This window comes from Curtobacterium sp. MCLR17_044 (assembly GCF_003234435.1).
GTDB classification, from domain to species: domain Bacteria; phylum Actinomycetota; class Actinomycetes; order Actinomycetales; family Microbacteriaceae; genus Curtobacterium; species Curtobacterium flaccumfaciens.
The window spans coordinates 57,238-113,905 of record NZ_QKTC01000016.1 but is presented as its reverse complement, the minus strand read 5'-3'; the positions used below and the strand labels follow the sequence as shown (position 1 = coordinate 113,905).

The following is a 56,668-nucleotide window of genomic DNA, read 5'->3' as shown; positions in this document are numbered from 1 at the left end:
CGTGGCCGGTGCTCCGGGACGCCGGCACGATCGGTGTCTCGATCCTCGGTGAGGGGCACGCGCAGGTCACCCGGCAGCTCGCCTCGCGTGACAAGTCGATCCGCTTCGTCGGTGTCGACACGACGGTCGCCGAGACGGGTGCGGTGTTCCTGCAGGGGGCCCCGATCTGGCTGGAGTGCTCGGTCGAGCACACCTACCCGGCCGGCGACCACGACATCGTGGTGCTCCGGGTGCTCGGACTCATGTCCGACTTCGCGCACAACCCGCTGGTCTGGCACCGGTCCGCCTTCGCGACCTTGACCGCCTGACCGGCGCCGGGCAACGGACTGGAGGCCCGCCCCGCGTGAGCAGATCTGCTCACCTGGGGCGGGCCTCCAGTCCGGGTCTGCCGGGTCTGCCCGGCAGGCGGCATCAGCCGCGCAGCGCCTCGGACAGCTTCACGCGACTGCCGGTGCGGAGCAGGGCGTTCTCGTAGACGCGGGCGCCGATGACCACGACCGCGACCACCGAAGCGGCGACGATGACGAGCGACAGGATCGGCTCCCACCACTCGGCGGTCCCCAGGAAGATCCGCATCGGCATGCCGATCGGGGCGCTGAACGGCACGTACGACATGATGCCGAGGATCGTCGGGTTGTCGTACGCGACGATGATCAGGAAGTACGGGATCATCACGAGCATCATCACCGGGGTGGTGACGCTGCCGACGTCCTCCTGGCGTGACACCAGCACGGCCGCCGCGGCGAACAGCGATGCCAGGAGCACGAACCCGATCGCGAAGAAGCCGATGAACCACAGGATGCTCGGGCCGAGCATCGCGAACATGTTGTCCTGGCCGGTCACCGCCAACGTGACGATGGCGGCGACGGCCACCGCGACGATCTGCGCGAAGGCCATGATGCTGTTGCCGAGCACCTTGCCGGCGAGCAGCGCCCGGGCCGGGATCGCGGACATCAGGATCTCGACCACCCGTGTCGACTTCTCCTCGACGACGCTCTGCGCGATCGACTGGCCGAACGTCACCGCCGACGCGAAGTACACGACGCCGAACGCGATGGCGATGAGGTAGACCAGGCCGCCCGGCAGCGCGTCCGGGTCGAGCAACTCGATGCGCGGGGTGACGCTCAACGCCGAGACGACCTCGGACGGTGCCTCGTCGAGCCCGACGACCTTGTAGCCGAGCGGGTCGTCCGACGGCACGATCGCCGCGTCGACGTCGCCCTTCGTCACGAGCCGTTCGGCGTCGTCGACCGATGCCGACTGCGTGACGTCGAGCCCACTGGTGGTCGGCAGCGAGACGCCGTCGACGACCGCGACCGGGGTGGTGTCGTCGGCGGTGGCCTTGCTCACGACCCCGCCGACGACGATCGACGCGACGACCATGCCGATCAGGATGAGCGCCGAGACCACGAAGGCCTTGCTGCGGATGCGTGCCTGGATCTCACGTGCGGAGACGAGCCGCACGGCCTGCACGAAGGAGTTGTTCATCGGACGACCTCCCGGAAGACCTCGCTGAGCCGCGGCACCCGCGGCGAGAACGACCCGACGGTGCCGTGCTGCACGGCGCGCTGCAGGACACGCTGGGCGGTGGCGGCGTCGGCCTCGAAGACCGCGTACCCGCCGTCGAACTCCCGGACGGCCACACCCGGCTCGTCGCGGAGCCAGGCGACGTCCCCGTCGACCAGCAGCTCCCACGCGGCGGGGCCGGCCTGCTTGCGGAGTTCCTCCTGCGGTCCGGCGGCGCGGATCGTGCCACCGGCGATGACGACGACGTCGTCGCACAGCCGCTCGACCACGTCGAGCTGGTGGCTCGAGAACAGCACCGGGACGCCCCGGGCAGCGGTCTCGCGCAGGACACCGAGCACGGTGTCGACGGCCATCGGGTCGAGGCCCGAGAACGGCTCGTCGAGCACGAGCACCTCGGGGTCGTGTGCCAGCGCCGCCGCGATCTGCACGCGCTGCTGGTTGCCGAGCGAGAGCTTCTCGACGGGGTCGCCGGCGTGTGCGGTGAGTTCGAGGCGTTCGAGCAGTTCGCCGGTGCGGGTCGTCGCGGCGCGCTTGTCGACGCCGTGCAGCCGGGCCAGGTAGGTGATCTGCTCGGCCACCGGCATCTTCGGGTACAGGCCGCGTTCCTCGGGCATGTAGCCGAAGCGGCGGCGGTCGGCGGGACGGACCGCGGTGCCGTCGATCGAGACCGTGCCCGCATCGGCCTGGAGCACGCCGAGCATGATGCGCATGGTGGTGGTCTTGCCGGCACCGTTGCCGCCGACGAAGCCGGTGAGGCGGCCGCTGCCGACCGTGAACCCCACGTCGTCGAGCACCCGGCGGTCGCCGAAGTGCTTGGTCACCCCTTCGATGGTGAGCATGTCGTTCCCCTTCGTCGCGACGCTGGTCGTCGCTGCGTCCGACGCTATTGGCCGGGAGGCACGCCCCGCCTCCGCCGCCAGGCGGGACTTGGGTGGGTGGTCGGCTCCACCGCGTGGGGGAGGAACGCGCGTCGGTCCGGTGGGCCGGGTGCGCCGGGTGCGCGCTGGGTGCGGGTCGGCACGGTGCGCGCTTGTTCGGCTCGTGCGGGTTTGGTCGCTCGGTGCGTCGTTGTGGCGGCGCACGGTGCGGTCAACGCCGCACGGGTTGAACGAAGGCGCACGGTGCGGGCGTGGGGTGCGGTGGTGCGCACGGTGCGGGCGTGGGGTGCGGTGGTGGGCACGGTGCGGGCTTGTTGGGCTGGTGCGGGTTTGGTTGCTCGGTGCGTTGTGGTGGCGCGGCACGGTGCGGTCAACGCTGCACGGGTTGAGCGAAGGCGCACGGTGCGGCCATGTCTGCGAACTCGGCACGGTGCGGGCTTGTTCGGTTCGTGCGGGTTCGGCTCGGCTCGGTCAGCCGGCGACGCCGTGCTCGAACGCCCAGACGACGGCCTGGATGCGGTCGCGCAGTGCGAGTTTCTGGAGCACGTTCGACACGTGGGTCTTCACGGTGGCGTCCCCGACGTAGAGCTCGGCGGCGATCTCCGCGTTGCTCAGGCCCCGGGCGAGGAGCCGCAGCACATCGGTCTCCCGCTCGGTCAGCCCGGCGGCGGCGAGTGCGTCGTCGCCCGTCGCAGCCGTCGCCGTGGTGGTCGCCGAGGGCTGCACCGCAGCGGACGCCGTCGCCCGGCTGATCACCCGGCGCGTGACGTCCGGCGCGAGCAGGGCGTCCCCGGCGGCGACGGTCCGCACGGCGTCGATCAGCCGCTCGGGGGAGGCGTTCTTCAACAGGAACCCGCTCGCTCCCGCCTCGAGCGCCTGGAACAGCGCGTCGTCGCTGTCGAACGTCGTGAGGATGAGCACCGCCGGCGGGGCCGGCAGCGCCGCGATCCGCCGTGCCGCCTCGAGCCCGTCGACGCCCGGCATCTGCACGTCGAGGCAGACGACGTCCGGACGGAGCTGCTGCACGGCCTCGACCGCCCCGGCGCCGTCCGCGGCCTCGCCGACCACACGGAACCCGGGCTCGGACTCCAGGATCACGCGGAACCCGGCGCGGACGAGCTCCTGGTCGTCGGCCAGCACGATGGTCAGGTCGGTCGTCGCGTTCACGTCGTCGGCAGCCATGCCCGCACCAGGTAGCCTCCCCGGGCTCGTGGCCCGATCTCGATCCGTCCGTCCACGGCGGCGACGCGTTCCCGCATCCCGACGTGTCCGAGTCCGCTGCCGGAGGTGCTCCGGGCCGCACGGGCACCGAGCCCGTCGTCCGTGACCTCCACCTCGACGCCGTCGTCCAGGTACCGCAGCCGGACGTCGGCGCGGGCGGTCGGGCCGGCGTGCTTGAGGATGTTCGTCACCGCTTCCTGCACGATCCGGTACGCCACCGCGGCCACCGTCGGCGGCACCGGGCGCTCGTCACCCACGACGACGTACTCGGCGGGGTGGCCGGCCACCCGGGCGGACTCGGCCAGCTCAGCGATCCGCGTGATGCCCTCGGTGCTCGGGCCGTCGCCACCGGCCGCCCCGAGGCCGGACGCGTCGTCGTCCGAGCGCAGGGTGCCGAGCATCCGCCGGAGTTCCTCCACCGCGGTGCGGGCGCTCTCCTCGACCACCCCGAGCGAGGCGGTGGCCTGCGCGGGGTCGCGGCCGATCACGCGCCGTGCAGCACCCGCCTGCACCCCCATCAGCGAGACGTGGTGGGCGACCACGTCGTGCAGCTCGCGAGCGATCCGTACCCGTTCGATCGTGACGGCCTGTGCCGCGGACCGCTCCCGCTCGGCGGCGAGTTCGGCGGTGCGTTCGGCGAGCTGGTGCCGTGCGACTGCGGAGACCCAGGCGCGGTTGCCGGCGTACCAGGCAGCGCCGAAGTAGATCACGTTGATGACGATGTTGAGCAGCGAGATCGCGACGTAGGGCGCCACGGGGGAGTCCGTGTCGTTCGGCAGAGCGTTCGGCGACGCCCACCCGAACGAGATCGCGACGAACAGCCACGCGAACATGCCGCCGATGACGACCCAGCGCACCGCTTCGGCCCGCACCCGGTCGGAGCACCACGCGCCCACCGTGTACAGCGCGATGAAGAGCGTGAAGTTGACGAGGAAGACCTCGGGCACCTGGAGCAGCTGCGTTGCGGCGAACGCCAGCGCCGACACCAGGGCCACCGACATCGGGAACCGTCGGCGGAACGCGATCGGGGCGGCGTTCGCGACGATCATCAGCGCGGAGACCCACCAGGCGGCCTGGTCGTCACCGTACGTACCGGCCGACCCGTACAGGAACGTCGTTACCGCGAGCCCACCGGCCAGCACGACTGCGAGCACCGTGTCCTGCCGGTACTCGTGCCGCCCCACCGGCAGTCGCGACCACTCCGCCGTCGTCCCCATGCAGGAAACGCTACTGGGTGCGCTCGACCAGGAGTAGCCTCACGCCAACGAGCAGGGGAGACGCCATGCAGTTCCTCGTCAACGTCATCGACGACGGCCAGGCCGCCGCCGTCGGCAACACGTACTCCGCGACCGACGCCGAAGCCGCCGCGGTCGATGCCTTCAACGAACGGATGGCCGACGCGATCGTGTTCGCCGCCGGGGTCTCCGCACCCTCCGACGCCACCGTGGTCGACGCCCGCGAGGGCGCGGCGGACACCACGGCCGGGCGCGCCACGACCGGGCCCGCCACCGACCCCGACGAGTACGTCGCCGGGTTCTGGGTCATGGACCTCCCGGACGCCGAGACGGCTGCCCGGGTGGCGCACCAGGCGTCGCAGGCGTGCAACCGGAAGATCGAGCTCCGCCCGCTGCTCTGACGGCACGGACCCCACCCGGCCGACAGGCCACCGCGGGGACGGCGCTCGCCGCGGTCACACCCGCCCCGACCACGAACGTCGCGACGAACCCGATCGCACCGACGAGCGCTCCGGCAGCCGCAGCGCCGACGGCCTGTCCGAGCACGAGTGCGACGAACAGCATCGACGTGCCGGCCGACGACCGCTCGGCATCGATCTCGGTCGTCCACGCGATCAGCGCCCCGGTCGCCGCCGTGTAGCCCCAGCCGAACACGGCACACGCCAGCAGTGCCGCGACCGTCGACTGCGGCAAAGCCCCCAGCACCACGACGGCCACGGCGACCGAACCCGCCGTGACCGCCCAGAGCGTCCGGGCGCGCAGTCCGTTCGTCCACCGGGCGGTGACCACGACGGCCGCTCCGCCGATCCCGAGCGCGATCCAGGCCGACACCGAGACGACGACCGACGCGCCGGCCTCGACCAGCGCCGAACGTCCGTAGGTCCAGACGACGGCGGACCCGGCCCCGAACAGCAGCGCCAGCACGAGCACCCCTCGGTGCGCCGCGAACCAGGGAACACCGGGCAGCGGTGACCGGGACGCAGCAGCCCCGCCGCGGGACACCACGAGCAGCAGGGCACCGACGGCCAGGGCGAACACCCCGGACACCGCCCAGGCCGTCCGCCAGTCGGGCAGCAGCACGAGTGCGAGCACCCCGGCACCCACGAGCCCCGGGCCGGTACCCGCGTTCACGATCGCCTGCGCTCGACCGAGCAGCGCCGACGGCACCTGCTCGGCGACGATCCGGACGAGGGCGGGGGACGCGAGTCCGGCACCTGCCGACGCGAGCACGGCGCTGACGCCGAACGCCAGCGAGCCGCCGGCCGTCGCCATGGCGATCGCACCGATCCCGGCCACCAGGGTGGCGACCGTGACGAGCACCCGGGGCATCCGTGCGGCGAGCACGAACCCGGCCACCGCGCCGACGCAGTACAGCGCCGAGGCACCCGACGATACCCACCCGGCGGCGTCGGACCGGAGCCCCAGGTCGCGCTGCACGTCGGGCAGGAACAGCCCGTACGCCAGGCGCACCAGGCCGTAGGTGGCGGCGATCAGGCCGAGTCCGCTCACCAGGAGCAGTCGATGTCGTAACGAAAACGATCGTTTCACTTTCCAGAGCCTAGGGTGCTCTCATGGTGATGCGCCCAGGGACCGAGCAACGGCTGCTCGCCGCCGCCGAGGAGCTCTTCTTCTCACAGGGCATCGCCGCCACCCCGATCGACGCCGTCCTCGAACGGGCCGGGGTCTCGACGGCCACGCTCTACCGCGGCTACGCGAGCAAGGAGTCGCTCGTCGCCGCGGCCCTCACCCGTCGCCACGAGGACTGGATCGCCACCTGGGACCGTGCGGTCGCCGCCGAACGGGACGACCTGGGCCGACTCCTGGCGGTGTTCGACGCCCTCGACGACTACCGCTCGACGCCCACGGGCTCCCGCTGGTGCGCCTTCCTCGGCACCGCCGCCGAGTACGCCGACGCCCCCGCCGAGGTCCGGCAGGTCCTGGACCTCGAGACCACCACCCTGCGCCGGCGGCTCGTGGCACGGGCGGTGCCGGTGGTCGGTCCCCGTGCCGGGGCCCTCGCCGACCAGCTGCTCCTCATCGTCTCCGGTTACCTTGCGATGCGACTGCGCGACCCCGCGCTCGACACGACGACGGCACGGTCCGTCGCCGCGTCCCTCATCCGGGAACACACCCCAGACGGAACGGCGCCCACCAAATGACCCGATCGCGTGCTGCCACGATCACGCGGCGTTCCCTGCTCATCGGTGGCACGGGCATCGTCGCCGCGGGAGCCGTGGCCGAGGGGATCAACCTCGGCCTGCTGCCCGGGCGCTCGACCCTGTACCGGGTCCTCGGTCTGGACGGCACCGACGGCACGGTCCCCGACGTCCAGCCGGTCCCCACCACCTCCGGCACCTTCGTGTCAGCAGCGCGGAAGGGCCGCACCGTCGGGTGGACGATCGCGGCACCGGCGTCCGACACCCCCTTGCCGGTGGCGGTCGCCCTGCACGGCTACGGCGACGACCACACCTCGTTCTTCGGGCGGAGCCTGGGCTACGACCGGTTCCTCGCGGCGCACGTCGCCGACGGCGGAGCCCCGTTCGCGATCGCCTCGATCGACGGCGGCAACCGCTACTGGCACCCACGAGCCGACGGGGACGACCCCGCCGCGATGGTCGTCGACGAGTTCCTGCCCCTGATCGCCCGCCGCGGCTTCGACACGGACCGCCTCGCCCTGACCGGCTACTCGATGGGTGGCTTCGGCGCCCTCCGGCTCGCAGGGGTCCTCGGTGCCTCGCGCGTCCGGGCGGTCTCGGCCATCAGCCCCGCGCTCTGGAAGTCGGCCGCCGACACCGCTCGCGGCGCCTTCGACGACGCCGCGGACTTCCGCGCGAACACCGTCCTCGGGCGGCAGCGCGCGCTCGACGGCGTCGCCGTCCGCGTCGACTGCGGCAACGGGGACGGGTTCGCGCCGGCGGTGCACGCCTACGTCGACGGCTTCGCCACGCCTCCGGCCGGAGGCTTCGCACCCGGCGCCCACACGCACGGCTACTGGCGCCGCCTGGCGCCCCAGCAGCTCGCCTTCCTCGGCCGTCACCTGGGTCACTGAGCCGACCAGCGTCCCGACCAGCGCCCGGGACGCGCGTCGAGGCGGACGGGAGGCTCGTGGCGGCCCCGCACCGCGCCTCCAGGCCGTCGACCGGTCACCGCAACGGCCCGTGCTGCGTGACCAGGAGCGCCCAGGAGCGCTCAGGCGCGACCGCGGTTGCGGCGCCGGATCTCCTTCGGAGCCCGCCCGGCCATGAAGGACCGTGCAGGATCGACGAGGAAGCCCCGCCGGAGCGCCTCGCGACCGACGAGCATCCGGAACCCCATCTGGTCACGGTTGCTCAAGGTGACCTCGGACTCGACGACCTGCCCGGCCAACGCGATCCGCGTGCGGACGACGATGCGCTCCTGGGTGTGCCCGGTCGAGCTGCGGACGATGCGCCGGTCGTGCACGTCGCACTCGATGGTGGAGGCGTCGGCATCGGTGTCCTGCCAGGGGTGCAGCGAGAACCGCACCCGCTCGCCGGGCAGTTCCTCGAGGTCGAAGGCGTGCAACGCGGAGCTCCGGGCGCCGGTGTCGAGCTTCACCTTGATCCACGGCACGCCGAGGTCCGGCAGTCCCGCCCACTCCCGCCACCCGGCGACGACGAGCCCGCTGTCGGAGGACTTCGGAGCTCGGGCCATGTGCCCATCCTGTCGCATGCTCCGTGGCCACGTCCGCATGCTTTGATGGAGCGTCGCCGTCGATCCGACCCAGCGGAGAACCCCTCGATGAAACTCGCCATCCTGTCGCGCGCGCCCCAGGCGTACTCGACCCAGCGCCTCCGCGCAGCGGCACTCGACCGCGGTCACGAGGTCAAGGTGCTCAACACCCTGCGCTTCGCGATCGACCTGTCCGGTGACGACCCGGACCTGCTCTACCGCGGCAAGCTGCTGAGCGACTACGACGCGGTGCTGCCGCGCATCGGCAACTCGATCACCTACTACGGCACCGCCGTGGTGCGCCAGTTCGAGCAGATGGACGTCTACACGCCGAACACGGCGAACGGCATCACGAACTCGCGCGACAAGCTCCGGGCGAACCAGATCCTGTCGCGGCACGACATCGGCATGCCGGCGACGACCTTCGTGGCCGGCCGCAACGACGTGCGCGGGGCGATCGAACGGGTCGGTGGCGCGCCCGTCGTCATCAAGCTCCTCGAGGGCACGCAGGGCATCGGCGTGATCCTGGCGCCCGAGGCGAAGGTGGCCGAGTCGATCGTCGAGACCCTGCACTCCACGAAGCAGAACGTCCTGATCCAGCGGTTCATCGCCGAGAGCCGCGGTCGTGACATCCGGGCCCTCGTCGTCGGTGACCGGGTCGTCGCGGCGATGCGTCGGACCGCCTCGGGCGACGAGTTCCGCTCCAACGTGCACCGCGGCGGCACCGTCGAGAAGGTCACGCTCTCGCCCGAGTACGAGGCGGTGGCCGTCCGCTCGGCGCAGATCATGGGCCTCAAGGTCGCCGGCGTCGACATGCTCGAGGGCAACGACGGGCCGCTCGTGATGGAGGTCAACTCCTCGCCAGGGCTCGAGGGCGTCGAGCGTGCCACCGGCCTCGACATCGCCGGTGCGATCGTCGACTTCATCGCGAACCAGGTCGCGTTCCCCGAGATCGACGTCCGCCAGCGGCTGTCCGTCTCGACCGGCTACGGCGTCGCCGAGCTCCTCGTGCACACGAACGCCGACCTGGTCGGCAAGACGATCAAGGAGTCCGGGCTCTGGGACCGCGACATCACGGTCCTCACGCTGCACCGCGGCTCGAACGTCATCCCGAACCCGCGCAGTGGCGTCGCCCTCGAGCCGGGCGACAGACTGCTCTGCTTCGGCAAGCTCGAGGAGATGCGGTCGATGATCCCGGAGCGCCGGAAGCGGCGTGCGAAGGTTCGGAAGCTGCCGAAGGAGCCGTTGCAGACCGAGGGCTGAGCGCTCGGGCGCTGCAGCGCCGTGACAGCCGGGAGGCCCGGATCGCGTCCCCTCGTCGGGTACGTGATCCGGGCCTCCAGTCCGCAGTTCGGGGCTCAGTCGCCGCGCACGTCGCCTTGGCGTCGGCGCGCGAGCAGGCGCAGGACGGCGCCGAGCCCGAGCGCGGTGAGCGCGGCGGCGAGCCAGCCGCCGAGCTCGACGCCGGTGAACGCGAGCTCACGGTTGGTGGTGCCGGTGCCGGTGCCGGTGGTGCCGGCTCCGTCGGTCTTCGGAGCGGGTGCGGTGCGATCGTCGGTCGAGCCGAGCTGCGGGCCGATGCCCGGGGCCACGATCCCCGGGAACGCGATTCCCGTTCCGGCCCCGTTGTCGTTCTCGTCGTTCTCGCCCTCTTCGCTCTCGGGGACGAGCGTGACGAGCATGCTCGAGCCCGGTGAGACGTGACCGAAGCGGTCCACGGCGACGACCGACAGCAGGTGCGCTCCCGGCTCCAGGGGAACCGTCGTCCGGAAGGCGAACCGCCCGTCGGAGTCGGCGGTCCCACGGCCGATCTCGCGGCCGTCGGCGTCGCGGATCACGACCGTCGAGCCCGGCTCGGCGGAGCCCCGGACGATGCCGGTGCCGCCGACGATGTCGTCGAACGCCTCGAGGACGGGTGCCGCCGGGGCCTCGGTGTCGACGTCGACCGTGGTCTTCGTCGGGTCCGACTCGTTGCCGACCTTGTCCTGCGCGATCAGTTCGAGGTCGTGCGCCCCGTCCGTGAACGGCTCGTCGAGGACGATCTCGAAGTCGCCGTTCTCGTCCGCGGTGTCGCGGCCGAGCTCGTTGCCGTCCTCGTCGCGGATGATCACGGTGGAGCCGGGCTCGGCGGTCCCGGTGATGGGGCCCTTGCCGTTGTCGAGATCGCTGGGGCTGGTCACGACCGGTGCGTCGGGTGCTTCGGTGTCGACGTCGACCGTGGTGTCGGTCGGGTTGGACTCGTTGCCGGCCTTGTCTTCAGCGATGAGTTCGAGCTTGTGCTCGCCGTTGTCGAGCGGTTCGTCCAGCTCGATGCTGAAGTCCCCGTCGTCGTTGGCTTCGCCGCGGCCGATCTCGGTGCCGTCTTCATCGCGGATGATCACGGTCGAGCCGGGTTCCGCGGTGCCCGTGATGGGTCCCTTGCCGTCAGCGAGGTCCTTGGGGCTGGTCACTACCGGGGCCGTGGGGGCTTCGGTGTCGACATCGACCGTGGTGTCGGTCGGGTTGGACTCGTTGCCGGCCTTGTCTTCGGCGATGAGTTCCAGCTTGTGGTCGCCGTCATCCAGGGGCTCGTCGAGTTCGATCGAGAAGTCGCCGTCGTCGTTGGCTTCGCCGCGGCCGAGCTCGTTGCCGTCCTCGTCGCGGATGATCACGGTCGAGCCGGGTTCCGCGGTCCCGCTGATCGGACCGGTGCCGTCGCTCAGGTCGGACGGGCTGGTGACGACGGGTGCGTCGGGCGTTTCAGTGTCGACGTCAACCGTTGTGTCGGTCGGGTCGGACTCGTTACCGGCCTTGTCCTGCGCGATCAGTTCGAGCTTGTGCTCGCCGTCGTCGAGGGGCTCGTCCAGCTCGATGCTGAAGTCGCCGTCGTCGTTGGCTTCGCCGCGGCCGAGTTCGTTGCCGTCCTCGTCACGGATGATCACAGTGGAGCCCGGCTCGGCGGTGCCGCTGATTGGACCCTTGCCGTCAGCGAGGTCGGACGGGCTGGTCACGACCGGTGCCGTCGGTGCCTTCGTGTCGACATCGACGGTGGTCTTCGTCTCGTCGGAGCTGTTGCCGGCCTTGTCTTCGGCGATGAGTTCGAGCTGGTGCTCGCCGTCGTCGAGCGGCTCGTCGAGCTCGATCGAGAAGTCCCCGTCGTCGTTGGCTTCGGCGCGGCCGATCTCGTTGCCGTCCTCGTCTCGGATGATCACGGTGGAGCCGGGTTCCGCGGTGCCGGTGATCGGGCCCTTACCGTCAGCGAGGTCAGAGGGGCTGGTCACGACAGGTGCCGTCGGCGCTTTGGTGTCGACGTCGACCGTGGTCGTCGTTTCCTCGGAGGTGTTGCCAGCGTCATCCTGGGCGATCAGTTCGAGCTTGTGCTCGCCGTCATCGAGCGGCTCGTCGAGCTCGATCGAGAAGTCGCCGTCGTCGTTGGTTTCGCCGCGGCCGATCTCGTTGCCGTCTTCGTCGCGGATGATCACGGTGGAGCCCGGCTCAGCGGTCCCGGTGATGGGTCCGGTGCCGTCGCTCAGGTCGGACGGGCTGGTCACGACGGGTGCGTCGGGGGTTTCAGTGTCGACGTCAACCGTTGTGTCGGTCGGGTTGGACTCGTTACCGGCCTTGTCCTGCGCGATCAGTTCGAGCTTGTGCTCGCCGTCGTCGAGCGGCTCGTCCAGCTCGATGGAGAAGTAGCCGTCGTCGTTGGCTTCGCCGCGGCCGATCTCGTTGCCGTCTTCATCGCGGATGATCACGGTGGAGCCCGGCTCAGCGGTCCCGGTGATGGGTCCGGTGCCGTCGCTCAGGTCGGACGGGCTGGTGACGACGGGCGCCGTCGGTGCCTTCGTGTCGACGTCGACGGTGGTCTTCGTCTCCTCGGAGTTGTTGCCGGCGTCATCCTGGGCGATCAGCTCGAGCTTGTGCTCGCCGTCATCCAGGGGCTCGTCGAGCTCGATCGAGAAGTCGCCGTCGTCGTTGGCTTCGCCGTGGCCGATCTCGTTGCCGTCCTCGTCGCGGATGATGACCGTGGAGCCGGGTTCCGCGGTGCCGGTGATGGGGCCCTTGCCGTCAGCGAGGTCAGAGGGGCTGGTCACGACCGGGGCCATGGGGGCTTCGGTGTCGACATCGACCGTGGTGTCGGTCGGGCCAGATTCGTTGCCGGCCTTGTCTGCAGCGACGAGTTCCAGCTTGTGCTCGCCGTCGTTGAGCGGCTCGTCCAGCTCGATGCTGAAATCCCCGTCGTCGTTGGCTTCGCCGCGGCCGAGTTCGTTGCCGTCTTCGTCGCGGATGATGACCGTGGAGCCGGGTTCGGCGGTGCCGGTGATGGGTCCCTTGCCGTTGTCGAGGTCCTTGGGGCTTGTGACGACGGGTGCGTCGGGTGCTTCGGTGTCGACGTCGACGGTGACCGGGGTGGGGGTCGAGACGTTGCCGGCGTCGTCCTGGGCGATGAGTTCGAGGTGGTGGTCGCCGTCGTCGAGCGGCTCGTCGAGTTCGATCGAGAAGTCCCCGTCGTCGTTGGCTTCGCCGCGGCCGATCTGGTTGCCGTCCTCGTCACGGATGATGACCGTCGAGCCCGGTTCGGCGGTCCCGGTGATGGGTCCCTTGCCGTCAGCGAGGTCGGTCGGTCCGGTCACGATCGGTGCGTTCGGAGCGTCGTCGTCCACGTCCACCGTGACCGGCGTCGGGGACGAGACGTTGCTGGCCTCGTCCTGCGCGACGAGCTCGAGGTCGTGCGCGCCGTCGTCGAGCGGCTCGTCGAGCACGACGGTGAACTGCCCGTCGTCGCGGGCCTCGGTACGGCCGAGTTCGTTGCCGTCGGCGTCGCGCACGATCACTGTCGAACCGGGTTCGGCCGACCCGGTGAAGGGGCCGGTGCCGTCGGCGAGGAACTCGGGGGTCGTGCTGATCGGGGCGTCGGGTGCGGTGACGTCGGGTGCGGTGACGGTCACGGGCGAGGGAGTCGACTCGTTGACGGCGTCGTCCTGCGCGACGACCTCTAGGCCGTGGTCGCCCTCGGTCAGTGGCTCGTCCAACTCGACCGAGAAGTCGCCGTCGTCATTGGCTTCGCCGCGCCCGATCTCGTCGCCGTCCCGGTCGCGGATGATCACGATGGAGCCGGGCTCGGCGGTGCCGACCACCGGGCCGGTCGGGGTCGCGAGGTCCTGGCGCTCGACGACCGGAGCATCGGGCGCGGTGGTGTCCGGGACGACCGCGGTCGCGGTCGCCGGGCCGGACTCGTTGCGGACCGCATCGGCGGCGACGACCACGAGGTCGGTCGCACCCTCGGGCAGCGGTGCGTCGAGACGGACGGAGAAGTCGCCGGCCTCGTTCGCACGATCGCGGCCGAGTTCGTTGCCGGCGGGGTCGCGGACGATGACGATGGCGCCTGGCTCGGCGGTGCCGGTGATGGGTCCGGTCGGGTCGGCGAGGGTGCCGGGGTCGTCGACGATCGGGACGTCGGGGGCGGTGGCGTCGACGTCGAGGGTCGCCGTGGTCGGGTCGGCGGTGAAGCCGTTGCGGTGCTGCACGGCGGTGACGGTGACCGACCCCTCCGACAGCGCCTCGGTGACGGGGAGCGACCAGGTGCCGTCATCGCCGACGGGGACGTTCACCGGCGCCCGGTCACCGACGGCCACGTCGACGGTGCCACCGGGGACGCCCTGGCCGGTGATGGTCGGCTTCGGCCCGACGGCTGCGGTCGGCTCGTCGATGACGGCGGCGGTCAGCGGGATGGTGACCTTCCACGTCGATGTCGTCTGCTCGCTCGAGTTCACGTAGTCGGTGGCAGCGTTCGGGGCGAACGAGCCGTGCACCGTGATGACGTCGCCCGGCAGAGCGGAAACGTCGACGGTGATCGGCACCCGGATGTGGTTGAAGTTCGCTCCTCCGGTGTTGAGTGGCTGGGGGTTCCCGCCGAGGCAGTCGGTCTGCGTGGAGGACGTGAACGTGCAGTTCGCAACGTTCGCCGTGCCTGAGTTCGCCACGGAGAACGGCGGTCGTCCGCGTGTGAAGGTCGCGGGGCCGGTGATGGTCCAGTGGAAGTCGAGCGAACGGCTCGGGATCGTGAAGCCACTCACGTTCTTGACGTTGAAGATCGACGTCTCGAACCGCTGTCCCGGCTGACCGATCGCGTCCGCGGCTCCATCGACGTACACGTTGATCGGCGTCTCGTTCGGCGTGACCTCGTCGGTCGTGGGCTGCGCCTCGGGGGTGGGGGTCGGAGCGGGCGCGGTGCTCGGCGCCGGGTCCGGCTCCGGCTCCGTGACGGGGTCGGCGTCGCCGGGCACCGCGGTGTCCACGGGCGCCTCGGGCTCGACAGGTACGCCGCTGTCGACAGGCGACTCGCCCTCGCCCGGCGCCTCCGGCTCCACGGACGCGTCGGCTCGCTCCTCGGTCGGCGCGGGTGCCGTCGTGACGGTCGTCGCGGCGGCCAGGTCCGGCACTGCCAACGGCGCGAACGCCAGCAGGAGGGCTGCGGCAGAGGTGGACTTGCTGAGCGGGGGCATTCGGGGCTCCGATCGAAGGGGTCGGTAGCCATCGTATGCAATATGTATTTCACATGCAATGCATTGCACGGATTCAGGGCCGTCCAGCGCATCCGGATCGCGCACACAGGCCAGATGCGGAAGTATGTGTCGGTGACGATCATGACGGAACGGCCGGTCGACCAGGCATCGAGCAGTGAACCGGAGCAGCCCGGCAACGCCACGGCGAAGCACCGGAACGTCTCACTGCTCTCCGTGGCGACCACCACGGCGGAGCGTGTGACGACCTCGGCCGACATCGAGGCCAAGCTCCGCGGGGTCCTCCGTCGACTCCGTCTGCCGATGGGACTGCTCGAGCGCGTCGCCGGGGTCATCGAGCGTCGCAACTGGGGCGAGGGGCAGACCTTCCAGGACGCCGCGATCGACGCCGGCCGCCGCGCCATGGCCGAAGCCGGTGTCCGTCCGGACGAGATCGGGCTGCTCATCAACACCTCGGTGACCCGTCCGCACCTCGAGCCGTCGGTGGCCGTCCGCCTGCACCACGGTCTCGGGCTGCCGTCGTCCGCCATCAACTTCGACATCGCGAACGCCTGCCTGGGGTTCGTCAACGCCATGAGCGTCGCCGCGGGCATGATCGACTCCGGGCAGATCAAGTACGCGCTCGTCGTCGACGGCGAGGACGCCGACCAGGTGCAGCTCAACACCATCGACCGCCTGAACCAGGGCGGCCGGAACCGCAAGGACTTCATGAGCGAGTTCGCCAGCCTGACCCTCGGGTCCGGTGCTGCCGCAGCCGTGCTCGGCCCGGCGGACCTGCACCCCGAAGGACACCGGATCGTCGGCGGCGTCACCCGCGCGGCGACCCAGTGGTACGACCTGTGCGTCGGCAGCGTCGACGGCATGTTCACGGACGCGAAGATGCTGCTCAAGGGCGGCATGGAGCTCGTCGTCGCCGCCTGGACCGAGGCCCGCGCCCACTTCGACTGGGCCGACATGGACCGCTACGTGCTGCACCAGGTCTCCGACGTGCACACCAACGCCTTCGTCGAGGCGATCGGCATCCCGCGCGACAAGGTCCCCACCACGTACCAGCGCTTCGGCAACGTCGGCCCCGCGTCGATCCCGATCACGCTCGCCGACGAGGTCGCCTCCGGCGGCATCCGTCGCGGTGACCGCGTGTTCCTGGGTGGCGTCGGTTCCGGCATCAACACGGCGATGATGGAACTCCACTGGTGACGTCCCGGCTGCCCCGCGTCGCCGCGAGCACGGCTCCGGCGACGCAGCCGCCCTCCCTGCCCGGCCTCGACCCGGCCTGGTCGCGTCTGGTCACGGTTCCCGCGTGGTCCGGAGAGCGGACGGGAGGAACGGATCGCGCCGCGCGCACCTGGCACCTCCTCGACACGGCCGGGTCCCTGGCCGCGCTCGGCGTGGAACCGGTCGGCACGATCCTCTGCGTGCACGGCAACCCGACGTGGTCGTACCTGTGGCGGTCGGTGCTCCGCACCTCGCTCGAGGTCGCCCAGGCCGGCGGCCCGGCCTGGCGTGTGGTCGCCGTCGACCAGCTCGACATGGGCTTCTCGGAGCGCACCGGCGTCGAGCGGGGACTTGCGCAGCGCGTCGCGGACCTCGGAGCCCTGACCGACGAACTCGGGCTGACCGGACCGGTCGTCACCCTCGGCCACGACTGGGGTGGTGTGGTGTCGCTCGGTTGGGCGGTCGACCACCCGGACGTCCTGGCCGCCGCGATGACGTGCAACACCGCCGTGCATCAACCCGACGACGCCCCGATCCCGGCACCGCTGCGGCTCGCCCTCGGCCCGGGGATGCTCGGCCGCGCGACGGTCGTGACCCCGGCGTTCCTCGAGACCACCCTGGCCATCGCGCACCCGAAGCTCGACCGTGCCACAGCCGACGGCTACCGGGCGCCCTACCGCGGTGCCGCCCGTCGCGGTGGCATCGGCGGCTTCGTCGCGGACATCCCCGTCGACGCCCGGCACCGGAGCGCCCCCGAACTCGACCGCATCGCTGCCGGGGTCGCCGCGCTCGACGTGCCGGTGCTCCTGCTCTGGGGTCCGCGCGACCCGGTGTTCCTCGAGCGCTACCTGGACGACCTGACCGAGCGCGTGCCGCACGCGGACGTCCACCGGTTCGAGGGCGCCGGGCACCTGCTGCCCGATGACGCCGACGTGGCGGGCGCGGTCTTCGACTGGCTCGGTGACCGCCTGCCGGACGGTGGCCGTCCTGCCCAGGCCCCCACGGGCCTCCAGTCCGACGCCGTGGACCCGGGCCAGCCCGCACCGGCGACCCCGCCGCTCTGGGCGCGGCTCGACGAACTGCGTGACAGTGACGAACCCGCGCTGGTCGAGATGGCCGCAGCCGGTGGCCCCCGCACGATCACCTGGCGGCTGCTCGCCCGACGGGTCGACGAGATCGCCGCAGGCCTCGACGACCTGGGCGTCCGGAGCGGCGACCGTGTCTCGCTGCTGGTGACCCCCGGCGCCGACCTGACCGCCGTCCTGTACGCCTGCGTGCGGATCGGGGCGGTCGTCGTCGTCGCGGACGCCGGACTCGGACTCGGCGGCCTGACCCGCGCGGTCCGCGGAGCCCGACCGGACTGGATCATCGGCGCGCTGCCCGGACTCGGTGCCGCGCGTGCCCTCGGCTGGCCGGGGCGACGCATCGCGACGCTCTCGCTGCCCGCGCCGGCCCGGAAGGCGCTGCGGGTGGAGCACACGCTCGTCGACGTCGCCCGACGTGGTGCGCGTCGTCTCGCGCACGGCACCGCGCTGCCGACGGCCCCGTCGTCGGACGCACCCGCTGCCGTGCTCTTCACCTCGGGGTCGACCGGCCCGGCGAAGGGTGTCGTGTACACGCACGGGCAGCTCAGCGCCGTCCGGGACGCCCTGGCCACCCAGTACGACGTCGGGGTCGGCACCGGTCTCGTCGCCGGGTTCGCGCCGTTCGCGCTGCTCGGCCCGGCCCTCGGAGCACGGTCGGTCGCGCCCGACATGGACGTCACCGCGCCGCGCACCCTGACGGCGAAGGCGGTCGCGGCCTCGGTCGCCGCGGCCGACGCCACCGTGGTGTTCCTGTCGCCCGCGGCCCTGGCGAACGTCGTCGCGACTGCGTCGGAGCTCACCGACGCCGACCGGCAGGCGCTGAAGGGCGTGCGGCTGTTCCTGTCGGCCGGGGCTCCCGTCTCGGCTGCGCTGCTCACCGCGGCGACCGAGCTGATGCCGAACGCCAGCGCCCACACCCCCTACGGCATGACCGAGGGGCTCCTCATGACCGACGTCGACCTCGACGGGGTCCGTGCCGCCGGCCGGTCCGACGACGAAGGGATCTGCGTCGGGGTGCCGGCAGCGAACGTCCGCGTCCGCATCGCGCCGCTCGACGGTTCCGGGCGCTCGACCGGAGCGCTGACGGACGAGCCCGGGGTCACCGGCGAGATCGTCGTCGCGGCACCGCACGTGCGCGACCACTACGACCGGCTCTGGCGCACCGACCGGGTCTCGCGCCTCGGCGTCGACGACCCGCGCGGGCACCGCACCGGGGACGTCGGACACCTGGACGCCGCGGGACGGATCTGGGTCGAGGGCCGACTGCAGCACGTGCTGGTGACTCCGGACGGGGTCGTCACGCCGGTGGGGCCGGAGCAGCGGATCGAGGGCGTCGACGGTGTCGGACGCGCCGGCGTCGCGGGCATCGGGCCGGTCGGCACCCAGCAGGTGGTGGCCGTCGTCGAGACCGACCCTGCCGTGCGCCGGCCGGGTCTGGCGTCGCCGTCGCTCGCCACAGCGGTCCGTGCCGCCGCCGGAGTGCCGCTCGCCGCGGTGCTCGTCGTGCCCGTGCTGCCGACCGACATCCGGCACAACTCAAAGGTCGACCGCACCCGGCTGTCCCGCTGGGCCGGTTCGGTGCTGTCCGGCGGACGGATGGTCCGCCCGTGATCGGCGCGTTCGGCGCGTTCTCACGCGCTCACCGACACCTCACGGGCCGTCGGGGGCGTGAGGTGTCGGTGAGCACGAATCGCCGACCCGTCGCGGTTCGAGACGGCGGACCGATGGTCCTCCCGTGAAGGTCCTGGTCACCGGGGCCAGCGGGTTCCTCGGGCAGGCCACCGCCGCCGCCGTTCGGGACGCCGGGCACGAGGTCCGGACGTTCCAGCGCCGTCCTTCGGGAGTGCCCGGGGTGCATGACGTCGCCGGGACGATGACCGACGACGCCGCGATCGCCCGCGCGGTCGACGGGGTCGAGGCCGTCGTGCACCTGGCCGCGAAGGTGTCACTCGCCGGGGACCCGGCCGACTTCGCCCGGGTCAACATCGAGGGCACCCGCTCACTCCTGGCGGCCGCCCGTGCAGCCGGCGTCGGGCGCTTCGTCTTCGTGTCGTCGCCGTCGGTCGCGCACACCGGGTCGTCGCTCGTCGGGGCCGACGCCGGTCCGGCCGAGCCGTCCCGTGCCCGAGGCGACTACGCCCGCACCAAGGCCGCGGCGGAGCTGCTGGCACTCGACGCCGACGCCCCGGACTTCGCCGTCGTGGCGGTCCGGCCGCACCTGGTGTGGGGTCCGGGTGACACGCAGCTCGTCGGACGGATCGTCGAGCGTGCCCGCGCCGGACGGCTCCCGCTGCTCGACTCCGGCGCCGCGCTGATCGACACGCTCTACGTCGACAACGCCGCGACGGCCATGGTCGCGGCGCTCGAACGCGTCACGGACGACGGCGTCCACGGCAACGCCTACGTCGTCACGAACGGTGAGCCCCGACCGGTCGCCGACCTGCTCGCCGGCATCTGCACGGCGTCGGGCGTCCGACCGCCGCAGTGGCACGTGCCGGCAGCGGTCGCGCGGGCCGCGGGCTCCGTGGTCGAGGCCGTCTGGCGCGTCCGACCGGGCGAGGACGAACCGCCGATGACCCGGTTCCTGGCCGAACAGCTCTCGACCGCGCACTGGTTCGACCAGCGGCGGACCCGGCAGGACCTGCGGTGGACCCCGTCGGTGTCGATCGACGAGGGGCTCGAACGGCTGCGCGCCGCGGCTCAGGCCTCGTCGGCCGCCACGTAGACCCAGGCCGTCGAGCCCGAGGCCAGCGTGACCCGGATGCGCTGGTAGTCGGCGACCTCGTAGCCGTCGACCGCGCGGAGCTGCCACTCGTACCCGAGCGTCAGGGCCACACCCTCGACGACGTCGTCCGCGGAGCCGCGGCGGAGGATGGGATGACGGTCGGAGCCGCTCGTCCGGATGACGTCCGGGTCGGTGATCGCCACCCAGTCGAGCCGCCAGCCGGGCAGGGAGTCCGGGGTGGTCGGGACGTGGTCGCCGAACAGCGACTCCTGCACGAGCGGCTGCTGGAGCGTGCCGTACGAGAAGACCCGGTGCGTCTCGCCGGGGCGCGGCGTCGGACGCTTGACGGGACGCGGAGCGACCGCCGGGGTCGAGGTCCAGACGAGTGCACCGGCCAGGCCGGTCAGGCCGAGGTGCAGCAGCCCGATGATGCCGAGGGTGCTGCCCCAGTAGATCCCGGAGTCGTCGCCGAGGCAGCAGGACTGCGGCCAGATCTCGGAATCGGAGAGGCACCCGTACCGGTTCGTGATCCCGACCACCAGCCCGATGACGCCGACGACGAGACAGACGAGCGCGAACGCGCCGAGACCGATGACCCAGCGCTGGCCGGGGGAGAGACGCTTCACGTCGCGAGGCTAGCGGACGGGCAGTGGACTCCGGGACCACCCGGGTGGGTCGACCTGGTCGGGTGGGGCGGGCCTCCCGGCCGGGACCGTGTGCACGACGTCAGCCGGTGAAGCGGGTCCAGAGCTCGGTGACGATCGGCCAGACGTCGCCCGCGCGGTCGGCGGAGCCGACGGCGACCAGGACGACGGGGACCAGGGTGACCGCCACGCTCACCAGGACGGCGAGCACCACGGCGGTCGTCGCGGTCGCGGTGTGCCGGCGGGTCAGGGCGAGCAGGAGCAGCGCGAGCACCACGACCGCACCGAGCAGGGCGATCAGGGTGACCCGGACGAACGGGAACGGCACGAGACCGGCGGTGGTGGCGGTGACCCCGCCGAGGAACCCGACCAGCGGCAGGAAGCCGCCGACCGCGACGGCGAGGACGAGGAAGACCCCGATGCCGCCGGCGATCCAGACGCCGCGGGGTCGGGGGCGCCGGGCACGGGGCCGGCGCCCTCCGGACCAGGCGGTGGTCACGGCTGGTCCCGGTGACGGGGAGCCGCGGCGGCATCCGCTGCCGCATCGGCGGCGACGGCTGCATCGTCGGCCGCGTCCGCCGCGGCATCGGCAGCGTCGGCGGCCCGGTCGCGGGTCGTGCCGGCTGTGTCGACGACGACGTCGCGGGCCTGCTCGGCGGCGTCCTTCGCGGACGATGCCGCGTCGGCGGCCTGCTCGGATGCCCGGGCGAGCGACTCCGAGGCGGCGTCACGCAGACGCTCGCCCGTCTCGGCGGCGGCGTCGACGGCACGCTTGGTCGTGTCGGCGGTGGCGTCGGCAGCCTGCTTCGTCGCGTCCGCCGTGGCCGACGCTGCCTGCTTGGTCGCTTCCGCCGTGGCCGTCGCGGCACGCTTGGTCGCGTCGGCGGTGGTCTCGGCGGCCCGCTTGACCGCGTCGCCGGTCGACTCGGCCGCCTGCTTGACCGCATCGGTCGCCTGCTCGGCGGCCCGGCCGAGCGGGGACTGCTCGTCGTCGAACGGACCGTGCACGTCGAGGACGCGCACGTCGACCGAGGTGCGGAGGTCGGACAGCTGCCGCGTCGCTGCGGTGACCTGCTGCCGGACCTCGGCGGCGACGTCGAGCACCGGGTGCGGGTAGCTGACGACGACGGCGACCTGCACGCTGAGCACGCCGTCCTGTTCGTCGACCTGCACGCCGGTGGTGCCCGCCGAACGGCCGAGCTGCTTCCGCAGCTGGTCGGCGGCACGGGCGGCGATCCCGCCGAGGTGGTGCACGCCGGGCACGCCGAGCGCGGTCTCCGCCGCGGTGCGCGCGACGATCGTCGCGGTGCTCGCGTCGTCGGGCAGCGGCTCCGTCAGTGCTGCGGGCAGGGCCACCTCGGTGACCTGCGTGTTCGCATGGGGGTCGTGCTGCATGGTTCCTCCTCGTTCGGGATCTGCGCGGGGACGCATCGGGGCACCCGTTCGACGGGTGCCCCGATGCGGTCGTGCGACCTACTTCTTGAAGACGTCCTTGACGTCCTCGCCGGTCTGCTTCGCGCTCGCAGCGGCCTGGTCCTTCTTGCCTTCGGCGACCTTCGAGTCGTCGTTGGTCAGGTTGCCGACGGCTTCCTTCGCCTTGCCGGCGAGGTCCTGAGCGGCGTTCTTGATCTTGTCGTCGAGTCCCATGACGGGTCCTTTCGTGGGTGGGCGTGCGCCCGGTGGTGTGGTGGTGGGCCGGGAGGCCCGGGGTACGTCCGGCTGACGGGTGTCAGTGGACGCGGGTCGACTTCGCGAGCGCGGAGCGGGTACCGCCGGTCAGGTGCACGAGCACCGGGACCGGACGGCCGAGGGTGCGGTCGAGGACCGCGACGGCTCGGTCGACGGCGTCGAGCACGCTGACGGCGTCCCCGCCGCGGCGGACCGCGACACGGATCCGGGCGGCGCGCTGCCGGCGGACGAGGTAGGTGTCGACACGGGACCCGACCACGTCGCGGACACCCGCGAGTTCGTGCTCGAGGACGTCCCGGACGAGTGCGACGTTGACGGTGACCGCATCGTCGCCCGAGTGCTCCCGGACGGCGACGGACGTGCCGCCACCACCGCGGGTGAACACCCACACGAGCGACAGGACGACCACGAGGGCCGCGGCCCCGGCGACGATCCACAGCGCGGACGCGGGGACGTCGAGGCTGCGGGGGAGGTCGACGTACGGCTTGACGGCGTCCTGGACGGCGGGCAGCACGCCCGCGCCCATCGCGATCCCGACGACCACGGCGACGAGGCCGAGGACGAACAGGATGATCCGGTTGAGGGTCCGGTTGCTCTTGGTCATGCGAGGGTTCCCTTCTCCTCGACGCGGACGCGGACGCGTCGGCCGAAGCGCTCGTCGAGACCACTCAGACGCTCCACGACGGCGGCGCGCACGCTCGCCTCGTCGACCGGCACACCGGTGACGGGGACGATGCGGACCTCGGTGGAACGGCCACGGGCGGTGGCGGAGGCGTTCCCCTCGGGGACACCGGCCGCCATGCCTGCAGCGTTCGCCGCGGTGGAGGCGACGATGCGGGCGTCGATGACGACCGCACCACGCTCGTGCTCGACGACCGATCGGTGCTGCCGGCCGGGCTTGAGCGCCAGGACGACCAGCACGACGCCGAGGACGACGAGCACACCCGCGATGACCTCGACGACGGTGACGAACGCGGCGTCCGGACGGAGCGCCGTGTCGACCACGGTCTGGGGATCGGCGACCAGCGGCGGGCGTCCGATGGCGCTGAGCACCGCCTCGGTGCCGATCCAGGCAGCCACCAGGGCGAGCACCACGAGTGCCACCGCCACTGCTGTGGAGCGGGAGCGGTGCACGCTCCGACGACGGATGCGTCGTTCGACGGAACCGTTGCTCATGATGGCCTCCTAGCGGGCACGGGACTCGTGCTCACGCACGATCCCGGTGAGTTCGATGTGGGCACTGCCGACGCGACGCCCGGTCAGGTCGCTCACGCGGCCCTTGACCTGGTCCGCGATCCGGATCGACCCGGAGACGATGTCGTCGCTCGCGGCGATCGGCCCGGTGATGTCGAGCGACAGTGCTCCCGACGCGTCGCCGAGTCCGACGCGCACCCGCTTGGCGGGGGCGCCGAGCCCTTCGGCTGCGACGGCCCGCGCCAGCGAGGTGAGCGCGCGTGCGGTGATCTCGACGCGGCCCGGGACGTCCGGGCCGGCGTTCACCGGGAGCTCCGGCGTCCGGTCAGCACGTCGGTCAGGGCGCCGCGGTCGATGCGACCGGTGGCGAGTGCGGCCACGAGGGCCCCGATCGCACCGAACACGATCACGAGCACGAAGCCCCAGAACCCGAACTGCAGTGCCACGACGGCGAGGACTGCGCCGATGAGGGCGCCGATCAGCGTGTTGCTCATGCGACTCGGGCTTCCTTCTTCTCGTCCTCGTTGTCGTCGTCGTCACCCGGGATGTAGACGTCCTGGACGGTCACGTTGACCTCGGCGACCTCCATGCCGACGATCTGCTCGAGGGCACGGGCGACACCGGCACGGACGCCGTCGGCGACCTGCTGGAGCGACACCGGGTACTCGGCGACGATCACGATGTCCGCGGCGACCTGCTTCTCGCCGACCTCGACCTTGACGCCCTGACCGAAGTCACGCTGGCCGATGGCGTCGCGGATGGCGCCGATGGCACGGGCTGCGCCGTTGCCGAGGGAGTGGACGCCGTTGACCTCGCGGGCGGCGATGCCGGCGACCTTCGACACGACGGTGTCGTCGATGACGGTCTTGCCGGTGACGCCGCTGGTGCCGGCGTGCGAGGTGGCACGGGTCGCCGTGGTGGCCGGGGTGGGGGTGGTGGTGTCAGCCATGTTCGTTCCTTCCGTTGACCCGCCGGGCGTTCCCAGCGGTTGCTGTTCACGGATGAGACGGGCTGTGGAAGAGATTCGTCACACACGACTTCTCGGATTCGGCTGCTTTCCAGGGAACCCCGGAAATCCGGGGATGAGCGTGTACCCCCGGGGTGTTCCGTCCGGCCGTTCAGCCGTTTCCGGCCGCGCCGTTGCGCTCTGCAGCGGCCCGCATGGCACGGACACAGGCCATCGGGGACTCGCCGCGCTCCTCGCGGAAGAGCTGTTGCAGCCGTCGGGGGAGCACCCCTGCGGCGGCCGCGATGTCGTCGAGCGTGAGCGGGTCGTCGAGGTGCTGCTCGATGTACGACACCGCACGACGGACACGCCACGACGCCTTGCCGGCCTCCGGCTGCGCGGCCAGCGACGCGCGTTTCGTCACGGCGGGGTCCTCGCCGAACCGGTCGCGGTAGGTCTCGGCGAACCGGCCCGGGTTGGTGAAGCCCCAGCGGCGGGCGATCGCGGCGATGCCGGATGACACGAGCGGACAGTCCGCCGGGGCGACCGGGCCGCCCCGGTCCGCGCGGAGCAGCTCCTCGCGCACCCGGTCGAGGCGGTGGTCGCGGAGGAACCGGTGCGGCGTGGTGTCGAGCGTCCGGGCGAAGACGTCCTGCAGCCCGCGCTGGCTCAGTCCGCAGGCCGCGGCGATGGTGGGGACCGAAGGGCGTTCGGCGGCGTGCAGCTCGATGAAGCGGATCGCGTCGCGGAGCCGGTTCGCCACGGGGACGTCATCACCGCGGTTCCGGATGGGGAACGTGTCGAGGATGACGACGGCCAGCCGGCGGTTCAGCGCGGTCCGCATCGGTCCGAGCACGCGGTCGTCGACCAGGGCCGGCCCGAGTTCACGGATCAGGTGCCGCAGGGGTTCGCGCCGGGCGACGACCTCGTCCTGCTGGTCGAACAACAGTGGGCCGTCGGGCAGGCGGTAGCCGAGGTCGCGGCCGACACTGCGCAGGAACCGGTCGGACACGTGCACGCCGTTGTAGACGGTGCCGTCGGACTCGAACCGGTAGGCCTCGGACGCCGACGCGATGTACGGGCTGCCCGGCTCGACGACGCGGGTGCGGTCGGCGAAGTGCATCTCGAGCCGGCCCTTGGTCAGCCAGAACACCACGTGGTCGTCCCGCACGCCGATGACCCCGCCCCGCCGACCACCTTCGGCCCGCATGGTGCGCAGCGACAGGTCATCGTCGCCCACGACCGTGTACTCGTACCGGGTGTCGTCGGTGGCGAACGTCTCGGAGGCGAAGTCCGAGCCGCCGTACTCGGCCGCGAAGATCTCGGAGTAGTCGGAACCCTCGCCGTCGCAGAACCGCAGCCGGCGGAATCCGTTCGTCGTCGAGGGGTCCATGCGCCGATCATGCCATCAGTTGCACCGGACAAGGAAAGGAATACCCTAGGGGGGTACCGTATTGAGAACGGTGGAGGCGGACATGCACGAACACGTCGGGTACATCGGCGACAAGGACGACCTGCTCAAGAGACTCCGTCGCGCCGAGGGGCAGGTGCGCGGCATCGCGCGGATGGTCGAGGACGAGACGTACTGCATCGACGTCCTGACCCAGATCTCGGCGGCGAACCGAGCGCTCGAACGCGTCGCGCTGTCGCTGCTCGAGGACCACCTGGCGCACTGCGTCGCCGAGGCCGTCGCCGAGGGCGGGGACGCCGCCGACGAGAAGGTGCGCGAGGCCAGCCAGGCGATCGCCCGGCTCGTCCGCTCCTGACCCTGACGACCCACCACCGAGAAGGAGACACCATGACCACCGAAACGCTGCTCGTCGAGGGCATGACCTGCGACCACTGCGTGATGAGCGTCACCGAGGAACTCACCGAGGTCGACGGGGTGTCGGGCGTCGACGTCCGACTCGTCCCCGGCGGATCGTCCGAGGTCACCGTCAGCTCGGCGGCACCCGTCGACGCGGACGCCCTCCGCGCCGCCGTCACCGAGGCGGGGTACGAGGTCGTGCGCTCGTGACCGACCGCACCGTCGAACTCGACATCACCGGGATGACCTGCGCCTCGTGCGCGAACCGCATCGAGCGGAAGCTCGGCAAGCTGCCCGGGGTCACCGCCACCGTCAACTACGCCACCGAGAAGGCGCAGGTGCAGGTCGCCGCGGACGGCACCGCTGACCCCGAGGCGCTCATCGCCGCGGTGGAGTCGGCCGGCTACGGCGCCACGGTGCCGGCCCCGCCCGCCGCTGCTGACGCCGACCCCGCGGTCGACGAGGACCCGACCGGCCCACTGCGCCGACGCCTGGTCGTGTCCGCCGTGCTCGCGGTGCCCGTCGTGGTGCTCTCGATGGTGCCGGCCCTGCAGTTCCCGAACTGGCAGTGGCTCGCCCTGACGCTCGCGGCACCCGTCGCCGTCTGGGGTGCGCTCCCGTTCCACCGTGCCGCGTGGGTCAACGCCCGGCACGGTGCCGCCACCATGGACACCCTGGTGAGCGTCGGTGTCCTCGCCGCCTTCGGGTGGTCCCTGTACGCCCTGTTCTTCGGCGACGCCGGCACGACCGGCATGCACATGACGTTCTCGTGGTTCGCCACGGACCCCGAGGCCACCGACCTGTACCTCGAGGTCGCGGCGGCCGTGACGGTGTTCATCCTCGCCGGCCGGTACATGGAGGCCCGCGCGAAGACGCAGTCCGGCGCCGCACTCCGGGCGCTGCTCGAACTCGGTGCGAAGGACGCCACCGTCCTGCGCGACGGCGGCGAACACCGCGTGCCCGCCTCGTCCCTCGTCGTCGGCGACGTCGTCGTGGTGCGACCCGGCGAGCGGATCCCGAGCGACGGCCTGGTGCAGGACGGCTCCTCGGCCGTCGACCTCAGCATGCTCACCGGTGAGTCCGTGCCGGTCGAGGTCGCCCCGGGCGACCGGGTCACCGGTGCCACGATCAACGTCGGCGGCCGGCTCGTCGTCGCGATCACCCGCGTCGGTGCCGACACCGAGCTCGCCCGGATGGGTCGCCTGGTCGAGGACGCCCAGACCGGCAAGGCCGAGGTGCAGCGCCTGGCCGACCGCGTGTCCGGGGTCTTCGTGCCGATCGTCATCGTGCTCGCCGTGCTGGCCTTCGTCGGCTGGCTCGTGTTCGGCGGCTCGGTCACCGCGGCCTTCACCGCGGCCGTCGCCACCCTGATCATCGCCTGCCCGTGCGCTCTCGGGCTCGCCACGCCCACCGCGCTGCTGGTCGGCACCGGTCGCGGCTCCCAGCTCGGCATCCTGATCGGCGGTCCGCAGGTGCTCGAGCGCACCCGCGGCGTCGACACCGTCGTGCTCGACAAGACCGGCACCGTCACCACGGGGTCGATGACCCTGCGGTCGGTCACCGCCGTCGACGAGGCCGAGGACGTCGTCCTGCGCCTCGCCGCAGCGGTCGAGGACGGCTCCGAACACCCCGTCGCCCGCGCAGTGACCACCGCGGCCCGTGCCCGGGGCGCTGGCCTGCCCCAGGCCGAGCAGTTCACCGCCACCGCCGGCGCCGGTGTGCAGGCCGTCGTGGACGGCGACGTCGTCCTGGTCGGCACGACCCGCTGGCTCGCCGACTCGTGGTCGATCACCCTGCCACCGGTGCTGTCCGACGCCGTCGACCGTGCCGAGGTCGACGGGGGCACGGCGGTCGTCGTCGCCCGGAACGGCACGGCCCTGGGCGTGGTCGTCGTCGGCGACACCGCGAAGCCCGAGGCTGCCGACGCGATCGCCCGCTTCCGTGCGCTCGGCCTGCACCCGGTCCTGCTCACCGGCGACAACGACGGTGCCGCACGTGCGGTCGCCGCGAGCGTCGGCATCGACGAGGTGCACGCCCGCGCGACCCCGGCGTCGAAGCTCGAGACCGTCCGCCGGCTGCAGTCCGAGGGGCGGAGCGTCGCGATGGTCGGCGACGGCGTGAACGACGCCGCCGCACTGGCCGCGGCCGACCTCGGCATCGCCATGGGGGCCGGCACCGATGCGGCCATCGCGGCGAGCGACATCACGGTGGTGAGCGGTCGACTCACGGTGGTCGCCGACGCCATCCGGCTGTCGCGCGCGACGCTCGGCGTCATCAAGGGCAACCTGTTCTGGGCGTTCGCGTACAACGTCGCGGCGATCCCGCTCGCGATGGCGGGGCTGCTGAACCCGGTGCTCGCGGGTGCGGCGATGGCGTTCTCGTCGGTCTTCGTCGTGACGAACAGCCTGCGGTTGCGTCGCTTCGCGGCGCAGCCCTGAACCCGGCGAGCCGACCGCGGCCCTGAACGCGACCGGCCGGGAGGCGTGACGCGCGCAGCGAACGCGAGCCGCGCCTCCCGGCCGACTGTGCGCACCACCCGCCGGAGCGCACTACGCTCGAAGACGGTCCGCGACGCAGCGCTGCGTGACCCGCGGGCTGTACGTCTTGAACGTGATCCCCAGGAGGACCGAAGTGACCGAATCCGCTCCCGTCGACCCCACATCGACCGAAGGCTGGAAGAAGCTCGACAGCATCGCTGCCGACTTCACCCCGGACCTGCGAGGGTGGTTCGACAGCGACCCCGGTCGTGCCGAGCAGTACACCTTCCAGGCGGCCGACCTGACCGTCGACCTGTCCAAGGGCCTGGTGACCGACGAGATCCTCGCCGCGCTGCTGCAGGTCGCGAAGGACACCGGCGTCGCCGAACGCTTCCAGGCGATGCTCGCCGGTGAGCACATCAACGTCACCGAGGACCGCGCCGTGCTGCACACCGCGCTCCGCCGCCCGAAGGCGACCGAGGGCCTCGTGCCGGCGGCGCCCCTGACCGTCGACGGCCAGGACGTGGACGCCGACGTGCACGCCACGCTCGACAAGGTCTACGGCTTCGCCGAGCAGGTCCGCAGCGGCGCCTGGACCGGTGTCACCGGCAAGCGCATCGAGACCGTCGTCAACATCGGCATCGGTGGCTCCGACCTGGGCCCGGTCATGGTCTACGAGGCACTCAAGCCCTACGTCCAGCCCGGCCTCGAGGCCCGTTTCGTGTCGAACATCGACCCGGCGGACATCTACGAGAAGACCGCGGACCTGGACCCCGAGACCACGCTCTTCATCGTCGCGTCGAAGACCTTCGGCACGCTCGAGACCCTGACGAACGCGCGCCTCGCCCGCCAGTGGCTGTGGGAGAAGCTCGGCCTGACCGACGCCGCCGACGACGAGAAGAAGAACGCCGTCGCGAAGCACTTCGTCGCCGTCTCCACCGCGCTCGACAAGGTCGAGGCCTTCGGCATCGACCCCGAGAACGCCTTCGGATTCTGGGACTGGGTGGGCGGCCGCTACTCGGTCGACTCGGCCATCGGCACGAGCGTCGTCATCGCCATCGGCAAGGAGAACTGGGAGCAGTTCCTCGCCGGCTTCCACGCCATCGACGAGCACGTCCGCACCACGCCGCTCGAGCAGAACGTCCCCGTCCTGATGGGCCTGCTCAACGTCTGGTACACGAACTTCCTCGGTGCGCAGAGCCACGCGGTCCTGCCGTACACGCAGTACCTGCACCGCTTCGCCGCGTACCTGCAGCAGCTCACCATGGAGTCGAACGGCAAGCGCGTCCGCTGGGACGGCTCGCCCGTCACCACCGAGACCGGCGAGGTCTTCTGGGGTGAGCCCGGCACGAACGGCCAGCACGCGTTCTACCAGCTCATCCACCAGGGCACCCGCCTGATCCCGGCCGACTTCATCACGGTCGCCAACCCGGCCCGTCCGCTCAAGGACGAGACCGGCGACGGCAAGGGCGTCGCGCCCGGCACCGACGTGCACACGCTGTTCCTGGCGAACTTCTTCGCGCAGACCAAGGCGCTCGCGTTCGGCAAGAGCGCCGACGAGGTCCGCGCCGAGGGCACCACGGACGAGGGCATCGTCGCGGCGCGCACGTTCCCGGGCAACAAGCCGACCACGTCGATCATCGCGCCGGAACTGACCCCGAGCGTGCTCGGCCAGCTCATCGCCCTGTACGAGCACATCGTGTTCACCGAGGGCACGATCTGGGGCATCGACTCGTTCGACCAGTGGGGTGTGGAGCTCGGCAAGCAGCTGGCGCTGCAGGTCACGCCGGCCGTCGACGGCGACCAGGCCGCGCTCGACGCGCAGGACCCGTCGACCAAGGCGCTCATCGCGAAGTACCTGGAGCTGCGGAAGTAACGCACGCCCCCACCTGACGGACGGGAGGCCCGTGGCGGATCCGCCACGGGCCTCCCGTCCGTCGTGTCGGGCACTGCCAAAGCGACAGTTGCGCCCGACGGGCCGCCGTCAGGCCTGCGAAAGCGACAGATGCGCGCCGATCTTCCGCGGAGAAGTGTCGCTTTCGCGAGGGCCCGCTGCGAGGCCGCGGGGCTCGGCGCCAGGCCGCCCGCTCAGCGGGCGAGCGGGTCGAGGTTGAGGGACGTGCCCTCGTACAGGTGCTGGTCCTCGCCGAACACCTGGACGCCCTCGTTGAGCCAGACCAGGTCGCGGACGGTGATGCCGAACCGCGTCGCGACGTCCCCGATCAGGTCGTCCGGTGCGACGCCGTAGGACCTCGGCGCGCCGGCGGACGTGGTCGCGGTGACGGTCCCGGTCGCGTTCGCCCGCCGTCCGGTGTCCTTCGGGTGCACGTTCGTCTGCCGCGCGGGGACGGACCACCGCACGGTGGACACCGCGAGGACCTTGCCGGCGGAGATCTCGACCGGGACGTCCTGCCCGGCGGCCGCCGCGGAGTAGGTCACGAGGGTGCCGAGGTGTGACGGGTCGACGCCGGACCCGTCCAACGGCACGTCGACCGCAGCCGCCGTGCTGGTCGGACCGCCGAGGGTCCGGTCACCGACACCGGGGTAGGTGAGCCCGTCGCCCACCGCACGGGGCAGGTCGAACAACGCGACGCCGATCGGCACCGGCAGCGTCGAGGTGATCCCGGAGTACTGCGCGGTGAAGGTGTCGTCGCCGTCCGCGACCACCCGGAAGTGGAAGTGCACGCTGCCCTTCGGCGAGGCGACGTCCCCCCGCGCCAGGACGGTCCCGGCGGGGATCGGTGTCAGCGTCGGTGCGGGTGCGGCGGCCTCCGTCGGCACCGGGGTCGGTGTGCGCGGGTTCGCCGACGCCTCGATCAGGTCCGATGCGGACTCGCCGGTCGGGGTCGACGCCGGGGTCTCGCTCGCCGTCGGGCTGGACGCCGGCGGACTGGAGGGAGCGGGCGGGACATCGTCCGGTCCCCGCAGCAGCGAGCAGCCGGACAGCACCACGCCGGCCGCCAGCACGATGGCGATTCCGCCGGTCCGTTTCATGATGCCCCCTCAGGTCGAGGGTCACGCGATGGCGAACACACGGACGTCGTCGCCGGCGGACTGTGTCCCGGGACGCAGTCCAGCTGCCGAGGGGGCGAGATGGTGTCGGTCGGAGCGGCTACGGTCGAGGGCATGGAGCGTTCGGAGATCCTCGCCGCGGCTGCCGCCGCGCACGCCGCCCGCATCGCAGCGGCGGGTGGTGACGACGTCGCAGCGCGTGAACGTGCCGACAGCGTCCGGCGCCGGGCCGACGGGCTCACCGACCGGTACGACACGGTCGAGGGCTCGGACACCGAGTCCGATGCCCGTGACGCCGCACGCCGTCGCGCGGGAGAGGCAGACCGCGCCGCCTCGCGCACCGAGGGCGTGCTGTCGGACTGGCACCGGATGGGCACCCGTCGTGGCGTCACCCCTGACGCCCAGGTCCGCACGGCGTGGACCGTGACCGGGGTCCCCGAGCGCGGCGACGCCCGAGCCCTGGCCAACGTGCTGCTCTCCACCGCGGGGCACGCCGGACGCGTCGCCGACGCCGCCCGACGCAACTCCGCCCTGTCCGGCGCCGCGAGTGCCGCCGCCCGACGGACCGTGCGCCGCTACACCGACCACGGTGCCGACATGGCTTCGTTGGGGGACGTCCTGGGCGACGGCCCCGTCGACGACGAGCGCTGAGCCCGATCCGCGGATTGGACCGCTCCCGTCCTCATCAGGCCTTCTGTGGACCGATCCAAACGACCTGACGACAGAATGTCCAATTGACAGGACATGGATTCGGGTTACGATCGGTCCACGCACTGACGCGCGATCACCGACGAAGGAGTCACCGAATGGTCGACATCAAACCGACAGCCCCGACTGTCGCACTGCCCCCGTTGGGGACCGGGCCGCACCGCCGACGACTCGGTGTGCTGGCCCTCGTCGCCACGTTCGGCGGGTTGCTCTTCGGGTACGACACCGGTGTCATCAACGGTGCCCTGAACCCGATGAAGGCGGAGCTCGGCCTCACGAACTTCACCGAGGGTGTCGTCACCAGCTCGCTGCTCTTCGGCGCCGCGATCGGCGCCATGCTCGGCGGCCGCATCGCCGACGGCTGGGGTCGCCGCAAGACGATCATCCTGCTCGCTGTCACGTTCTTCGTCGGCACGCTGATCTGCGTGTTCGCGCCGACGTTCGAGGTCATCGTCGTCGGTCGTGTGCTCCTCGGCCTCGCGGTGGGTGGCGCCTCCACGGTGGTTCCGGTGTTCCTCGCCGAACTCGCGCCGTACGAGATCCGCGGGTCGCTGTCCGGCCGCAACGAGCTCATGATCGTGATCGGTCAGCTCGCCGCGTTCGTGGTCAACGCGATCATCGGCAACGTGTGGGGTGAGGGCAACGGCGTGTGGCGCGTCATGCTGGCCGTCTGTGCGCTCCCCGCGATCGCGCTGTTCGTCGGCATGCTCCGGGTGCCGGAGTCGCCGCGCTGGCTCGCGTCGAAGGACCGCTACGACGAGGCGCTCTCGGTCCTCGAGCAGGTCCGGACCACCGATCGGGCCCGCGCCGAGCTCGACGACATCAAGCGGAGCAACGACCTCGAAGCGAAGGTCGAGCGCGTCAGTGGCTGGCACACGCTGCGCGGGAACAAGTGGCTCATCCGCATCGTGCTCATCGGTGCCGGGCTCGGCGTCGCGCAGCAGCTGACCGGCATCAACTCGATCATGTACTACGGCCAGACCGTGCTCATCGAGTCCGGGTTCCAGGCGTCGGCCGCCCTCATCGCGAACATCGCCCCCGGCGTGATCGCCGTCGTCGGTGGCGTCATCGCGCTGTACAACATGGAGAAGATCAACCGCCGCACGACGCTGATCCTCGGGTTCACGCTGACGACGATCTGCCACTTCCTCATCGGCATCGCGTCGGTGGCGCTGCCCGAGGGCAACCCGGCCCGCCCGTGGGTCATCCTGTTCCTGGTCGTCGCGTTCGTCGGCTCGATGCAGACCTTCCTCAACATCGCCGTGTGGGTCGTCCTGTCCGAGATCTTCCCGACGCAGATCCGTGCGCTCGGCATGGGCATCTCGGTGTTCTGCCTCTGGATCGCGAACGCGTTCCTCGGGCTGTACTTCCCGACGATCGTCGCTGCGACCGGCATCACCGGGACGTTCTTCGGCTTCGGGGTCGTCGGGCTGCTGGCGCTGCTCTTCATCTGGAAGTTCGTGCCGGAGAGCCGCGGGCGCACCCTCGAAGAGGTCGAAGAGGGCGTCACCACCGGCAACATCTTCACCGTCCCCGTGAAGGCGTCGCGCCGCTAGTCCGCACCACGCTGCATCCAGTGAGCAGAAGACGTCGGGTCGCCCCAGGGCACCCGACGTCTTCTGCTCACTGGATCCACGGTCGCCGCCGGATTGGTTGCATGGAGGCGTGACGGAACTGGTGCTGCAGGACTTCCCGGTCGCCCTGAACGTGGTGTGCTCCGCGCTGCTCGTGGTCGCCGTGGGCTGCGCCGTGTTCGTGGCGGTCGACGTGGTGCGTCGGCCGCCGCACATGCGCGTCATGGCGTTCGTGTGGCCGCTCACGATGCTCTTCGGCAGCGTCGTGTGGCTCGTCTTCTACCTGCGTCGGGGGCGGGCCTCGGCGCCCGGACACGGACGGTGGGCGGGCACCGCGATCGACACGAGCCACTGCGGGGCCGGCTGCGCCCTCGGCGACCTGATCGGCGAGTTCGGGCTCGCGGCGTTCCCGGCGCTCGGGGTGGTCGTCGGCCTGGGGTCGCTCTACCAGGACCGGATGGTCGCCGGGTGGATCGTCGACTTCGTCATCGCGTTCGTGCTCGGCATCGCGTTCCAGTACTTCGCCATCGCGCCGATGCGGGGCCTCGGCGTCCGGGCCGGGCTCGTCGCCGCACTCAAGGCCGACACACTGTCGATCATCGCGTGGCAGGTGGGCATGTACGGCCTGATGGCGGTGTGGCAGCTGGTCGTGTTCCCGGCACTCGTCGGCGGGCGCGCGAGCGTCTTCTCGCCGGAGTTCTGGGTGGCGATGCAGCTGGCGATGGTGGCCGGCTTCGTCTGCTCCTACCCCGTGAACGCGTGGCTGGTGCGTCGGGGCATCAAGGAGGCCATGTGACGGACCAGCGGACGGACGGGAGGCCCGGTGCCAGCTGGCACCGGGCCTCCCGTCCGTTCTGTGGTCGCGCTACGGGCGCAGGAGCACCTTGCCGACTCGGCCGGCGGTGTCGCTGGCGCGCACGGCGTCGCGGACCTGCTCGAAGGCGAAGGTCTCGGCGACGGGGAGCGTCAGCGAGCCGTCGAGCACGCGGGTGATGAGCTCACCGAAGAGCTGCCCCTTCGTCTCGGCCGGCATCGTCTTGCTGACGACGGAGCCCCAGAAGCCCTTCACGGTGAGCTGGCCGAAGATGACCTTGCCCGACGGGATCTCGAGCGTCGGCGACGCCATCGCGCCGAAGACGACGAGGGTGGCGTTCTCGCCCAGCACGGAGGCGATGTCGCCGGCGGCCTTGCCACCGACCGACTCGACGCCGGCGATGATCGGGGCGCCACCGGTGATCGCGGCGACCTGGTCCTGCCAGTCGTCGGCGTCGGTGGCGACGATGCGCTCGATGCCCTGCTCGCGGAGCTCGTCGACACCGGCGGCGCGACGGACGAGTCCGATCACGTTGATGCCACGGGCGGCGCCGAGCTGGGCGACCATGCGTCCGACCGCACCGTTGGCGGCGTTCTGGATGATCCAGTCGCCCTCGTGCAGGTCGAGCGAGTGCAGCAGGCTGATGGCGCTGAACGGCATCGAGACGAGCTGGGCGGCGGCCTCGTCAGTCATCGCGTCCGGCACCGGGACGAGCCCGGCGGCGCTGGCGGTGTAGTACTCGGCCCAGACGCCGAAGGCACCGCCGGCGACGCGCTGGCCGACCTGCAGGTTCGTGACACCCTCGCCGAGGGCCTCGACGACACCGAGTGCCTCGGTGCCCGAGGCGGCGGGGAGCTCCGGCTTGAAGCCGTAGGTGCCGCGGACGGTCCACAGGTCGTGGTTGTGGATGGGGGAGAGGACCGTGCGGACGAGGACCTCGCCGGCGCCGGGCGTCGGGACGGGGCGCTCCTGCACCTCGAGGACGTCGGCGGGCTCGGCGAACGTCTCGTGGACGACGGCGCGCATGGTGGTGGGGGTGGTGGTGCTCATGGGTCAGTCCTCCGAGACGACGATGGTGACGTCGATGTTGCCGCGGGTCGCGTTCGAGTACGGGCAGACCTGGTGGGCCGCGTCGGCGAGGGCCTGGGCCTGGTCGTGCTCCAGGCCGGGGATGACGACCTCGAGCATGACGGCGAGCTGGTAGCCACCGTTGCCGTTCGGGCCGATCGACACGCGACCGCCGACGGACGAGTCGGTGATCTTCACCTTCTGGCTGCGGGCGACGCCCTGCAGTGCGGAGTGGAAGCAGGCGGCGTAGCCGGCGGCGAAGAGCTGTTCGGGGTTGGCGCCGTTGCCGGAGCCACCCATCTCCTTCGGGATGGCGAGGTCGAACTCGACCGTGCCGTCGCTCGTGGCGACGTGGCCGTTGCGGCCTTCGCCGGTGGCCAGGGCCTCGGCGGTGTAGAGGGTTTCCATGGGGTTCCTTCCTTGTGGGGCGGATCGTGAAGTTCGGGGGTGTGCGGCGTGCTCTCGCGCTCAGCGACAGTTCACGCGCGCACGTGGCCGTGCGGTGTCGCTCAGCGCGAAACGACGCCGGCGTCAGCGCCAGCGGGGTCGTGCTCGGGGTCGGCCGCCGCGTGCATCGTCTCGGTCAGCCGGTGCAGCGTCGCGATGAGCTCGGCGGCTGCACGTTCGTCGGCCAGGCCCATCCCGGCGGCGATGCGCGCGGGGATGCCGCTCAGCTCGGACCGCAGTTCGCGGCCGCGGTCACCGACGGTCACCGTGACGACGCGCTCGTCGGTGCTGCGGCGCTCGCGGCGGACCAGGTCGCTCTGCTCCATGCGGCGGAGCAGTGGCGAGAGGGTGCCGGAGTCGAGCTGCAGGTGTTCCCCGAGGCTCGAGACGGTCTGGTCGCCCTCGACCCACAGGGTCACGAGCACCAGGTACTGCGGGTACGTCAGACCCCAGGGTTCGAGCATCGAGCGGTACGCCTGCGTGGTGGCGCGGGACGCCGCGTAGAGGGAGAAGCACACCATCTCGTCGGTCACGGGCATGCGTCCACACTGTCACGCAACCGAGTTGTGCACAACTCGATGCAGCGGATGCCCAGCTGACGAACACGCCGACGACCCGGACGGTTAGGCTGACGTGACCCAAGATGAGCAGCAGCGACCTCGACACCACCACGACCCCCGGCAACGGATCGGCGTCGTCCCACGGCAAGACGATCCTGATCGGTGAGCACGCCGTGGTCTACGGCGCACCCGCTCTCGTCCTGCCGGTGCTCGACGCACGGGTCGTGGCGACGGTCACCCCGGTCGCCGCCGACGCCGAGCAGCCCGGTCACAGCCTGCAGTCGACCGTGCACACCGGCCCCCTCGACCTCGCACCCGCGGCCGTGATGCCGACCGTCACCGCCGTCACCGCGACCCTGCGCCACTTCGGGGTCACCGACCGCCACTTCCACGTCCGGGTCGACAGCGAGGTCCCGACCGCCCGCGGCATGGGCTCGAGTGCCGCGGTCGCCGCCGCCGTGACCGCCGCCGTCGCCGACGCCCTGGGCGAGACCCTCGACGTCGAGACCCACCACGAGCTCATCCAGGAGTGCGAACGCGTCGCCCACGGCCGACCGTCCGGCCTCGACGCCCGGGGCGTCGTCGCGTCCGCGCCGGTCTGGTTCGAGGGCGGGCACATCGGACCCGTCACGCTCGGCGCCCGGTTCACCTTCGTCGTCGCGGACACCGGCGTCCCCGGGCACACCCGCGAGGCCGTCTCGGCCGTCCGCGCCCGCCACGACCAGGACCCAGGCGGTGTCGGCACCGTGATCGACCGGATCGGTGCGCTCGCCCGTCGGGCACGGGGGACACTCGAGGACGGCGATGCCCAGGCTCTGGGTGCCACCATGGACGCCGCGCACGACCTGCTCAGCACACTCGACGTGTCGAGTGACGACCTGGACCGGCTCGTCGACGCCGCACGCGCTGCGGACGCCCTCGGCGCGAAGCTCACCGGCGGCGGGCGGGGCGGGTGCGTCCTCGCGCTCGCCACGGACGACGACCACGCGGACCGCATCGCGGCCGCACTCCGCGGCGCAGGGGCCGCAGCCACCTGGACCACCACGATCGGAGCCCGCGCTTGCTGACAGCCACCGCCGTCGCGCACCCCAACATCGCCCTCGTCAAGTACTGGGGGAAGGCGGACGCGCAGCTCGCGCTGCCCGCCACGGGCAGCGTCTCGATGGGGCTCGACGTGTTCCCGACGACGACCACCGTCACGGTGGACGGCGGACGGGAGGCCCGTGATGCGTTCACGCTGAACGGTCACGTCGTCGACGACGGTGCACTGGTGCGCGTGCAGCAGTTCCTCGACCTGGTGCGCGAGCTCGCGGGGTCGTCCGAGCGAGCGTCGGTGGTGTCCGAGAACACCGTCCCGACCGGTGCCGGGCTGGCCTCGAGCGCGTCCGGCTTCGCCGCACTGGCGACCGCCGCCGCCGCGGCCTACGGCCTCGACCTGTCGCCGCGCGACCTGTCCCGTCTGGCACGTCGCGGTTCCGGCTCGGCCACGCGCTCGATCCCCGGCGGTGTCGCCGTCTGGCACGCCGGCGACGACCAGGGCTCCTTCGCCGAGCCGATCCCCGCCCCGCCGATGGCGATGGTCGTGGTCACGATCGACGCCGGCCCGAAGCCGATCGGGTCGCGCGAGGCCATGCGCCGCACCATCGCGACGTCGCCCTTCTACCCGGCCTGGGTGACCTCGACGACCGAGACCGTCGGCGACATGCTCACGGCCTGCGCGGCCGGCGACTTCACCCGCATCGGCGAGATCACCGAGAGCAACGCGCTCCGGATGCACGCGACGATCGAGGGCGCGTTCCCGCCGATCCGCTACCTCAACGCCCGCAGCGTCGCCGTGTTCGACGCCGTCGCCGAGCTGCGTGCCGGCGGCACCGAGGCCTACGCCACGGCCGACGCGGGCCCGAACGTCGTCGTGCTCACGAAGCCGCAGGACCGGGCGGCCGTCGCCGGGGCGCTCGCGTCGCTGGGGGACGTCATCGAGTCCGGCACCGGACCTGCCGCGCGGGTGCTCCGCTCCGAAGAGACCGGGAGCAATCCCGACCAGAAGGAGTCCGCGCAGTGATCGAGTTCCGTGCACACGGCAAGCTGTTCGTCGCCGGCGAGTACGCCGTCGTCGAGCCGGGCCAGCCGTCCGTCCTGATCGCCCTCGACCGCGCCATCACGGCGAAGGTGCGCGAGGGCCACGGCGCGGGCAGCGTGCACTCCGAGGAGTACGGACACCTGCCGCTCACGTGGACCCGTGCCGAGGACGGCCTGGCGCTCGACCGTGAGCACCACCCGTACGACTACGTGATGGCCACGATCGACCTGGTCGAGAAGCTCCGCGCCGAGCACGGCATCGCCCCGCGGTTCCACGACCTGCGCATCGAGAGCCAGCTCGACGACGCCAGCGGCCGGAAGTTCGGACTCGGGTCCTCGGCCGCGGTCACCGTCGCCACCGTCGGCGCCCTCGACCGCTTCTACGGCATCGGCCTGACGCAGCGCCAGCGCTTCCAGGTCGCCCTGCTCGCCACCATCCGGGTGAACCCGCGGGCCTCCGGCGGCGACCTCGCCGCGAGCACGTTCGGCGGCTGGCTGCGCTACAGCGCCCCCGACCGCGAGCGCCTCGCCGGGATGCTCGGCGACCACGCCGTGTCCGCGATCCTGACCGACGCCGACGCGTGGGACGGCTTCGACGTCCAGCGGCTGCCCGCCCCCGAGAACCTGCAGCTGCTCGTCGGCTGGACCGGCTCGCCCGCGTCCACCACGAAGCTCGTCGACGTGGTGCGTCGGCACCGCAACGGCGGGTACCAGGCGTTCCTCGACGAGAGCCGCAGCGCCGTCGACGACCTGACCACGGGCCTCCAGACCGGCGACGCCGAGCGCACGCTCGGTGCCCTCCGACGCGCCCGCGGGCTGCTGCAGCGTCTCGGCGAATCGGTCGGGTCGAAGATCGAGACCGAGCGTCTCGCGACCCTGTGCGACGTCGTCGAGGCGGCGGGCGGGGCGGCGAAGCCGTCCGGTGCCGGCGGTGGCGACTGCGGCATCGCGCTCGTCCCGGCGGACACCGACCCCGCCGGCATCCACCGCGCCTGGGAGGCGCACGACATCAGACACCTCAGCGTCGCGGTGCGAGCACCAGAAGGAGCCCTCGATGAGTGACCTGCTCACACCGATCCCCACCAAGTGGGTCGGCCCGATCCGCGTCAGCGGCAACGCCGTGCAGGGGGAGCACGAGGTCCCCCTCGCCACCTACGAGTCGCCGCTCTGGCCGTCCGTCGGCCGCGGCGCACGCATCTCGCGCATGGTCGAGGACGGCATCGTCGCGACCGTCGTCGACGAGCGCATGACCCGCTCCGTCGTGGTCCGTGCCGACAGCGCCGCCGCGGCACACGTCGCCGCGGGCCAGATCCTCGCGCGCCAGGACGAGCTCGCCGCGATCGTGTCCGGGCAGAGCCGGTTCGCCAAGCTCATCGAGGTGCACCCGGAGATCGTCGGGGACCTGCTGTTCCTGCGCTTCGCGTTCACCACCGGCGACGCCTCCGGCCACAACATGGTCACGCAGGCGGCGGACAAGCTGCTGCCGGCGATCCTGGACTGGCAGCCGGGCCTGCGGTACGTCTCGGTCTCGGGCAACTTCTGCACCGACAAGAAGGCCACCGCGGTGAACGGCATCCGTGGCCGCGGCCGCAACACCATCGCCGAGATCGTGATCCCCGGCGAGGTCGTCGAGAAGCGCCTGCGCTCGAGCACCGCGCGCATCGTCGAGCTGAACATCGCGAAGAACCTGATCGGGTCGACGATCGCCGGGGCCATCCGCTCGGCGAACGCGCACTACGCGAACATGCTGCTCGGCTTCTACCTGGCCACCGGGCAGGACGCCGCCAACATCGTCGAGGGTTCGCAGGGCATCACGAGCGCCGAGGACCGCGACGGCGACCTGTACTTCGCGACCTCGCTGCCGCACCTGATCGTCGGCACGGTCGGCAACGGCAAGGGCGGGGACCTGCCCGTCGTCGAGGACGCCCTGGTGCGTCTCGGCTGCCGCGAGGACCGCGAGCCGGGCGGGAACGCCCGCCGCCTCGCCGCCCTGTGCGCCGCGACCGTCCTGTGCGGGGAGCTCTCGCTCCTCGCCGCACAGACCAACCCGGGTGAGCTGATGGCCGCCCACGTGGCCATGGAACGCCGCGGCACGAAGCCCGCAGGGGGTGCCGCATGACCGGCGTCGGCATCCACGACATCGCGATCGCGACCGGGCACCACGTGCTCGAGCTCGACGACCTGGCCGAGCGGCTCGGCGTCGACCCGGCGAAGTACCACGTCGGCATCGGGCAGGACGCCTTCAGCGTGCCCGCGCCCGACGAGGACATCGTCACGATGGGCGCCGCCGCCGCGAAGGAGCTCATCGACCGGCACGGCGTCGAGGGCATCCGCACGGTGCTGTTCGCCACCGAGTCCGGCGTCGACCAGTCGAAGGCCGCCGGCGTGTACGTGCACGGCCTGCTCGGGCTGCCGAAGGCCGTCCGCGTGGTCGAGCTGAAGCAGGCCTGCTACGGCGGGATGGCCGCGGTGCAGCTCGCCCTCGGCATCGTCGCGCGCGCCCCGCACGAGCGGGTGCTCGTCATCGCCGCCGACGTCGCCCGGTACGACGTCGACACCCCGGCCGAGCCGACGCAGGGTGCCGGTGCCGCCGCGATCCTGGTGTCCGCCGACCCCGACCTGATCGAGATCGAGCCGGCGGCGGGCGTCTACACGGCGGACGTCGACGACTTCTGGCGCCCGAACGACCGCTCCACCGCACTGGTCGACGGTCGGCTCTCGGTGAGCGCGTACGTCAACGCGTTCGTCGGCGCCTGGGACGACCTGGCGGAACAGGGCGGCCCGGCGTACGACGACATCGCCCGGTTCGTGCACCACCAGCCATTCACCAAGATGGCGATCAAGGCGCACCGCAAGCTCACGCAGCACGTCGGCGCACCGTTCGACGAGGCCGAGCTGGCGATCGGGTTCACCTACAACCGGCAGACCGGCAACACCTACACGGCGTCGCTCTGGATCGGGCTCGCAGCACTGCTCGACCTGGACGACGACCTGGCGGGGGAGCGGCTCGGCCTGTTCAGCTACGGCTCGGGCAGCGTCGGTGAGCTCATCACCGGCGTCGTCCGGCCCGACTACCGCGAGCACCGCCGTACGGGTCGCGTGCGGTCGCTGCTCGAGGCACGGGTCCCGCTGACGGTCGACGCCTACCGCGCGCTGCACGCCGCGGGTGCCGCCACCAGCGAGGACGTCGAGCGTCCGCGCGTCACGACCGCGCCGTTCCGCTTCGCGGGCGTGCGCGGCGGCGCGCGGCACTACGAGGCGACGGCGCAGCCGGAGTAGCCGGCCTGCGCCCAGCAGCCCCTCGCGAAAGCGACAGATCCCCGCGGAACATCCGCGGGGATCTGTCGCTCTCGGGGACCGGACCCGGATCGTGCGCAGGGATCTGTCGCTTGCTCGGGACGGACGGGAGGCCCGTGGCGGCGCCGCCACGGGCCTCCCGTCCGTCTGCCGGTCACGCTGCGGACAGGACCTCGCGCTCCAGCCGCTGGTAGCTGGCCTCCATGCCCTCCGTCATGCCGGTCGCGAGGATCGCGTCCCGCTGCTCCCGATCCGGGTAGGTGACGAGCAGCGTCATGAGCGTGACGCCGTCGGCCTCGTCGAACTGCAGGTCGTTCGTGTTCGGTGGGAAGGGCGCCCCGGTCATGCGCTCGGTCGACACCATCCGGCGTTCGGGTTCGACGACGAGGTTCTCGCCCTCGAACCCGAAGGGTTCGCCCTCGGTGTCACCCGTCGGCGCCCAGGCCTGCCGGAACGCGCCGCCGGGGGTCAGGTCGTTCTCGTACACCGTCATCTCCCACCCGTCGGGGCCGAGCAGCCACCGGCGCACCAGGTCGGGCTCGGTGTGCGCCCGCCAGAGCAGGTGCCGCGGCGCCGCGAACGCCCGGGTGATCCGGACGTGGGTGTCGTCGAGGACCTCGGTCTCGGTGCCCGCACCGAGGGCCCACTCGCGCAGGTCGGCGAGCACCCGGTCGAGCTGGCCGAACGCCTGCTGGTAGCCCTCGAGCATGCCCATCTGGAGCATCGCGTCGAGGTCGGCGGCGGAGGCGAACGAGGACACCACGGTGACCCGCGAGCCGTCGTCGGCCGGGCCGAACGACAACACGGTCTCGCCCGCGGGCAGTGACTCGTCGACGGTGCCCTGGGGGTCGGTGAACAGGTCGCGGAAGACGATGCGACGGGGCTCGTCGACCTCGGTGACCTGCCAGACGGCGTGGAACCGCTCGCCCTGCGGGGACGTCATCCGGTAGTCGGCACGGCCGCCGGGGCGCAGGTCGAACGTCGTGAACGTCGCGGGGAACCCGGGCGGTCCCCAGAACCGCTCGAGCTGGCGTGGGTCGGCGAAGGCGGCCCAGAGGCGTTCGACGGGGACGGGGAACTCGGCGACGAGGGTCATCGAGAGGGTGTCGGGATCGGTGTGGACGGAGGTGGTGGGCATCATCGCTCCTGGTGTCGTCGGGTGTCGTCTGGTGCTGGGTGTCCGGACGCGTCGCCGTCGAGCAGGTCGCCCAGGCGGTCCATCCGGCTGTGCCAGAGGCGGCCGTAGGCGTCGAGGAGGGCACGGACCCGGTCGAGCTGCTCCGGCTCGGCGCGCACGATGCGGGTGCGGCCGCGGGCCTCCTTGCTCACGAGTCCGGCTCCCTCGAGGACGGCGACGTGCTTTTGGACGGCGGCGAACGACATCGAGTAGGCGTCCGCGAGCTCGCTCACGGACGACGACCCGACGAGCGTGCGCCGGACGATGTCACGACGGGTCGCGTCGGCCAGTGCGTGGAACACCCGGTCGACCTCGGCGTCGGACAGTTCGATTCGTACAACCATTTGGTTGTAGGTTACGTCCGGCTGGTCTCGTCCACAAGGGTGACCTGCCGGTAGTCTTGCCGCGGAGATCGGAGGGGCGATGGCGGAGCAGCTGGGTGCGTCCGGTGCCGTCCGTGCCCTCGTCGCCACCCTGCCCCGTGCGCCGCAGCTGTCCGACGTGGTGACCGGCGTCGGTCGGATGGTCGGCAAGCCCACGCGCGTCGTCGACGTCGACGGGCCGAGCTGGGGTCCGCTCACCGCGCTCGTGTCGCAGTTCGAGCACGAGAACCTGGTGCTCGTGCCGGCCGACGCACCGCCGCTCTACCGCATGCACTGCGTGCTGCACGAGCTCGGGCACCTGGTGCACGGCGACGTCGGCACACCGACCGCGTCGTCCGTCGCCGAGTTCGCCGCCGGGGGCCACGTCTGCCGTCGCGCGCTCGACGCCGACTCCGGGCTCGTGAGCATCTCCGACGACGACGAGCACTTCGCCGAACGGTTCGCCTACGAGCTCGCGACGGTCCTGCTCGCCGGGGCCACGGGCGCGGACGAGCGGGCCTACGGCTGATGGCCGTCCTGCACGCCGCGGCCTTCTGGTTCGCGGCGCTGATCTTCCTCGCCCGCACGCCGTACGTGCTGCGGAACCCCCGTGGTCGGGCGGCCTGGGGCGCCACCGGCGTCGGGGCACTCGGGCTCCTGACCCTCGGCAGCGTCGTGCCGCAGCCGGTGCTCGATGGTGCCCTGGGCGGTTCGAACCTCATCAACCTGGTGCAGAACGTCTGCGCGACCGTCGCGTTCTGGCTGATGCTGCGCGCGAGCACCGACGACCTGCCGGAGCGCCCGGTGCTCGCCAGGCCGGTGGCGCTGCTCGTCGTGGTCGTGGCGTTCACGGTGCCGTTCCTGCTGGTCGAGGAGCGCGGCGGGACCGACTTCCACTTCATCGTGCGCGGAATCGAGCAGACCCCGATGTGGCTCTACGGGACGGTGTACATGGTGGGCGTGGGGATGATCGCCGCGACGACCCTGCGCCGTGGCGTGCTGCAGAACCCGGTGGCACTCGTGGTGTTCCGCGTCGGGCTCGCCCTGGTCGTCGTGGCGAGCGTCGACGAGGTCGCCTCGCTCACCGCCGACCACTTCGGACTCTTCCCGGCCGGGGTGCGGGACGGCCTGCGGCTGGCCTTCGACCCGCCGTTCTACCTCGGCATCGTGCTCATCGTCGTGGCGATGGCCTCGCTGACGTTCCGGCGGTGGGGCCGTGACCTGCGCCACCGCGGGCACCACCGGCGCCTGCGCCGCATCGCCCGTCGGCACGCCGTGCGGGCGGTCGAGCGGCCGGGGGACCCGCAGGCCCGGACCTACGACCTGGTCATCGCGATCCGCGACGCCGAGGTGCAGGGCCGGACCCTCGACGACGCCGAACTCGCGCAGGTGCGGTCGGCCGAACGGACCCTGACCCGGAGCCTCGGAGGATGACGGCGTGACGATCGTGTGGTGGGTGCTCGGAGCGCTCGTGGTGCTGGCGGCGGTGTGCCTGGTCGGCGTGGTGGTCCTGGTCGTCCTGCGGAAGGTCGTCGGCAGGATCGTGCTGCCCGGTGGCGACCGGTGGACGCCCGTGCTCGAGTCCGACGCGGACTCCGTCCGGCTGCCGATCACCGACGACACCGTGCGACCGGGGGAGTACGGGCTGTGGCACGACGGCCCGGGGCACACCACCGTCGGGCCGGTGCTCGAGGTCGACGAAGCCGCCGGGTTCGTGCGCCGGGCCGTGGTGCGGACGACCGGCGCGGTGTCGTCGCGGGTGCGGTGGAGCGGGCACGTGCACCCGGACCCGGCGGCGATGGACGTCGACTGGTCCGAGGTGTCGCTGCCGACGCCGGTGGGGCCGGCGCCCGCGTGGGTGGTGCGGCCGGGGCCCGGCGGCGCCGCGGGCCCGGGCCGCCCGGCCGCCCTGGGTGCCGACTCCATGGCTGCCCGGGGCGCCGACCCCGTGGCCGCCCGCACCTGGGCCGTCCACGTGCACGGGATCCGGACGACCCGGGTCACCGCGCTCCGGACCGTCCCCGCGGCGCTCGAACTCGGCTGGACCTCGATCGTCCCGTCGTTCCGCGGCGACGGCGAGGCACCGTGGGAGGGCCGGGCCTCACACCTCGGTGCCCGCGAGTGGGCGGACGTCGAAGTGGCGCTCGACCACGCCGTCGCGAACGGCGCCGAACGGCTCGTCATCGTGGGGTGGTCGATGGGCGCGACGATCACACACGAACTCCTCGCCCGCTCGGCGCACCGTGACCGCCTGGCCGGGATCGTGCTCGTCGCCCCCGCACTGGACTGGGCCGTCACCGTCCGGTCCCAGGCCCGCCGCGCGGGACTGCCGGGTTTCGTGGTGACTGCTGCCCTCGGGGCGATGGGGACCCCGGTCCTCTGCCGGATGGTGGGGCTGCGGTCGCCGGTCGACGTGCGCGCGCTGTCCTGGTTGCGCGCACCCCGGCCGCTGCCACCGACCCTGCTCATCCACTCCACCGGCGACACCACGGTGCCGTTCTCGGCCAGTCAGGAGTTTGCCGACGCCCACCCCGGCACGGTCACACTGGCGGTCAGCGAGCCGGCCGAGCACGCCTGGGAGCGCAACGTCGACGCGGTCTGGTTCGACGGCACCATCACGGACTGGGCGTCCGGTCTCGCGCACACCGGAGCGCAGGAGTAGAAGGAGCCATGGGGCAGCTCATCTACGACGGCCGACCGCTCGACCTGCGGATCGACGACCGCGCGCTCACGCACCTGCAGATCGTCATCGTCAACATGCTCCGGCGTGACCACCGCTTCGCGTTCTCGTGGAAGGACGACGTCGTCCACGGCAACGGTCGCAGCACGATCTGGCTGCACCCCAACGTGAGCCTGCACTTCAAGTTCACCGGCAGCCGGGTGCCGTCGATCAACCGCAGCTGGCTCGAGGACCTCTACGCCTCGGCCACCTCGGGGTCGGGGCTCGTGCTGACGCCGGAGCCGGCGGACACCAGCACGGCGGCCGACTCGGCGTGGTCGCGGGCGGTGGCACCCGGCGACGCGGACGACGCATCCGGGACACCGAGTGGTAGCACAACGCGCTGATCCGGGTCAACGGGTTCCACCCAGGTTGCTCGGATCGTACTGTGGCTTCACCGCGGTTCGCTGTCGTCCCCCGCACCGGCGCTAGGGCACAGGTGTTGGCAGCGTCCGCGGCAGGAGGGGAACCCGAATTGCCCGTGACGCCCGGCGAGTCCGGCACCGACCAACCATCGGTGGCCGAGACGAACGAGCGGCGCGAGTCCCGGATCAGGGCACTCGACGCTCGTGCGACCGACGCTGTGCGTCGCGTCCGCCGCGCCACGCTGCAGGGCTCGCTGGTCGGTCGCCACTGACCGGCGCTCCTCCGGGACCGCCCCGGCCATCGGATTCGGGTTCCGTGGCCGGGGCGGACTCATCAGATCTGCACGCGGCTCAGTAGACGTCGCGCACGTACCGCTTCGCGCGACGCATGTCGGCCAGGTACGCCTGCGCGTCGTCCTCGCCGCGCGCGCGTCCGGTCCGGATGACCTGGAGCAGCGCGGCCTCGACGTCCTTCGCCATGCGTGAGGCGTCCCCGCACACGTACACGTGGCCGCCGTCCTCGAGCCAGGCGAACAGCTCCGCCGACCGCTCGAGCATCCGCGTCTGCACGTAGACCTTCTCGGCCTGGTCGCGCGAGAACGCCAGGTCGAGGCGGTCGAGCACGCCCTGTTCCTGCAGCTCGGTGAGCTCGTCCCGGTACACGAAGTCGGTGTCCCGGTGCTGGTCGCCGAAGAACAGCCAGTTGCGCCCCGTCGCCCCGGACACCGCGCGCTCGTGCAGGAACCCGCGGAACGGCGCGACACCCGTGCCCGGTCCGATCATGATCATCGGGGCCGACTCGTCCGCCGGTACCCCGAACGACGCGTTCGGCTGCAGGTAGACGTCGACGGTGCCGTCCGGGTCGACCCGGTCGGCCAGGAACGTCGACGCGACGCCGGCGTACATCCGGTGCGGGTCGCCGTAGCGCACCGACGCGATGGTCAGGTGGATGCGGTCCGGGTGGGCCAGCGGGCTCGACGAGATCGAGTACTGGCGCGCCTGCAGCGGCCGCAGGTTCGGCAGCAGCTCGTCGAGTCCCGGGGCGGCCGGTCCGGCGTCGCGGAGCAGGTCGAGGACGTCGCGTCCCCAGAGCCAGCGGTCCAGCTCGTGCTTGTCGCCGTGCGCCACGACGGCCGCGAGTTCACTCGACGGCGCGCGCTGCACCAGGTCGGCGATCAGGTCCTTCGAGGGCGTCCGGATCTCACGGTCGGTCCGCAGGACCTCGGTGATCGGCCGGCCGTCGAACGCCTCGCCGCCGTTCGCGCCGACCTGCTCGAGCAGGTCCGCCACGAAGACCTCGTCGTTGACCGGCACGACCGCCAGGGCGTCGCCGGCCGCGTACTCGATGCCCGAGTCGCCGAGGTCGAACTCGTAGTGCCGGATCTCCTTCGCGCTGCGCGGCGAGGAGAGCAGTCGGTTCTCGACCAGGCGCGACGGGTACGGGTTGCGCTTGTTCCACTGCGACCCCGGCCGGGAGGCACGGCTCGCGCCCGCCCCGCCGGTCGCGGCGGCACCGTCGCCGGCACCACCGCCCGTGGTCGCGCCGGGTACAGCCCTCGCGCCGGCCTCGGCGGCGAGGCGATCGAGGACCGCCGCGGTCCACAGCGCGGCCGGGTCCTCGAAGTCGACGTCGCAGTCGACACGGTCGTGGAGCCGGGTCGCACCGAGCTGCTCGAACCGGGTGTCGAGGAGCTTGCCGGCCTGGCAGAACTCGTCGTAGCTCGTGTCGCCGAGGCCCAGGACGGCGTACTGCAGCCCCTCGAGCCGCGGCACGGTGCTCGCCTGGATCGCGTCCCAGAACAGCCCGGCGTTGTCGGGCATCTCGCCCTCACCGTAGGTCGAGGTGACGACGAGCACGTGCGACATCTCGGCGAGCTGCTCGGGGGTGACGGCGTCGAGCGCACTGGCACGACCGCCGAGTCCGCGGGCCTTCGCGCCGGCGACGAGCTCGTCGGCCAGGAACTCGGCGTTGCCGGTCTGGGTGCCGAAGAGCACGTCGATCGTCGTCGTGGGCGCGCTGGCCGCGACCTTCTTGCCGGCGGCGGCGATGCCCGCGATGAACCCGGCGAGCCAGGACTCCTGGGCGGCCGAGAACGGTGCGTCGACGGGGATCAGCGACCCGGTCGGGGGGAGCAGGCTCACGCGGTCACCGCCTCGGTCGGCGCCTGCGGTGCACGGCGGGCGATGTCCTCGAGCGCCGCGGTGGCGAGCAGCTCGTCGAAGCGGGCCTCGCGGACGCGGCCCTCGTTCTTGGCGTTCTGGTGCATGATCCACCCCGTGGTGCCCGGCGCGTCCATGCTGCGGTTGTTCCGCTGCGTGAGCGCGCGCTTGTAGTCGTCGAGCCGCTTGATCGCGATGAGGGTCGCGAGCTGGTCGTCGGCGAACCGGTCGAGCGTGCCGCGCAGGTACTTCACGACGCGCTGCTTGACGGAGAAGTCCTCGGTGAGCACGAGGTTCTTGACGGCCTCGGCCACTCGCGGGTCGGCGCTGCCGAGCGCACCCGGGACGCGCTCGAGGGCGACGTCCTGGGCGACCCCGAGCACCGTGTACGACGACAGCAGCGAGAACATGTCCTCGCCCTGGTCGCCGAGCGCCGGGGCACGGCCGTCGAGCACCGTGCGCTGGTCGCGGTAGTCGAGCTTGAACGCGCGGAGCTTGTCGGTGGCGATCGAGGTCGCGAGCTCGTCGAGGAGCTCGGGCCGGGTCGCCGCCGCGAGGATCTCGCCGGCGTCCTGCGTGAGCAGCAGGGCACGCGGCATGCCGACGTACACGTGCGCGCGGGCGGTGTCCCACTCGGCGAGCAGTCGCTCGGCCAGGGCCGAACCGGTCGCCTCGAGGTGCCACTCGAGCAGCAGGCGGGCGGCGGCCTCGTGGAACGCACCGCGCTCGGTGTCGGTGATCGGGAACACCAGGAGCGAGTCCGTGCTGGCACGCTCGGCGACCTGGCCGGAGGGGTCGTACTGGTACAGGAACCCGCCGGACATGCCGTTGCCGAGGCCCTTGCCGAACGCACCGAGGTTGAACACGGCGCCACCGGTCATGTACTCGCAGCCGAAGTCGCCCACGCCCTCGACGACGGCGGTCGCGCCGGAGTTGCGGACGGCGAACCGGTCGCCGGCCTCGCCCTCGACGAAGGTGCGCCCACCGGTGGCCCCGAACAGCGCGAAGTTGCCGACCAGCACGTTGCCGCCCTGTTCGGCGCTGCCGCCACCGGGGGCGCGGACGATGATCCGTCCGCCGCTCTGGCTCTTGCCGACGCCGTCGTTCGCGGTGCCGGTGTGCTCGAGCACGACGCCGTCGTTGTTGAAGACGCCGTAGGACTGCCCGGCCGAGCCCTGCGTGCGGATCGTGACCGCACCGTCCACCAGCCGGCGGCGTCCGCGGTCGTCCGTCGTCACGGCGGGCAGCCCCTGCACGTCCTCGGCGCGGAGCTCGTGGTTGAGCAGACGCTCGAGGTCGATGCCGAGCTGGCCGCCGACCGACTTGTCGGCGTTGCCGAGCAGCACGCCGTGCACGAGCACGTGCTCCTGCGCGTGGTCGACGAGGGCGGTGCGGACGCGCTCGAGCAGGGCGTCGTCGGTGTGGAAGTCCTTCTCCAGGTACTCCGGGTCCGCCACGACCTTCTCGGGCACCTGGGCGAGCAGGGCGCGGGCGTCGAGCCGGCCCACGCTCGCCGGGTGGTCCAGGAGCTGCAGCAGGTCGGTCCGGCCGCGGGCCTCGCGCAGGGAGCGCAGGCCGAGCCGGGCCAGGATCTGCCGCACGTCGTGGGCGATGTTGAGCAGGTACTGCGCGAGCGCGCGGGGGTCGCCCTCGAACGCCTCGGCGTTCGTGGTCAGGCCCGCCGGGCACTTCACGTTGCAGTTCTTCGCCATCACGCAGCCGAGCATCATGAGCGCGGTCGTGCCGAACTCGAAGCTGTCGCCGCCGAGCAGGGCGCTCGTGACGACGTCGCTGCCGGTCTGGTGCGCACCCGAGCAGCGGAGCGTGACCTTCTGGCGCAGGCCGTTCGCGACCAGGGCCTGGTGCACCTCGGCGACGCCGATCTCCGCGGAGCGGCCGGCGTACTTCAGGCTGGTGACGGCCGCGGCGCCGGTGCCGCCGGTGTTGCCCGCGACGTTGATCACGTCGGCACCGGCCTTCGCGACGCCGACCGCGATGGTGCCGATGCCCTCGGACGAGACGAGCTTCACGATCACCCGGACGCGGGCGGCCTTGCAGTCGTGGATGAGCTGCGCGAGGTCCTCGATCGAGTACGTGTCGTGGTGCGGCGGCGGCGAGATCAGCTCGACACCGGGCGTGCCACCGCGGGCCGCGGCGATGTCCACCGTGACCTTGGGTGCGGGCAGCTGGCCACCCTCGCCGGGCTTCGCGCCCTGGCCGATCTTGATCTCGAGCTCCTCGAGCATGGGGTCGGCGAGGTAGCCGGCCCAGATGCCGAACCGGCCCGAGGCGAACTGCTTGATGCGGGAGCCGCGGATGGTGCCGTAGCGGGAGTGGTGCTCGCCGCCCTCACCGCTGTTCGACATGCCGCCGACCATGTTCGTGCCGTGTGCGACGGCCTCGTGGGCGGTGGCGACGAGCGCGCCGTGGCTCATCGCACCGGACGCCAGGGTCCGGGTGATCTCGTGGGCCGGCTGCACCTCGTCGAGCTCGACGCTCGCCGGGGCGCTCTGCAGCAGCGCGAGCAGGGCGACGGCCGCACCGGTGGCGCGGAGCGTCACCCCGGTGTCGTCGACGGCGTCGACGTCGATCTGCCCCGGGTGGAGCAGCGCGAGGCCGTCTGCCAGGGCCGCGTGGCGCCGTGCACCCGTGGTCCCCGTCGACGTGAGTTCCAGGCGGAACCGCTCAGTCCCTCCCGGCAGGTCCTGGTCGTCCGACGGACGCGAGCCGGAGAGCCCGCGCACGGTGACGCTGGCGTTGCCGCTCGTCGAGAAGCGGCCGAGCTCGCGGGCGAAGTCCTCGGCCGTGTCGATGCCGGTGACGTCCGCGGGCAGCGCGAGCACGTCGCGGAGCGCGGCGGGGCGGCGGGACCGCTCGTCGTGGGTCGTCTGCAGGAACGTGACGTAGCCCGGCGTGATGCGGTGCGCGTCGATCTCGGCGTCGCTCAGCCGGTCGTACCCGGTGTTCCGGTACGCGGCGTCGGTGATGCCGAACGAGTCGTCGAGCTGGCCGAGCGTGAGCAGGCGCAGCGCGTCCGAGTCGCCGGAGCGTTCGAAGGCCGGGCGCTCCTCGGTCATGCCGCCGAACCCGCGGACGCTCGCGACGCCGAACGAGTGGCCGGCGCCGTCGGAGCGTTCCTTGAACAGGCCGAGCAGCGGGACCTGGCCCTCGGACGCCACCGAGCGGGCACGCTCGTGCCAGTCCGTCGCCGCCTGGGCGATGCGCGCGAAGCCGACGCCGCCGACCGGGGCCTGCATGTGCGGGAAGATCCGCGCCAGCACGTCGTCGCCGGTGTCGAGGTAGTTCGGCTCGAAGAACTCGCCACCGATGTAGCTCTCGGCGGTGCACAGGCCGACGCGGCCCATGGTCTTCGCCAGGGCCTTCTCGGCGGCCTTGCGGAACTGCTTGAGTGCCAGGTCGGTCGCGGTCAGCTCGCCGGCGGGTGCGGGTGCGGCGGGGTACTTCTCCTCCGCACGCAGCCGAGCGCTCAAGCTGTACACAGCGGCGGCGCCGAAGCCCAGCGCGGTCGCGACGTGGTGTGACGATGGCAGCTGACCGCTCTCCGCGACGACGGACACCCGCAGGCGCAGACCGGTCTCGATGAGCCGCTGGTTGACGGCGGCCACCGCCAGGATCACGGGGAGGGGCGCATGGGTCGACGACACCTCGCGGTCGGTCACGACCGCGATCCCGCCACCGCGCGCCGCGAACGCCTCGATCGCGTCGCACAGGGCGTCCAGCGCGCCGCGCATCGCGTCGGCGTTGGCCTGCTCGTCGGCGGGCACCGGCACGTAGAGCATGTCGAAGCGCTCGAGCGGCACGATGTCCTGCTCGCGCAGGCGCACCATGTCGAGGTGCCCGAGGATCGGCGACTGCACGACGAGCTGACGCCCCGTGGTGCCCGTGCCGTCCGGCTTCGCGCCGAGTGCCACGCGCATCGACATCCCGTCGGCCTCGCGGATCGAGTCGAGCGGCGGGTTCGTCACCTGGGCGAAGCGCTGCGAGAAGTACTTCGCCATGCCGCCCTCGGTGTCGCTCAGGGCGTTGATGGCGTTGCCGTAGCCCATCGCCGAGATGCGCTCCGACCCGTTCTGCAGCATCGGGTCGAGCATGAACCGGAAGCTCTCCTGGTTCAGCGAGTACGCCACGTACCGACCCGCGAGCGACAGGTCGCCGTCGTAGCCCAGGGTGGACGTCGTGCGCTCGTAGTCCGGAGCGGGCACGTCGTCCAGGTTCACGCGGGCGGCGTCGAGCAGGGTGCCGTAGTCACGGCGGGCCGCGAGCATGTGCAGCACCTCGCCCGTGCGCATGCGGGTCCCGGTGCGGTGGTCGACGACGAGCATGCCGCCGGCCTCGATGCGGCCGCGGTGCACGACCTCGTCGGCGTCGAACTCGACCTGGCCGGCCTCGGACGACACCATCAGGTACTCGGCCGTCTCGACGGTGCGCAGCGGGCGCAGGCCCAGGCGGTCCAGGCGGGCGCCGACGACGTCGCCGTCGCTGAAGATCACGGCGGCGGGGCCGTCGTTCTTCTCCTCGTACAGCGAGAAGTACTCGAGCATGTCCCGGACGTCCGGGGTCAGGGTGCGGTCGTTCTCCCACGCCGGCGGCATGAGCGAGACCACGGCCTCGACGATCTCGAGCCCGTCGTCGAACACGCGGCTCTGCAGGGTCTGGTCGAGTCGGCTCGAGTCCGACTGCCCGGGCGGACGCACGATGCTCCGGGTGCGGGCCCGCGCGAGCGCCTCGTCCGACAGCCGGTTCTTGCGGTCGGTGTTCAGCTCACCGTTGTGCGCCATCAGGCGGAACGGCTGCGCCATCGTCGGGTGCGGCTCGGTGTTCGTCGAGAACCGGGTGTGGAAGTACAGCGTCCGCACCGAGTGCCGGGGGTCGCGCAGGTCGGTGAAGTACCCGATCACCTCGCCGGAGTTCAGCCGGCCCTTCAGGATCTGGGTCCGGGCGCTGAGCGACAGCGGGTACAGGGCGGCGTGCTCGGCGCGCTCGGCGGCGGCCTGGGCGTAGGAGACCGCCTCGATGGCGAGCAGGGCGCGGTTCGCGGCGGCGTCGACCTCGGTGCGGTCCCAGTCGGACGGAGCACGGAAGACCCACTGCACGATCGGCAGCTGGTACTGCTCGGCCTCGGGGCGCGCGACCGAGTGGTCCACCGGGACGTCACGGACCAGCAGCAGCTCGAAGCCCTCGGCCGTGATGGCGTCCGTGACGGTCTGCTCGGCACGGGCGCGCTCGTCGGTGCCGTCCGCTCCGTCGTTTCTCGGCACGAAGCAGTTCGCGACGCCGAAGTGCCCGGCGCGCAGCTGCTCGCCGGTGATGGCGCTGAAGAACTCCACCGACAGGTCGATGCTGACGCCCGCGCCGTCACCGACACCCTCGGCGGACTTGCCGCCGCGGTGCGGGATGGAGCACAGCGCTTCGTCGCCCTTGCGGATGACGTCGTGGCTCGGCGTCCCGTCGAGACGGGTGATGAAACCGACGCCGCAATCGCTCGATTCGCGGGCAGGGTCGTAGAGACCGAAAGAGGTGGGGTTCACGTGCGGGTCCAGTGGGGCGTTGCCGGCAGCGGACGGCGCGGGCTGCATCGATGGAGCGCTCGCCGCGGGCAGACCGATGGTGGCAGTCGGGCCCTGTGGGGTGGTGGTGCGGTAGGGCGATGCTACGGCTTGGTATACCGACCGTGCAACACGGGTGGCGTGGGGCGCGGCGCGGGGTTCTCCGGCTGGTGCTGGTCTGTTCGGCTGGTGCGAGTTCGTAGCGCTGCACGGAGCGTGCAACCTCGCACGGGATGGCCGACGCCGCACGGTGCGGCGTGCCGCGGGCGCCGTGCAACCCTGCACCGGGTGGGTAACCCGGCACGGTGTCAGGCTGCTCGCTCGCCGGTGCGCTCGGGGGTCGCGATCGGTTCGGTGACCGCCGTGCTGGCGTCGGCCGCCGGGGTGGTGCCGGGGCGGATGAGCTCCGGGCGTCGGCGGCCACGGAACACCCACGCCTTGAACAACACGAACCGCACGCCGGTCGCCACCAGGTTGGCTGCCGTCAGCACCGCGATCTCCGCACCGTGCGAGGCTCCCGGCACCGACGCGTGCAACACCACGAGCGACCCCGACGTGATGGCCCAGGCGATGCCGAACACGACCAGACCCTGCACGTGGTGCCGACCGGCTCCCGCACGGCCCCGCACCCCGAACGTGAACCGCCGGTTCAGTGCGGTGTTGCCGATCGCCGTGACCAACAGCGCGAGGAAGTCTGCGGTCTGGGCGCCGATCGCCGGCCGGAACAGGGCGTACAGGGCGGCGAACGCCAGGGTCGAGAGCACCCCGATCGCTCCGAACCGCAGGACCTGCCCCAGGAACCCCACGCTCGGTGGGGTGAACGGCTGCCGACCGATCGCCGCGTAGACCGTGCTGATCGGCACCCGCCCGGTGGCGATGTTCCTCGACACCCGCCACATGCCCTTCAGGTCCTCGGTCGCGGTCGACGCGATGTGCACCGAGGAGTTGACGTCGTCGACCCAGTCGACGGGGACCTCGTGGATGCGGAGTCCCGCGTGCTCGGCCAGCACGAGCAGCTCGGTGTCGAAGAACCAGGCGTCGTCCTCGCACAACGGCAGCAGGTGGTCGGCGGCGGCCTTCGTGACCGCCTTGAACCCGCACTGCGCGTCCGAGAACGACACCCCCATCGTCGTCCGGAGCAGCAGGTTGTACGAGCGCGAGATGAACTCGCGCTTGCTGCCGCGCACCACGCGCGACGAACCGGCCAGCCGGGTGCCGATCGCCAGGTCCGAGTGCCCCGACAGCAGGGGCGCCACGAGGGGTTCGAGCGCGGCGAGGTCGGTTGACAGGTCCTCGTCCACGTAGACGAGCACGGCCGCCGGCGATGCCGCCCAGACCTCCTTGAGCGCGCGGCCCCGGCCCTTCTCGGGCAGGTGCACCGCGTGCACGCCGGGGAGCATCGCGGCGAGGTCGTCGGCGATCCGGGCGGTGTCGTCGGTCGAGGCGTTGTCCGCGATCGTGATGCGCCACGAGTGGTGCAACGACGTCCGGCAGAAGGTGTGGAGCCGTCGCACGTGGGCGGCGAGCGTGTCCTGCTCGTTGTAGCAGGGGACGACGATGTCGATGTCGAGGGGCTGGTTCGTCTCCGTCATGCCGCTCATGCTCGGCAGCGGGGCTACGGGGGCCGAGGCAGGGCGCTGTGGCCCGGGTAAGAACGAACACCACGTGAACGCAGCGGACACGACACCTGTTGTCCGGATACGTTCGACGCACGATGACGACCGAGCGCGACGACGCACGACGGACGGCCGTGCTGCTCCCCGGGGAGCGGCTGGGGCTGGCGCTCGACGAGCGGTGCCCGGAGTTCACGGAGCTGCTGCTCGCGCCACCGTTGCACGGCATCCGACCCGACGGGCACGACTGGCTCCGGCGTCGGTACGAGCAGATCGTCCCGCTCGTGCTCCCCGCGGCACTGCGCGCGGTCGA

Annotated in this window: 51 protein-coding genes (2 of these 51 running past the window's edge); 25 read left to right on the top strand and 26 right to left on the bottom strand. The window is 72.0% G+C overall.

The window, feature by feature from the left end; translation table 11 throughout:
• Nucleotides 1-308: the 3' portion of a flavin reductase family protein gene (locus tag DEJ04_RS12920; protein WP_071405947.1), read on the top strand. It extends 196 nt beyond the left edge of the window; 308 of the gene's 504 nt are visible here — the last part of the coding sequence; its start codon lies off the left edge, out of view; its stop codon occupies nt 306-308.
• A 103-nt stretch (nt 309-411) separates the two neighbouring features.
• Here DEJ04_RS12920 and DEJ04_RS12915 read toward each other — a convergent pair whose 3' ends face one another.
• From DEJ04_RS12915 to DEJ04_RS12895, 4 genes are all read right to left on the bottom strand, one after another.
• Nucleotides 412-1,488: an ABC transporter permease gene (locus DEJ04_RS12915; protein WP_111047316.1), complete on the bottom strand. Its 1,077-nt coding sequence runs from the start codon at nt 1,486-1,488 to the stop codon at nt 412-414.
• Entirely contained in the window at nt 1,485-2,366 is an 882-nt protein-coding gene (locus DEJ04_RS12910) for an ABC transporter ATP-binding protein (protein ID WP_071245065.1), read from the bottom strand. Before DEJ04_RS12910 ends, DEJ04_RS12915 begins: the two co-directional genes overlap by 4 nt.
• Before the next feature lie 510 nt (nt 2,367-2,876).
• Complete coding sequence (locus DEJ04_RS12900; protein WP_111047315.1) at nt 2,877-3,587, bottom strand: response regulator transcription factor; 711 nt, start codon at nt 3,585-3,587, stop codon at nt 2,877-2,879.
• Nucleotides 3,569-4,843: a sensor histidine kinase gene (locus tag DEJ04_RS12895; protein ID WP_111047314.1), complete on the bottom strand. Its 1,275-nt coding sequence runs from the start codon at nt 4,841-4,843 to the stop codon at nt 3,569-3,571. The genes DEJ04_RS12900 and DEJ04_RS12895 overlap by 19 nt, the downstream gene beginning before the upstream one ends.
• A gap of 65 nt (nt 4,844-4,908) precedes the next feature.
• Here DEJ04_RS12895 and DEJ04_RS12890 point away from each other — a divergent pair, with 65 nt between their 5' ends.
• The gene (locus DEJ04_RS12890; RefSeq protein ID WP_111047313.1) at nt 4,909-5,262 is read left to right on the top strand and encodes a YciI family protein; all 354 of its coding nucleotides are present in this window, start codon (nt 4,909-4,911) and stop codon (nt 5,260-5,262) included.
• Here the strand turns inward: DEJ04_RS12890 and DEJ04_RS12885 are convergent.
• Entirely contained in the window at nt 5,168-6,370 is a 1,203-nt protein-coding gene (locus DEJ04_RS12885) for an MFS transporter (RefSeq protein WP_181437812.1), read from the bottom strand. The two genes, DEJ04_RS12890 and DEJ04_RS12885, sit on opposite strands and share 95 nt — an antisense overlap.
• 62 nt (nt 6,371-6,432) lie before the next feature.
• Here DEJ04_RS12885 and DEJ04_RS12880 point away from each other — a divergent pair, with 62 nt between their 5' ends.
• Nucleotides 6,433-7,020 carry a TetR/AcrR family transcriptional regulator gene (locus tag DEJ04_RS12880; protein WP_111047311.1) on the top strand — a complete coding sequence of 196 codons (588 nt, stop codon included), beginning with the start codon at nt 6,433-6,435 and terminating at the stop codon, nt 7,018-7,020.
• Entirely contained in the window at nt 7,017-7,910 is an 894-nt protein-coding gene (locus tag DEJ04_RS12875) for an alpha/beta hydrolase family protein (RefSeq protein ID WP_111047310.1), read from the top strand. The genes DEJ04_RS12880 and DEJ04_RS12875 overlap by 4 nt, the downstream gene beginning before the upstream one ends.
• Before the next feature lie 140 nt (nt 7,911-8,050).
• Here DEJ04_RS12875 and DEJ04_RS12870 read toward each other — a convergent pair whose 3' ends face one another.
• Nucleotides 8,051-8,533 (bottom strand): RimK/LysX family protein, encoded by a 483-nt coding sequence (locus DEJ04_RS12870; RefSeq protein ID WP_111047309.1) that lies wholly within the window; start codon nt 8,531-8,533, stop codon nt 8,051-8,053.
• Nucleotides 8,534-8,620: 87 nt separating this feature from the next.
• On the opposite strand from DEJ04_RS12870, the gene DEJ04_RS12865 reads away from it, so the two are divergent.
• Nucleotides 8,621-9,814: a RimK family alpha-L-glutamate ligase gene (locus DEJ04_RS12865; RefSeq protein WP_027465990.1), complete on the top strand. Its 1,194-nt coding sequence runs from the start codon at nt 8,621-8,623 to the stop codon at nt 9,812-9,814.
• A 95-nt stretch (nt 9,815-9,909) separates the two neighbouring features.
• On the opposite strand, the gene DEJ04_RS12860 is transcribed toward DEJ04_RS12865, so the two are convergent.
• Complete coding sequence (locus tag DEJ04_RS12860) at nt 9,910-15,033, bottom strand: Ig-like domain-containing protein (RefSeq protein WP_111047308.1); 5,124 nt, start codon at nt 15,031-15,033, stop codon at nt 9,910-9,912.
• A 141-nt stretch (nt 15,034-15,174) separates the two neighbouring features.
• On the opposite strand from DEJ04_RS12860, the gene DEJ04_RS12855 reads away from it, so the two are divergent.
• The 3 genes from DEJ04_RS12855 (at nt 15,175) to DEJ04_RS12845 (ending at nt 20,076) form a co-directional block, all read left to right on the top strand.
• A complete protein-coding gene (locus DEJ04_RS12855; RefSeq protein WP_042537701.1) occupies nt 15,175-16,248 on the top strand; it encodes a 3-oxoacyl-ACP synthase III in 1,074 nt (357 codons plus the stop codon).
• Entirely contained in the window at nt 16,245-18,962 is a 2,718-nt protein-coding gene (locus DEJ04_RS12850; protein ID WP_258371379.1) for an alpha/beta fold hydrolase, read from the top strand. Before DEJ04_RS12855 ends, DEJ04_RS12850 begins: the two co-directional genes overlap by 4 nt.
• Nucleotides 18,963-19,086: 124 nt before the next feature.
• Nucleotides 19,087-20,076, top strand: coding sequence for an NAD(P)-dependent oxidoreductase (locus DEJ04_RS12845; protein WP_111047307.1), 990 nt, complete (start codon nt 19,087-19,089; stop codon nt 20,074-20,076).
• Here DEJ04_RS12845 and DEJ04_RS18725 read toward each other — a convergent pair.
• The 10 genes from DEJ04_RS18725 to DEJ04_RS12795 all read right to left on the bottom strand — a co-directional run bounded on the left by DEJ04_RS18725 (nt 20,052) and on the right by DEJ04_RS12795 (nt 25,942).
• A complete protein-coding gene (locus tag DEJ04_RS18725; protein ID WP_258371378.1) occupies nt 20,052-20,702 on the bottom strand; it encodes a gamma-glutamylcyclotransferase family protein in 651 nt (216 codons plus the stop codon). The two genes, DEJ04_RS12845 and DEJ04_RS18725, sit on opposite strands and share 25 nt — an antisense overlap.
• 100 nt (nt 20,703-20,802) lie before the next feature.
• Nucleotides 20,803-21,219, bottom strand: a complete 417-nt coding sequence (locus DEJ04_RS12835) for an MFS transporter permease (protein ID WP_111047306.1) — start codon at nt 21,217-21,219, stop codon at nt 20,803-20,805.
• Entirely contained in the window at nt 21,216-22,115 is a 900-nt protein-coding gene (locus tag DEJ04_RS12830; protein WP_181437811.1) for an Asp23/Gls24 family envelope stress response protein, read from the bottom strand. The genes DEJ04_RS12835 and DEJ04_RS12830 overlap by 4 nt, the downstream gene beginning before the upstream one ends.
• 78 nt (nt 22,116-22,193) lie before the next feature.
• Entirely contained in the window at nt 22,194-22,367 is a 174-nt protein-coding gene (locus tag DEJ04_RS12825; RefSeq protein WP_071246087.1) for a CsbD family protein, read from the bottom strand.
• Between the two features lie 82 nt (nt 22,368-22,449).
• The gene (locus DEJ04_RS12820) at nt 22,450-23,013 is read right to left on the bottom strand and encodes a hypothetical protein (protein ID WP_111038342.1); all 564 of its coding nucleotides are present in this window, start codon (nt 23,011-23,013) and stop codon (nt 22,450-22,452) included.
• On the bottom strand, nt 23,010-23,585 hold the full coding sequence (locus tag DEJ04_RS12815; protein WP_110864127.1) for a DUF6286 domain-containing protein: 576 nt from the start codon (nt 23,583-23,585) through the stop codon (nt 23,010-23,012). The genes DEJ04_RS12820 and DEJ04_RS12815 overlap by 4 nt, the downstream gene beginning before the upstream one ends.
• Before the next feature lie 9 nt (nt 23,586-23,594).
• Complete coding sequence (locus tag DEJ04_RS12810; RefSeq protein WP_017885411.1) at nt 23,595-23,909, bottom strand: hypothetical protein; 315 nt, start codon at nt 23,907-23,909, stop codon at nt 23,595-23,597.
• The gene (locus DEJ04_RS12805; protein ID WP_017885412.1) at nt 23,906-24,097 is read right to left on the bottom strand and encodes a DUF2273 domain-containing protein; all 192 of its coding nucleotides are present in this window, start codon (nt 24,095-24,097) and stop codon (nt 23,906-23,908) included. Before DEJ04_RS12805 ends, DEJ04_RS12810 begins: the two co-directional genes overlap by 4 nt.
• On the bottom strand, nt 24,094-24,552 hold the full coding sequence (locus tag DEJ04_RS12800; RefSeq protein WP_071405961.1) for an Asp23/Gls24 family envelope stress response protein: 459 nt from the start codon (nt 24,550-24,552) through the stop codon (nt 24,094-24,096). Before DEJ04_RS12800 ends, DEJ04_RS12805 begins: the two co-directional genes overlap by 4 nt.
• A gap of 169 nt (nt 24,553-24,721) precedes the next feature.
• Complete coding sequence (locus DEJ04_RS12795) at nt 24,722-25,942, bottom strand: AraC family transcriptional regulator (RefSeq protein WP_111047304.1); 1,221 nt, start codon at nt 25,940-25,942, stop codon at nt 24,722-24,724.
• Between the two features lie 82 nt (nt 25,943-26,024).
• On the opposite strand from DEJ04_RS12795, the gene DEJ04_RS12790 reads away from it, so the two are divergent.
• The 4 genes from DEJ04_RS12790 (at nt 26,025) to pgi (ending at nt 30,709) form a co-directional block, all read left to right on the top strand.
• Entirely contained in the window at nt 26,025-26,315 is a 291-nt protein-coding gene (locus DEJ04_RS12790) for a metal-sensitive transcriptional regulator (protein ID WP_027466001.1), read from the top strand.
• Between the two features lie 32 nt (nt 26,316-26,347).
• Entirely contained in the window at nt 26,348-26,566 is a 219-nt protein-coding gene (locus DEJ04_RS12785) for a heavy-metal-associated domain-containing protein (protein ID WP_111024449.1), read from the top strand.
• A complete protein-coding gene (locus tag DEJ04_RS12780) occupies nt 26,563-28,794 on the top strand; it encodes a cation-translocating P-type ATPase (protein ID WP_111047303.1) in 2,232 nt (743 codons plus the stop codon). Before DEJ04_RS12785 ends, DEJ04_RS12780 begins: the two co-directional genes overlap by 4 nt.
• Nucleotides 28,795-28,987: 193 nt before the next feature.
• Nucleotides 28,988-30,709 (top strand): glucose-6-phosphate isomerase, encoded by a 1,722-nt coding sequence (gene pgi / locus DEJ04_RS12775; RefSeq protein WP_111047302.1) that lies wholly within the window; start codon nt 28,988-28,990, stop codon nt 30,707-30,709.
• 212 nt (nt 30,710-30,921) lie between these two features.
• Here the strand turns inward: pgi and DEJ04_RS12770 are convergent, their stop codons facing one another.
• On the bottom strand, nt 30,922-31,827 hold the full coding sequence (locus tag DEJ04_RS12770) for a LysM domain-containing protein (protein WP_258371377.1): 906 nt from the start codon (nt 31,825-31,827) through the stop codon (nt 30,922-30,924).
• Between the two features lie 132 nt (nt 31,828-31,959).
• On the opposite strand from DEJ04_RS12770, the gene DEJ04_RS12765 reads away from it, so the two are divergent.
• The 3 genes from DEJ04_RS12765 (at nt 31,960) to DEJ04_RS12755 (ending at nt 34,923) form a co-directional block, all read left to right on the top strand.
• Entirely contained in the window at nt 31,960-32,496 is a 537-nt protein-coding gene (locus DEJ04_RS12765) for a hypothetical protein (RefSeq protein ID WP_111047301.1), read from the top strand.
• 155 nt (nt 32,497-32,651) lie between these two features.
• Nucleotides 32,652-34,109 carry a sugar porter family MFS transporter gene (locus DEJ04_RS12760; RefSeq protein WP_111047300.1) on the top strand — a complete coding sequence of 486 codons (1,458 nt, stop codon included), beginning with the start codon at nt 32,652-32,654 and terminating at the stop codon, nt 34,107-34,109.
• 109 nt (nt 34,110-34,218) lie between these two features.
• Nucleotides 34,219-34,923 (top strand): DUF4396 domain-containing protein, encoded by a 705-nt coding sequence (locus tag DEJ04_RS12755; RefSeq protein WP_220035565.1) that lies wholly within the window; start codon nt 34,219-34,221, stop codon nt 34,921-34,923.
• 69 nt (nt 34,924-34,992) lie between these two features.
• Here the strand turns inward: DEJ04_RS12755 and DEJ04_RS12750 are convergent, their stop codons facing one another.
• The 3 genes from DEJ04_RS12750 to DEJ04_RS12740 form a co-directional block, all read right to left on the bottom strand.
• Complete coding sequence (locus DEJ04_RS12750) at nt 34,993-35,967, bottom strand: zinc-binding dehydrogenase (protein ID WP_110864227.1); 975 nt, start codon at nt 35,965-35,967, stop codon at nt 34,993-34,995.
• Between the two features lie 27 nt (nt 35,968-35,994).
• The gene (locus tag DEJ04_RS12745) at nt 35,995-36,417 is read right to left on the bottom strand and encodes an organic hydroperoxide resistance protein (protein WP_071406102.1); all 423 of its coding nucleotides are present in this window, start codon (nt 36,415-36,417) and stop codon (nt 35,995-35,997) included.
• A 101-nt stretch (nt 36,418-36,518) separates the two neighbouring features.
• On the bottom strand, nt 36,519-36,995 hold the full coding sequence (locus DEJ04_RS12740) for a MarR family winged helix-turn-helix transcriptional regulator (RefSeq protein WP_181437810.1): 477 nt from the start codon (nt 36,993-36,995) through the stop codon (nt 36,519-36,521).
• A 104-nt stretch (nt 36,996-37,099) separates the two neighbouring features.
• Here DEJ04_RS12740 and mvk point away from each other — a divergent pair, with 104 nt between their 5' ends.
• Genes mvk through DEJ04_RS12715 form a run of 5 tightly spaced genes read left to right on the top strand, consistent with a single transcriptional unit; the run spans nt 37,100 to nt 42,374 of the window.
• Entirely contained in the window at nt 37,100-38,083 is a 984-nt protein-coding gene (gene mvk / locus DEJ04_RS12735) for a mevalonate kinase (protein WP_111047299.1), read from the top strand.
• Nucleotides 38,077-39,078, top strand: coding sequence for a diphosphomevalonate decarboxylase (gene mvaD, locus DEJ04_RS12730; RefSeq protein ID WP_111047298.1), 1,002 nt, complete (start codon nt 38,077-38,079; stop codon nt 39,076-39,078). Before mvk ends, mvaD begins: the two co-directional genes overlap by 7 nt.
• The gene (locus tag DEJ04_RS12725; protein WP_111047297.1) at nt 39,075-40,157 is read left to right on the top strand and encodes a phosphomevalonate kinase; all 1,083 of its coding nucleotides are present in this window, start codon (nt 39,075-39,077) and stop codon (nt 40,155-40,157) included. Before mvaD ends, DEJ04_RS12725 begins: the two co-directional genes overlap by 4 nt.
• Nucleotides 40,150-41,214 (top strand): hydroxymethylglutaryl-CoA reductase, encoded by a 1,065-nt coding sequence (locus DEJ04_RS12720; RefSeq protein WP_071406099.1) that lies wholly within the window; start codon nt 40,150-40,152, stop codon nt 41,212-41,214. The genes DEJ04_RS12725 and DEJ04_RS12720 overlap by 8 nt, the downstream gene beginning before the upstream one ends.
• Nucleotides 41,211-42,374 (top strand): hydroxymethylglutaryl-CoA synthase, encoded by a 1,164-nt coding sequence (locus DEJ04_RS12715; RefSeq protein ID WP_111047296.1) that lies wholly within the window; start codon nt 41,211-41,213, stop codon nt 42,372-42,374. The genes DEJ04_RS12720 and DEJ04_RS12715 overlap by 4 nt, the downstream gene beginning before the upstream one ends.
• A 172-nt stretch (nt 42,375-42,546) precedes the next feature.
• Here the strand turns inward: DEJ04_RS12715 and DEJ04_RS12710 are convergent, their stop codons facing one another.
• Both DEJ04_RS12710 and DEJ04_RS12705 read right to left on the bottom strand, forming a co-directional pair.
• Entirely contained in the window at nt 42,547-43,530 is a 984-nt protein-coding gene (locus DEJ04_RS12710; protein WP_111047331.1) for an SRPBCC family protein, read from the bottom strand.
• Nucleotides 43,530-43,913 carry a helix-turn-helix transcriptional regulator gene (locus DEJ04_RS12705; RefSeq protein WP_111047295.1) on the bottom strand — a complete coding sequence of 128 codons (384 nt, stop codon included), beginning with the start codon at nt 43,911-43,913 and terminating at the stop codon, nt 43,530-43,532. Before DEJ04_RS12705 ends, DEJ04_RS12710 begins: the two co-directional genes overlap by 1 nt.
• A gap of 79 nt (nt 43,914-43,992) precedes the next feature.
• On the opposite strand from DEJ04_RS12705, the gene DEJ04_RS12700 reads away from it, so the two are divergent.
• From DEJ04_RS12700 to DEJ04_RS12685, 4 genes are read left to right on the top strand one after another with little or no spacing between them, the layout of a single operon-like run.
• Entirely contained in the window at nt 43,993-44,460 is a 468-nt protein-coding gene (locus tag DEJ04_RS12700) for a hypothetical protein (protein WP_071406096.1), read from the top strand.
• Nucleotides 44,460-45,365, top strand: coding sequence for a hypothetical protein (locus DEJ04_RS12695; RefSeq protein ID WP_111047294.1), 906 nt, complete (start codon nt 44,460-44,462; stop codon nt 45,363-45,365). The genes DEJ04_RS12700 and DEJ04_RS12695 overlap by 1 nt, the downstream gene beginning before the upstream one ends.
• Before the next feature lie 4 nt (nt 45,366-45,369).
• Nucleotides 45,370-46,593 carry a S9 family peptidase gene (locus DEJ04_RS12690; RefSeq protein WP_111047293.1) on the top strand — a complete coding sequence of 408 codons (1,224 nt, stop codon included), beginning with the start codon at nt 45,370-45,372 and terminating at the stop codon, nt 46,591-46,593.
• Nucleotides 46,594-46,601: 8 nt separating this feature from the next.
• Complete coding sequence (locus tag DEJ04_RS12685) at nt 46,602-46,997, top strand: ATP-dependent DNA ligase (RefSeq protein WP_111032766.1); 396 nt, start codon at nt 46,602-46,604, stop codon at nt 46,995-46,997.
• Between the two features lie 369 nt (nt 46,998-47,366).
• Here the strand turns inward: DEJ04_RS12685 and DEJ04_RS12680 are convergent, their stop codons facing one another.
• From DEJ04_RS12680 to DEJ04_RS12670, 3 genes are all read right to left on the bottom strand, one after another.
• Nucleotides 47,367-49,157 carry a sulfite reductase subunit alpha gene (locus DEJ04_RS12680; RefSeq protein ID WP_111047292.1) on the bottom strand — a complete coding sequence of 597 codons (1,791 nt, stop codon included), beginning with the start codon at nt 49,155-49,157 and terminating at the stop codon, nt 47,367-47,369.
• Entirely contained in the window at nt 49,154-54,724 is a 5,571-nt protein-coding gene (locus tag DEJ04_RS12675; RefSeq protein WP_111047291.1) for a glutamate synthase-related protein, read from the bottom strand. The genes DEJ04_RS12680 and DEJ04_RS12675 overlap by 4 nt, the downstream gene beginning before the upstream one ends.
• Nucleotides 54,725-55,050: 326 nt before the next feature.
• Nucleotides 55,051-56,343 carry a bifunctional glycosyltransferase family 2/GtrA family protein gene (locus tag DEJ04_RS12670; RefSeq protein ID WP_111047290.1) on the bottom strand — a complete coding sequence of 431 codons (1,293 nt, stop codon included), beginning with the start codon at nt 56,341-56,343 and terminating at the stop codon, nt 55,051-55,053.
• Between the two features lie 113 nt (nt 56,344-56,456).
• Between DEJ04_RS12670 and DEJ04_RS12665 the strand changes: the two genes are divergently transcribed.
• Nucleotides 56,457-56,668: the 5' end (the start) of a helix-turn-helix transcriptional regulator gene (locus tag DEJ04_RS12665; RefSeq protein ID WP_111030744.1), read on the top strand. 607 nt of this gene lie beyond the right edge of the window; only the first 212 of its 819 coding nucleotides appear in the window; it begins with the start codon at nt 56,457-56,459; the stop codon falls past the right edge of the window.

Bases quoted from the DNA above. Each gene is read 5' to 3' on its own strand.
- DEJ04_RS12915 (WP_111047316.1), bottom strand. From the start codon at position 1,488: ATGAACAACTCCTTCGTGCAGGCCGTGCGGCTCGTCTCCGCACGTGAG.
- DEJ04_RS12910 (WP_071245065.1), bottom strand. From the start codon at position 2,366: ATGCTCACCATCGAAGGGGTGACCAAGCACTTCGGCGACCGCCGGGTG.
- DEJ04_RS12900 (WP_111047315.1), bottom strand. From the start codon at position 3,587: ATGGCTGCCGACGACGTGAACGCGACGACCGACCTGACCATCGTGCTG.
- DEJ04_RS12895 (WP_111047314.1), bottom strand. From the start codon at position 4,843: ATGGGGACGACGGCGGAGTGGTCGCGACTGCCGGTGGGGCGGCACGAG.
- DEJ04_RS12890 (WP_111047313.1), top strand. From the start codon at position 4,909: ATGCAGTTCCTCGTCAACGTCATCGACGACGGCCAGGCCGCCGCCGTC.
- DEJ04_RS12880 (WP_111047311.1), top strand. From the start codon at position 6,433: ATGGTGATGCGCCCAGGGACCGAGCAACGGCTGCTCGCCGCCGCCGAG.
- DEJ04_RS12875 (WP_111047310.1), top strand. From the start codon at position 7,017: ATGACCCGATCGCGTGCTGCCACGATCACGCGGCGTTCCCTGCTCATC.
- DEJ04_RS12870 (WP_111047309.1), bottom strand. From the start codon at position 8,533: ATGGCCCGAGCTCCGAAGTCCTCCGACAGCGGGCTCGTCGTCGCCGGG.
- DEJ04_RS12865 (WP_027465990.1), top strand. From the start codon at position 8,621: ATGAAACTCGCCATCCTGTCGCGCGCGCCCCAGGCGTACTCGACCCAG.
- DEJ04_RS12860 (WP_111047308.1), bottom strand. From the start codon at position 15,033: ATGCCCCCGCTCAGCAAGTCCACCTCTGCCGCAGCCCTCCTGCTGGCG.
- DEJ04_RS12855 (WP_042537701.1), top strand. From the start codon at position 15,175: ATGACGGAACGGCCGGTCGACCAGGCATCGAGCAGTGAACCGGAGCAG.
- DEJ04_RS12830 (WP_181437811.1), bottom strand. From the start codon at position 22,115: ATGCAGCACGACCCCCATGCGAACACGCAGGTCACCGAGGTGGCCCTG.
- DEJ04_RS12825 (WP_071246087.1), bottom strand. From the start codon at position 22,367: ATGGGACTCGACGACAAGATCAAGAACGCCGCTCAGGACCTCGCCGGC.
- DEJ04_RS12820 (WP_111038342.1), bottom strand. From the start codon at position 23,013: ATGACCAAGAGCAACCGGACCCTCAACCGGATCATCCTGTTCGTCCTC.
- DEJ04_RS12815 (WP_110864127.1), bottom strand. From the start codon at position 23,585: ATGAGCAACGGTTCCGTCGAACGACGCATCCGTCGTCGGAGCGTGCAC.
- DEJ04_RS12805 (WP_017885412.1), bottom strand. From the start codon at position 24,097: ATGAGCAACACGCTGATCGGCGCCCTCATCGGCGCAGTCCTCGCCGTC.
- DEJ04_RS12800 (WP_071405961.1), bottom strand. From the start codon at position 24,552: ATGGCTGACACCACCACCCCCACCCCGGCCACCACGGCGACCCGTGCC.
- DEJ04_RS12795 (WP_111047304.1), bottom strand. From the start codon at position 25,942: ATGGACCCCTCGACGACGAACGGATTCCGCCGGCTGCGGTTCTGCGAC.
- DEJ04_RS12790 (WP_027466001.1), top strand. From the start codon at position 26,025: ATGCACGAACACGTCGGGTACATCGGCGACAAGGACGACCTGCTCAAG.
- DEJ04_RS12785 (WP_111024449.1), top strand. From the start codon at position 26,348: ATGACCACCGAAACGCTGCTCGTCGAGGGCATGACCTGCGACCACTGC.
- DEJ04_RS12770 (WP_258371377.1), bottom strand. From the start codon at position 31,827: ATGAAACGGACCGGCGGAATCGCCATCGTGCTGGCGGCCGGCGTGGTG.
- DEJ04_RS12765 (WP_111047301.1), top strand. From the start codon at position 31,960: ATGGAGCGTTCGGAGATCCTCGCCGCGGCTGCCGCCGCGCACGCCGCC.
- DEJ04_RS12760 (WP_111047300.1), top strand. From the start codon at position 32,652: ATGGTCGACATCAAACCGACAGCCCCGACTGTCGCACTGCCCCCGTTG.
- DEJ04_RS12750 (WP_110864227.1), bottom strand. From the start codon at position 35,967: ATGCGCGCCGTCGTCCACGAGACGTTCGCCGAGCCCGCCGACGTCCTC.
- DEJ04_RS12745 (WP_071406102.1), bottom strand. From the start codon at position 36,417: ATGGAAACCCTCTACACCGCCGAGGCCCTGGCCACCGGCGAAGGCCGC.
- DEJ04_RS12740 (WP_181437810.1), bottom strand. From the start codon at position 36,995: ATGCCCGTGACCGACGAGATGGTGTGCTTCTCCCTCTACGCGGCGTCC.
- mvk (WP_111047299.1), top strand. From the start codon at position 37,100: ATGAGCAGCAGCGACCTCGACACCACCACGACCCCCGGCAACGGATCG.
- DEJ04_RS12720 (WP_071406099.1), top strand. From the start codon at position 40,150: ATGAGTGACCTGCTCACACCGATCCCCACCAAGTGGGTCGGCCCGATC.
- DEJ04_RS12715 (WP_111047296.1), top strand. From the start codon at position 41,211: ATGACCGGCGTCGGCATCCACGACATCGCGATCGCGACCGGGCACCAC.
- DEJ04_RS12710 (WP_111047331.1), bottom strand. From the start codon at position 43,530: ATGCCCACCACCTCCGTCCACACCGATCCCGACACCCTCTCGATGACC.
- DEJ04_RS12705 (WP_111047295.1), bottom strand. From the start codon at position 43,913: ATGGTTGTACGAATCGAACTGTCCGACGCCGAGGTCGACCGGGTGTTC.
- DEJ04_RS12700 (WP_071406096.1), top strand. From the start codon at position 43,993: ATGGCGGAGCAGCTGGGTGCGTCCGGTGCCGTCCGTGCCCTCGTCGCC.
- DEJ04_RS12695 (WP_111047294.1), top strand. From the start codon at position 44,460: ATGGCCGTCCTGCACGCCGCGGCCTTCTGGTTCGCGGCGCTGATCTTC.
- DEJ04_RS12685 (WP_111032766.1), top strand. From the start codon at position 46,602: ATGGGGCAGCTCATCTACGACGGCCGACCGCTCGACCTGCGGATCGAC.
- DEJ04_RS12670 (WP_111047290.1), bottom strand. From the start codon at position 56,343: ATGAGCGGCATGACGGAGACGAACCAGCCCCTCGACATCGACATCGTC.